Genomic DNA, 40721 nt, shown 5'->3' on the forward strand with positions numbered 1-40721 from the left:
TAGTGCCATCCATAACCCAGGTAGCGTTCTCTCCAGTGGCATAGTTGCGCCAGAGGATGTCTGTCTTCGTGTTGCTATTCGCTACAACGTTAAGGTTGTAGTTTGTGCTGGGTGTGGTGGTGAGCGGGTTTAGCGGATCGGTCGCGGGTCCTGGGGAGACACGAATGTAGTAAGTACCTGGGTCGAGAATATTATTGATCGACTCTGCCAACGTCCCAGTATTGCTCGAACTCAGCGAGGAGCCGTCTGTGCCTGTAGCGATCGCTCCGGCACTGGTGAGTATCTGAACGTCCGCGTTTGCACTCAAACCTGTGAGCGATAACGTGAAACTGCTGGCACGGGTGAGCTTAAAGCTGTAGTAGTCGTTAGCGTCGAGAGTGCCAGCGTTGACACCGATGAATTCGGTCAACGTCTGTATACTCGCGATCGGGAAGATTGGCTTAGCGGTCGCTAAAGTGTTACCGATAGAATCTACGGGCATCGCTGTCACACCTACAATGGCTTTGCTATAGTGCCCGTCCCTCATCATTAGCTAACAAAGCAACGATGATTCTTGTATATCTTTACAAAAAGTCTGTTTTATGCGTCGCAAAAAGATGGGGGATTTACGTAGAACCTGAAGCATCTGGAACGCGTCATTACATTCTTTAAGTCCCCACTAGATCAATCCCCCTTCGGCGCAGAAAAGCAAACAAGTTCGCTCGCTTCAGACAACGATCGTCAGCGCTGCAACTCAACTCGGCCACAATCACCGGATGCCATGCTTGCTTAACCCGTGTTGTATTAATCCATCAATGATGGCGGCTGTAGTATGACGATCGTGGATTGAGTGACACACATTGTCAGCTATTCTGCAAAGGCATTTTCGATCACGGCGTGGGAGATGTTTTATGTGCGATCGGATCTTTACAACGGCTTCTGCTTTCACGGTGTAAACTTTCTCACGTCATGCCGAGAGTGACATTGTCCATAGATTCAATCTAATGTGCCCTATAAGAAGCATTGATTAGAAATGATGCACTAATGCCATATTATTTGAATTAGAGCAGACAAAGTTTGCTTCTAGAGCGTTCAGTTGATTTAACCAACTGTAGCGAACGCTCCTGTTCAGTTGTGTTCCAGACATGTCGTTCATTGTCCATAGAGATATTACCTGTAAGATTTCTATGGATGGAAGCTACAGCTTTGAAACACTAGCCTTATTCCGTAGCTGAGCCTTTTTAAAAAACTTGGGGTCGTTTTATGGACCAATTCCTCCTCCAGAGCATCTGGTTAGTGCCCTGTTATGCCTTAGCTGGTGCTGTGCTTTCTGTCCTTTGGTTCCCGTCGGTCACTCGTCTGACAGGACCGCGCCCTTCGGGTTACGTCAATATCTTGACAACGTTTTTAGCGTTTTTGCACGGACTGCTTGCTTTACCAGCCGTGTGGAATCAGCCAGCACAACAGTTTTTCTTTCCCTGGTTAAACGTTGCCAATCTCGATCTGACACTCCCCTTTGAGGCGTCTGCACTCACGGTGGGTGCAACGATCTTAATCACAGGCTTAAATCTATTGGCTCAGGTCTATGCCGTTGGCTACTTGGAGATGGATTGGGGCTGGGCGCGTTTTTTCGCTCTCCTGGCGCTGTTTGAAGCGGGTATGTGTGCACTGGTTCTTTGCAACTCGCTGTTCTTTAGCTACATGATCCTAGAGGTTTTAACGCTGGGAACCTACTTGTTGGTGGGACTGTGGTTCAACCAATCATTGGTGGTAACCGGTGCCCGTGATGCCTTTCTCACTAAGCGCGTAGGCGATTTGTTTCTATTGATGGGAGTGGTTGCACTGCTACCGTTGGCAGGCACCTGGAACTTTACGGAACTAGCAGAGTGGGCGCAGACGGCAGATGTGAATCCAACCGTGATTACGCTGGTTGGTCTGGCGCTCATTGCAGGACCGATGGGTAAATGTGCTCAGTTTCCGCTGCATCTGTGGCTGGATGAAGCCATGGAAGGACCGTTGCCCAGCACAATTTTGCGGAACTCAGTGGTGGTTGCAACAGGAGCCTGGGTGCTGATTAAGCTAGAACCTGTTTTGGCGCTGTCACCCGTTGTCATGGCGGCGCTGGTATGGATTGGTGGGATTACAGCAGTGGGTGGTTCATTGATTGCGATCGCTCAGATTGATCTCAAGCGCACTCTGTCCTATTTGGTGAGTGCCTACATGGGCTTAGTCTTTATTGCAGTTGGCGCTGGACAAAGCGAGGCGGCGTTGCTGCTGGTGTTGACGCATGCGGTGGCGATCGCCCTGCTCGTGATGAGCGTTGGCTCAATCATCTGGAACAGCATTACCCAGGACATTACTCAGCTAGGAGGGCTTTGGTCACGTCGTCCTGTTTCGGGATTAGCGTTTTTGGTGGGTACGGCTGGCTTGATTGCCTTACCGCCTTTCGGTAGCTTTTGGGCGTTGCTAAAGTTGGCAGATGGGCTGTGGACTACGCAACCGTGGCTAGTTGGCTTGGTCCTGCTGGTCAACGGGCTCACGGCGTTCAGCCTTGTACGAGTGTTTAGCCGTATCTTTGGCGGACAGCCTCACCCAATGGCACAGCGATCGCCTGAAATTCACTGGTTGATGGCGCTCCCAATGGCGATTTTACTAGGCGTTGTGCTGCATGTGCCGATCGTGCTGCAAGCCTTCTCACTACTACCAGCATGGGCAGATTTGAACAAGGACGTGGCGCTGTTGCTGCTTTGGTCGAGCATTTTTGGTTGCAGTCTGAGTGCGGTTGTCTATTTGGGGAGTGCCATTCCAAAGCCCGTGCAGTTTCCCTGGAAGCCGTTGCAAGATTTGCTTTCCTATGACTTCTACACCGCTCAGATTTACCGGATGAGCATTGTGGTGGGTGTCGATCTCATCTCTCGGATCACTTCTTGGATCGATCGGTATCTGGTTGATGGCTTCGTCAACCTGGTGGGAGTGGCCACACTCTTTGGCGGTCAAGGTTTGAAGTACAGCACATCGGGTCAGACTCAGTCCTACGCCTTGACGATCCTGGTTGGTGCCGTTCTGGTCGGCTGTCTCGTCATGTGGTCGTCGTAAGTAGGCAAACCCTTCATCGCCAGCTTCAGGGTCCCGATCGCTGATGGAGTCGATGCATCCTTAATCTCTGTCGCGCCATTTTTGCTCATTGCCTTGTCCTTGACGGTTCATTCACCTGTTCGTCCTTTCATCCTGCACCCTCCTATGCTGAGTACTCTCATCTGGCTACCCGTTGTTGGTGCCCTTCTCATAGGTTTTTGTCCCGAAAAGCGATCACGGCTGGCAGCTTTGGCGATCGCGAGCCTTAACCTTCTTTGGACGTTGTTCCTGCTGTCTCGGTTTGATGTCAGCAATGCTGGCTGGCAAATGCAGGAAGCACTTTCCTGGTTGGATTCACTTGGCTTGACGTACCGGCTAGGCGTTGATGGGCTGTCGTTACCCTTACTGGCGCTCAATAGCCTGCTGATCTGGATTGTGATTTACGGTAGCAGTCAGCAAATGGTGCGATCGCGGTTATTCTACGCGTTGACCTTACTGGTTTGCGGTGGCATCGCAGGAGCGTTTCTAGCGCAGAATTTACTCCTCTTCGTGCTGTTCTACGAAGTCGAACTGATTCCGCTCTATCTGATGATTGCCATTTGGGGTGGGCCCAAACGCGACTACGCAGCGATGAAGTTTCTCATCTATACAGCGGTTTCAGGCGTCTTAATTTTGGTAGGCTTCCTTGGTTTGGCTTGGCTAAGCGGTGCATCGAGCTTTGACTATGGCGCCATCAATACCCAGGATTTGCCGCTCAAAGCGCAGCTCATTCTGCTGACCATTCTGCTGATTGGCTTTGCCATCAAAACGCCGTTGATTCCGCTCCACACCTGGTTGCCCGATGCCTATGTCGAAGCATCGCCGCCTGTCGCGATTCTGCTGGGTGGGATTCTGGCAAAGTTGGGCACCTATGGTATCGTCCGGTTTTGCTTACAGTTGTTTCCGGATACCTGGTCGATCGTGTCACCGGGGTTGGCGATTGTCGGGGTTGCTAGCGTACTGTATGGCTCTCTAACGGCGATTTCTCAAAAAGATATTAAGCGGATGGTGGCGTATAGCTCGATCGGACATATGGGCTATGTGCTGGTCGCCTGTGCTGCGGGCACTGAACTGAGCTTGCTGGGAGCCGTCGGTCAGATGGTGAGCCACGGATTGATTCTGGCGATTCTGTTCTACCTGGTTGGCGTCATTGAAGCGAAAGTGGGTACCCGTGAGTTGGATAAACTCAACGGTCTGCTGAATCCCATTCGCGGTCTGCCGTTGACGAGTGCCCTGCTGGTGCTAGGCGGTATGGCAAGTGCTGGCATTCCTGGTCTCGTTGGGTTCGTAGCAGAATTTCTGGTCTTCCAGGGCAGCTTTTCAGTCTTCCCCATACCGACCCTCCTCTGCATTATTGCTAGTGGCTTAACGGCTGTTTACTTTGTGATTCTGCTCAACCGCACCTGTTTCGGCAAATTGGATAACGCTACGGCTTACTACCCCAACGTCACCTGGACAGAACAAACACCCGCGCTGGTGCTGGCAGGATTGATCTTTTTCCTGGGAGTGCAACCAACCTGGCTGCTGCGTTGGAGTGAGCCAACGACAAAGGAACTGGTTGCAGGGTTGACGATCGGTGCTAGTCAGCAAGTGGCGATTCGTGATGGCAGTCAGCTATCAGCGGTCAGCCATCAGCGGTCAGCCATCAGCGGTCAGCTATCAGTAGTCAGAACTCAGTAGTCAAAACTCAAAATATCTCCTACGGAGACGCTCCGCGAACAAAACTCAAAACTTTCTCCCCTACTCCCCACTCCCTATGCTCACTGCAACCCTTACCAAACCTCTCCTGCCTCCGTCGCAGCATGAATTTGCCGATGTGATCCACCGTCTGGAAGCGGGTGGCGCGATGCTGCCGGATACGCCAGAAAACCTGATGCAAATTATTGGGCTGTACAAAGCCTATGCGGTGCCGATGGATTTCTACTGGCGCGACTTACTTTATATTGCGGAGCGTGAGTTTCTGAATCCTCTACCGTTTTTCAAGTATTTCTTACCAAAGGAGTATTTAGAATTACACAACCACTACGCTGGCGATGATGCCGATCTGCGCATTTGGCGGGGACAGGCAACGGCGCATCCCGAACTGCTGGCGTTTATGGAGAAGGGAGAAACCTTCAAAATGCCGAGGCTGTTCCATCACCTTTGGCACGATCGCATCAACATGGAGTTTGCTGAAGAATGTATGCGAGCGATGCTGTGGCACCGGGGCATGGGTGGTCAGTTCGACCCGTATTTAGATAGTGAGGAGTACAAGGCGAATGCCGATCGCGCGATTAAGGCGTACTTCAAAGACAATCCAGCCATGTTAGGCATGTACAAGCTGTTTCCTGATTTATTTTTGGAACAGTGTCGGCAAATGTCGTACTACTCCAACCTGGGGCTTTTCTGGGAGATCATGGCGCCCGTGTTCTTTGAAATGTCTGATTTGTACGATGAAGGTAAGATTGCCAGCGTTCCCGACGCGATGAACTTTCTGGTGAACGGCATTTTTGCGATCGCGGGACGTCCGATCTACCACCACGTTTATATTCGGGGTGAGTGCTACGAAATCATCCCGAAATCCAAAGGTTTCATGTGGCTCTACGAAGCGGCGTTGCCCTATGTGGAAGCCGTGTTTTATCGTACGTCACCGTTTCGGGGAACCAAGTCTTACAACGCGCAAGCAAAGCAGGTGCCCGAAGACCAGAAGGACTTTCACTTTGGTATTCTCTACGCAGATGTCTTTCCAGTCGGGACGGCAGGCATCCCACCCACGCTGTTGATGCAGGATATGCTGCATTTCCTACCACCTTACCTGGTGGACTATTACAGCCAGCACTGCCGTGGTGAAGGCGATATGTTGATCCAATTGGGCATTAGCTTTCAGCGATCGATGTATTGCGTCACCTCCGCAGTCATCCAGGCACTGCGAACAGCGCTTCTGTATCCCCTTGACGATCCCAACCCAAAGCACCTCAAAGCCAACCGAGCGTTCTTTGAAGCCCAGCTCGATCGCTTCAAGCGACCAGAAGCGAGGCTGCGCAACGTTCAGCATCAGGAATACAGGTAGAAGTTTTGAGTTTTAAGCTGATTTAGCGGTCAGCTTTCTTCTAAAAACTGACCAATTTAGCCTTTAGCCTTTCCCAATCCTTACTCCCCATTCCCCCAAAGAGGGTTTAAAAAATGGCAGACATTGTTGACATTGCAGTTGGAGCAGGTTCGTTTAAGACGCTCGTCACGGCAGTGCAGGCGGCTGGTTTAGTCGATGTGTTACGCAGCCCTGGTCCCTTCACGGTGTTTGCGCCGAATGACGATGCCTTTGCCAAGTTGCCCCCTGGGACAGTGCAAACCCTTGTGCAGAACATTCCTCAGCTCTCCCGCATTCTGACGTATCATGTGGTGCCTGGGAAACTAACGCAGGCTGATCTCAAAGCGGTGAATTCGCTCACATCAGTTGAAGGTTCACCGATTCGTATTGATACAACTGATGGCTTTGAGGTCAAAAATGCCACGGTGGTTGCCGCTGATATTGAAGCTGATAACGGCATTATTCATGTCATTGATACGGTGATCTTGATGGGGTGAAGCGGAGCATAAGTAGGTCTGTTCCAAACAATTGTTGAGACGCTCCGACTGCGTTACTATCTGCTGAGCAAAGTGTACTCCGTTGAACTGAGCAGCATCACCTCATCGTTGCAACTGCTCAGTGAATCTTTTTTAGTCAGCCTCAGTGTTCTGCCCTGGGGTTGTCTTTTTGCAATTTAAAATCTCGGCGTTCGATCGGAAGAGTTCTTCCGTTTTGCTGATGGTGAACCTTGCTATTCACTTTTATCTTTGCAGTTACAGCAGGTTCGTCTATGATTATTGAACTTTTGCAGCAGAGTACGGGAATTATTGTTAACATGCTGCTGCTAGGGGTGCGTAGAAATCGGTAGACACCTGGCAGAAATAGCAAACAGTCAGACTATTCACGTTTCATGTCTCTAAAGTGCCCTTCGCAAAAAGTGCTCTTCGCAAAACTGGCTAGTTCACTGTTGATCTAATTTGCTGTTGAAACAGTGCCACCGTTTCAGCAGGCTTTATCGTTGTGTGGGGTAGAAGAAAGAAGTGAGCGGTTCAAATCAGCGTCCTCTGCATCCAACGAGGAAACCAAGGGCAGTGTTGAGAAAGGTGCCGAAGCAACGAGGGGGGCAACGCTGGCTTTGGTTAATGAGTGGGCTAGCAGGAGTTGCGTTGCTGTCAGCGACAGCGGGCGCACTGCTTGCTATGTCGTTTGCGAGCACGCCCTTAATGCAGCGTGAGTTAAGTCCAGAACAGGCATCGGTTTTTTCTAAAGGCGATCGCATCTCCAAGAACAACAGCTTGCAGTTACCTGAGTTGACTCGTCCAGTCAATATTTTAGTACTGGGTCTCAAAGTGCTGACGACCGATGTCCAAAATCCGCCAGCTAACCTCAAGAAATTGCGCTATCAGGCACTGGTCAACTCGTTTGATGGTCTGACCGATACCATGCTGCTCCTGCGATTTAACCCCGAAGCCAAAAAGCTGGTGGCGCTTTCCATTCCTAGAGATACCCGTACACAGGTTCCAGGTTATGGGATCACCAAGATTAATGAAGCGAATGTGGATGGTGGCCCAGCGCTAAGTGCTAAAGCAACGAGTGGACTGCTAGGCGGTGTTGGGGTCGATCGCTATGTCTCCATCAACGTCCAGGGTGTACAGGCACTGGTTGATGCACTTGGCGGTGTGACGGTCTTTGTGCCAAAAGACATGAAGTATGTGGATGAAAGCCAGCATCTCTATGTCAACCTTAAAGCCGGACAACAGCATCTGAATGGCGATCAAGTACTCCAGCTACTTCGTTTTCGCCACGACGAGTACGGCGATATTGGTCGCATTCAGCGGCAGCAGATGTTGATGCGTGCGCTGATGGAACAGGCACTGAACCCAGCCACGTTGGCACGGTTGCCCCAAATCCTCTCGGTGGTTCAATCCCACATCGATACCAATTTGAGCGTCGAAGAACTGGTTGCCCTGGTTGGCTTCGCTGCCAAGACAAACCGCTCTCAGGTTCAAATGCTGATGGTGCCAGGAAGCTTTAGCCAACCCCATGAATACAACGGTATTAGCTATTGGCTGCCTAGCGCTCGGCGTATTCAAACGATGATGGCGCAGCACTTTAACTTTGGAACGGTGTCAGAAGGAGAGGCTCTTGCCAATTCAGTTCGAGTCGTCATTCAAGACAGTACGCGCCAGATTAATGCGGCTCAGGCTGTAGCGAATAGGCTCAAGCAGAGTGGTTACGGCAACGTGAGCGTTTCAGCACCGAATCGGGAACCGCTCAATGTGACCCGGATCGTAGCGCAGCAAGGAGACTTGAAAAGTGCTGAAGCCGTACGTCAATCACTCGGCTTTGGCGAAGTACGTATTGAAAGCACTGGCGATCTTGATTCCGACATTACGATTCAAGTCGGTCAAGATTGGGGGCAAAGCAAAAAGCAGTCAACCAACTAACGCGAGGCTGACTCTGCTTTTGCGTAGAGAGTGGTTCAGAGGATGATGAACCACTCTCTACGCAAAAGAGCGCAATTAATATGCATCCTGCAATTCATAGAAATCGGGTGACACGTAATCTTTGCGAAGCGGCCAACCCACCCAATCTTCAGGCATTAAAATGCGCTTCAGGTTGGGGTGTCCTTCGTAAATAATGCCGTACATGTCGTAAGATTCGCGCTCTTGCCAGTCTGCTGTTTTCCAAATCCAGTAGACTGACTGCACGTGAGGGTTTTCACGCGGCAAGAACACCTTGATGCGAACTTCAGCCGGACGATCGGCATTATCACCCAGCTTAATCAGGTGGTAAAAGCTGACAAGCTGGTCGCCAGGACCCGCATCATAAGCACCCTGACATTGCAAATAGTTGAACCCATACGCATAAAGGGCTGTTGCAAACGGCACCAGAAACTCTGGTGCAACCTTCAATATTTCTACCCCAGAGGCATCCGGCCCTAAGGACTCGTGCTCAAAGCCGTTCTGCGTTAGCCATTTGGAAATTGTACCCACTTCCTCAATAGGTGCAGCCTCAACAGGCGTGATTTCAGCTGGTTCTTTAGTCGATTTTGACTCTTCTTCAGGCACGATCGAGACCCTCCTTTTCGGCTGCCTTGAGTGCTGGTGGAACCGGTAACCCCATGGCTTCCTGTAGTTCCTTGGGTGGAGCCTCCCGCGTCGCGGACTGAAGATATTGACCGGTCAGGATAGGTTCCACAGCTTTCATTGTATGAGTGGTGCTGTAGTAGCGATGAATCTGCCGTAAGTCGCCGCGCTCTTGAATCGACTCGTTGGAAATTTTCTTCCGTAGTTTGATGATGGCATCAATGATGGCCTCTGGTCGTGGTGGGCAACCCGGCAAGTACACATCGACTGGAATGAGCTTATCGACCCCACGCACGGCGGTCGGTGAATCGACGCTAAACATGCCGCCCGTGATGGTACAGGCTCCCATCGCAATCACGTACTTAGGGTCGGGCATTTGCTCATAAAGCCTTACGAGTGCCGGAGCCATCTTCATCGTGACGGTTCCAGCGGTAATGATCAAATCGGCTTGTCGAGGGCTCGATCGCGGCACCAGCCCAAACCGATCAAAGTCAAAGCGCGAACCAATCAGCGCTGCAAACTCAATAAAGCAGCAGGCAGTTCCATAAAGCATGGGCCACAGACTCGATAGCCGCGCCCAGTTGTAAAGATCATCAACCGTGGTCAGAACGACATTCTCAGACAGATCGTGAGTCACTTGTGGTCGCTGAATCGGGTTAAGGATCAGCTCAGACTGACTAGCAGCACCTTTCACCGTCTCTGAATTCATGACCATTCCAGTGCTCCTTTGCGCCAAGCGTAAACAAGACCAATGATGAGAATGCCAACAAAAATTAACGCTTCGATAAACGCTAGTAAACCTAGCTGGTTAAACGCGACTGCCCAGGGATAGAGGAACACGGTTTCCACATCAAAAATGACATAAACCAGCGCAAACATGTAGTAGCGAATATTGAACTGAATCCATGCACCCCCGATCGGCTCCATGCCAGATTCATACGTTGTACGGCGCTCTGGACCCCGGCGACTGGGGCGAACAAGCTTGGATGCAGTTAAGGCCAGAAGTGGAACCAAACTGCACACGAGCAAAAAGCCAAGCAGGTACTCATAACCACTGAGGACAAACACAATCACTACCCCTCAGGCTGTGTGGATGACAAAACTAACGTTTGCGTTACTTGCCTTCATATTATAGGGTCGGCGCTGCACAAGATGTATCGAAAAGCCCCGCTGGAGTCTATAGAAAAGGAAGGATAAGGCGATAAGAAAAAAGGATAAAAGGTTTGAGTGGGAAGTGAGGAGTGAGGAATGCGCTTTGTACTAAGCCTTCCTCTCCTCTGTCTCTGCCTCCCCTACTCCTCCTGCCCTCTGTTTTCTGCCTTTAGCCTTTTATACCCTGCCTTCTTCTAAAGTGATTCCCAGTCATGTCATAATCGTTTACAGAGATCTCAGAATTCTGTCGTCTCTACTCCTTAGATCGCAGCCTTAACTTTTGGCGCTAAAGCAATGAGCACAGATGCTGCTGAACCAACAGTTCTAGACCGTTACGAATGTCAGACCTGTGGTTACATTTATGAGCCACTAAAGGGTGACGATCGTCGTCAGATCCCAGAGGCAACCCCCTTTGAGGCAGTTCCCGCCGACTGGCGCTGTCCCGTTTGTGGAGCGGCAAAAGCACGCTTCTCAAATATTGGCGAGGTTGGCTCACCGTCTGGCTTCAAAGAGAACCTGGGCTACGGCTTTGGCGTTAACACATTGACACCCGGTCAAAAGAATATTCTCATTTTTGGAGCCCTGGCACTGGGGTTCCTATTTTTTATCAGCCTTTATGGATTGCAGTGAGGCCAGCATGCTCCGGGTCTAACCTGTAGAGCTGGACCTTAGTGCTGCCGATTCTGGATGGCAGCTTAGACATCATTAACAGACAACTTCCGAGTAGATTGAGTAGAGATTTGAGCGCAATGCATTTAGTCACAACATTTTTGAAGCGATCGATTTTCAAGCAGGCGATCGTGCTGTTTGCGATCGCGCTTTTGTGCTCAAGCTGTGGCGGCTATCTTCCGTCTATTAGTGGCACTCCCTGGCAACCCGTTTCTGTACCCACAGAGGGAAACTTATTAGACCTAAGCTTTATTGATACCCAGCATGGTTGGCTGACCGGTACGAGCTCGACGCTGCTGGAAACCACAGATGGCGGTAATACGTGGGAACCGCGAAACCTGGAACTGGATCAGACCTATCGTTTCAACTCAGTGAGCTTTTCAGGTGAGGAAGGTTGGATTGCTGGTCAACCATCTCTCCTGCTGCACACAACTGACGGTGGCAAGGCGTGGTCTAGAGTGCCCCTAAGCGCAAAGCTTCCTGGCTCTCCTAATACCGTGCTTGCCCTCGGCCCCAAGTCGGCTGAAATGACTACCGACATTGGAGCCATTTACCGCACGACCGATGGTGGCAAAAATTGGAAGGCTATGGTGGAAGCCGCGGTTGGCGTGATTCGCAACATCGCTCGTGCCCCCGATGGTCGGTATGTTGCTGTTTCGTCGCGTGGAAATTTCTACTCCATTTGGGAACCCGGTCAAGCCGTTTGGGACGCCCACAACCGTAACAGTTCTCGACGACTGCAAAGCATGGGGTTTGCGCCCGATGGACGACTGTGGATGATTGCGCGTGGTGGGCAAATCCAATTCCAGGATCTCACGGCTCCAGACGCGTGGGAAAAATCGGTGAGCCCAGAGTTTACTACCAGCTGGGGCTTGCTCGATTTGGCTTACCGCACTCCAGAGGAAGTTTGGGTTTCTGGAGGCAGCGGCAACCTTTTACGCAGTGTTGATGGTGGCGCCACCTGGGAAAAAGATCGATCGGTCGAGAATGTTCCTTCCAACCTCTACAAGATCTTGTTCCTTAGCCCAGAGCAAGGCTTTATTATTGGTCAAAAAGGGACATTACTCAAATACAGTGCTGAAGCGTCGGCTGCAGCTTAATGGCTGCTAAAGGTCGTGCGGTAGAGGTTTGATTAACGCGTTTAGCCTCTGATCGTTCGTCCCAGAAGTGCCACTTTCACAGGACTTTAAAAAGTTGCTTGTGGCTGGTTCATTGGTTTCGTATGATGAACATAAGTAAGCGTTTAGTTTAATTGTTGTCAGTGGAGGAATTCGAATGGCTGGTACTACTGGAGAGCGCCCTTTTGGGGACATTATTACAAGTATTCGTTATTGGGTCATTCACAGCATTACAATCCCTGCATTGTTTATTGCGGGATGGTTGTTTGTGCAAACGGGCTTAGCTTACGATGCGTTTGGTACGCCTCGCCCTAACGAGTACTATCCAACCCAAGTGCAATCGGCACCCATCATTAAAGATCGCTTTGATGCCAAACAAGAAATTGAAGAGTTTCTCGCCAAGTAGTTTAAGGATTACCCAACGTTATGACTAGTAGAACACCCAACGAGCCGGTTACATATCCCATTTTTACGGTGAGATGGCTAGCGGTTCACACCCTGGCTGTACCATCTGTTTTCTTTTTAGGCGCGATCGCCGCAATGCAGTTTATCCAACGATAGGTGACACCCATGGCAGTCAGAAGTTCAAACCCAAACAAGCAACCAGTTGAGCTGAACCGTACCTCTCTTTATTTGGGTTTGTTGTTGGTTTTTGTCCTTGGCATCCTTTTCTCCAGCTATTTCTTTAACTAGCAGTTTTGATACTGAGTTGATTATGGCAGTTCTATCAGCTGAGCTTTGCGTTTCGTTTTTTAAGAGGTAATTATCGTGTCTAGTTCTGGAAGAATTCCGTTGTGGATTGTGGCAACCGTCGCAGGCACAGGCATACTAGTTGTTCTGGGTCTTTTCTTTTACGGCGCTTATGCGGGTCTTGGCTCATCAATCTAAATTTCGAGCCAATTTTATTGGGCTTCTGAAACTGGTCTGACAGACCTTTCAAGAGTAGCCTCATTGCATGACAGTAAAAAGCACCGATCTAAGTTAGATCGGTGCTTTTTACTGTCATGAGCAATGGTGAGCTTTAGCGATGATGCTCTTAAATGCCGCTTGGATCTTCACGTTCAATATAAAGAAACAGAAGACCAAAGACTACTGCAGGGAGTAGCCAGGTAACAACTGGGATGAGGATCCAGGGTAAGAACGAAGCTGCGTATGAACCTGTCATAACAAGTTTCCTATCTAGATTTAAGTGGTTCCAAAACTGACTCTACTGCGAAGCGGGGACAAGTTTGGTACTTCTAATCTTTCTTAATATTTAGTGTGGTTAGGAGTGAGGAGTCAGCAGTCTAAAGGCGTTTTTAGTGCTTAGAAGAACGCAGATCGCTGACCACGAAAACTCTCTCAAAAACTCAAGACTGCTCCTCTCATCTTTCTTGAAGCCTCTAATCACTAAAGTCGTCTAACGAAACGTTTGGCAGATCGGGTGGAACGACGAGGCGATCGATGGTGACTTTATGGCTTTCACGATGAGTGTGCATTTCAACTGCGATCGCTTCAAAGCGCAGTTTGACGCTACCAAACGGCACTGTCAAAGGCATCATGGCTTCTAAATCACCGAGCCCATTAGGCAGAAAATCGACGAGCCAACGAGGGCCATCAAGCAACGAACGGGTTTGGCGATCGGTGATCCAAAGTTTGACATAAATTCGAGGCAGCAGATTGGGTAGCTTGACACGAATATTGATGGGTTTACCAGCAGTCAACTCCCCAGTTGTGACATCCAGCGTCGGCATGGGCACAGGGTCATCAGCTGATAAAACCAGTGCACTGGGCGGTTCGCTTAAGGGCACTGGCTCACTTGTGTGGGTGGGTTGGTTTCGCCGCCGTTCGTTTTGAGGGGGCACGTCATCAACCACAATTTCATCACTTAGCGATCGCGCCTCAGCATCAAAGGGAGCCGCTGTCGCTGAGGGTGAAGGACTGCCGGGTGCTAAATTGGCTTTGAGCATGGCTGATAGCTCAGTATCAGTCGCGAGAGAGGCAAGCCGTGTGAGAAACCGATCTTGCAGCTTGAGTGATTGAAACGCCATATGCGTTGGCGATGGCAAGTCTAACGGAGTGCTTTCAGTGCTGTCAGTATTGACGTCCTTTAAAGTTTCAGCATCCACAGGTTTGGGCGGTTTTGTTCCAGCCGTATCTCCTAGCTGATCAGGCGGGCTATCTAATCCTTTAGCGTCTTTGTCAGCTGCTACCGTGTCGCCTATAGCGATCGATGCAGACGGCAGATCTGTAGATGGCGTTTGCTCTGGTGTCTCTAGATTCAGTGCTGCATCCTCTGATGCTAGTGGGGTGACCTCCGTCGTCAGCTTGAAGACAGGCAAATCGAGTGCTTTAGAGCGAGCCTGATCGGGATCGGGCTGATAAAGCCTGGGTGGTAGTGGCTGACCGGCCAGCGATGGGAAGCGTGGTGGTTGCTCTGGTGGCGGTTCCACTACAGCCAAGTTGAGGAACGATAAGTCGATGGATGGGGTTGCTTGCTCTTTCAAACGAGACGTTAGCTCTAAGGGGAGATCAATGCGATCCTCATCATCCACTTCAATCGTGAGGGCTTCATGCAGCTTGGTGAGTTCTCCCACCAGTGCATTCGGGTCAACGGTAATGGAGAATGCCTGGGTGAGCAGCGCGATCGCTGATTCTGTTTGAGCGTCGACTGGCTCTGCGAGGGTGCCATGCAAGAGCACTTCCCCTAAAACAAGGTGGGTGACAAACGTCTCAGGCAGCGAGAACGAAAACGTGAACGAGTAAGGCAAGGAAGACTGAGACAAGCGTTGCCGATCGCTAACTAAAACCTGCAGGCTTTGAGGATCACGGAGGCAAAGTTGGACTTCCTGCGCAGTTGCGCCCACCAGATTGAGTGAGATGTCCGTTTCCCACGGAGCATGGCTTAAGTCCTCGGGCAGTGTGGGTATGGTGACGTCATGAGGTGATGGCGATGGCATCGGCGCAACCGATACCTGTCCAGACAATGTGATCACTTCGCCTCGCGCAGCCACAAAGGCGGATTGGTTGAGCGTGAGTACAAATGTTTCATTGGCTGCCAGCGTGTACCCTACTGATGATGGTCGATCGCTGATGGCGTCTGGCTCATCTGAGCGATTTACAGAGGCAGTTGGCGTCATTGTCGTTGGTTCATCGCTAGCGGGATCAAGCGTCTCTACTGCATCTATAGACGTCGGAGCATCCGCTATCGTGGCCAGATCAAAGTCCTGAAGGATATCATCAACCAATCGCTCAGACATCTGTTCAGCAACTTGAAAGAGGCGATCCATTGAAGCCGCCAGAATTTCGGCAACTTCTGGCGGTAAAGTATTCGCTGGCGATAACGTCTCTGGCTGATCAGGCTTCGTTGCGTTTGACAGAGACGCATCAGCCACTGATGCCGCGAACGCTTGAGTATCTACAGACGCTGACTCCACCTCGTTGGTCGGCGCAGCAGCGCGTTCCGACGTTGGCATTGCGTCCTGAGCCTGTTGGGACGCGTCTATCACTGACAGCGTATGTGGTGATGTCCAGTCATGCTCCCAGTCTTCTTCTGATTCTTGTGCGACCACTTGCAGCTTGATAGCATAGGGCTGTGCGCCTGTGATCAGGTCTGTCATCAAGTCTGCGGGTGAACAACTCAGTTCCCATTGTCCCGGTTCAAGGTGGGTGAATGGAATTACAACCATCAAACCATCATGATTCGTGCGGCAAGACCGCTTTTGCACTCGGCGCTTAGGCGGCACTTCTGCAGTTGCCAAGTGAGCAATACGGGTGTCAATCGTTGCGTTGACGTTATTTGAGCGAGCAACAATGCGATAACGTCCCTCCAGAATCTCGACGTCTGGTGAATCCAGGGGAAGCCAGGAGCGATCGCCCTCTTTTTGTAATAAAAATTCCCAGTGTTCCATCTCACACCCACGCCGAAGCTCTGTTAGACTCACTGTCGAAAAACCACTATCGCAAAAATCACTGCCGCAAAACGCTATATCTGGTGCTTGGGAATGATTTTACTCCCATCTTAAGCTTCTGATAATACCTAAATATAGTGGACTGCTCCAGAAATTTTACATTCTGCTGAAATTTGGTTTTCAACCGATTCCGCCAATCGTGATGACCTTGGCGGGTTATGTTACTGATTTGGAGCTCATTGTCCATAGAACCATTCATGTAGCAGCTCTGCAGAAGAACTCAACAGCGTTGAAAGGTTAACCCTATGAGTGCCTTAAGCGGTGCGATCGACAACGTGCTTACAAGCGGGCAAAAAATCTAGTCAAGCGCACCATTGTTGATAGTACTGACTGCACGGTGCCGGCCTTGTTGACCTCTTGTCGCAGATGCTGCATCTGTGCCACGTCCTCAGGGGTACAAATGACTTCGCTTTCTAGAAGGCGACAGCGAATTTCAGAAAAGGTCATCATCGCTTTGTCTAGATCGTCCTTAAGCTGCATTTTGCCGTCTAAGTCAGCTTCCATATATCGAATATCAAGCTCGTTCATTACAGCAGACGCTGTTTGTAGAAAGAGAGTATTGCTGTCAGTCATAGCCAAGCCACTTGAGTGAGGTTTATTTCTTTACCGTGATCGCTGACGTGGTTTTCCGGCGATTCGCCACGGCAGTGTTGACTTGATCGAGTGCTAACGTCGCTGCACCTTGCCATAGCGGGTCTTGCTTGATTTCACCAATCACGCTCGCTGTTTTGGCGCTCAGAAACCCAAAATCACGTCCACTAATTGCTGCTGCTGTATTGAGAATGCGGGGTACTAGTAGGTTGATGTCGTTGAGTTCTAGCTTGTCGTAGCGATTCACTAATTGCCCTAATTCTTTGCCGAGTATTGCTGCTTTTAAGCATTGGGCAAGCGTTGTTTCCAACAATTTTTGTTCTTGTAGCTTTACCTGCTGCCACTCGGCCATCACCTCACCCACCTGATTTTCGATGTCGCGTAGCTTGTCGCGTGATGCTTGCGGACTGGCCTCTACCGAACCGTAGCTCGTTTTAACTTGCGCTTGGAGCGTCTGATACGCTTGGCGCTGCTTACGCAGTTTGACCACGATCGCATTCCGGTAGCGGTAGAGCACTGGCGGGTTTTTGCTGACCGCATCGGCAAACAGCGCCATTTGTACCGTAAGGGTTTTGGCATGCTCTGCTGATTGGCGAACATCATCCACTGCCAGCAAATTGCCTGCATCCAGCTTGTCAAAAATGGCGGCAAAGTTTTCGTATTGGTTGCGCAGATCAGCTGTGAATGTCTTCCATTGAGGATCATCAGGTGGTTTAAAGGGATCGATCGCCAGATCAATCAAAGCAGCATTAATGTCACTACGCGAGTTCAAAATACCAGTGACAAAATCACTACGGACTTCAACGGTCGATCGGGGTGGTGGCTCGAGTTCTTGTTTCCGCATGTCGTCGATCGCCTGAATCGCCAAGAGCGACTCTGCTTTGAACTGAGTCGCTGCTCCCTGAATTGCCCGCGCTTTCTCCACGTTGCAGCCTGTCAGCAGACCACTACCAACGACGAGACAATAGGCAAGCAAGGAGTTTTGGAAACGCTTCATTTCATGTTTTGGGAAAGAGATTGCGACGCAACAGTAGTAATTGATTGTAGGAGAAAAATCAACTTCAGCTTAAAAGTAGCAAAGCCTGCTGCTACCAGCAAACTAGATTAGCTACCCATAAGATGAACGACTAACTCACGCATATGACCGTTTTGCCGATGCTCCCACACATAAATGCCTTGCCAGATGCCCAGAGCCAAACGTCCATTAGTGATTGGAATTTGCTCAGAAGTGCTGGTCAGTGCTGTACGAATGTGGGCAGGCATATCGTCGGGTCCTTCCGTACTGTGGATGTAGTGCGCCCCTTCAGGCACCAACTTAGACAGGAAGTGCTCTAAATCTTTCAACACGTCCGGATCAGCATTTTCCTGAATCAAGAGGCTGGCAGAGGTGTGACGCAGAAACAAGGTGCATAGACCCGTTTCAATCTGCGATTCGGCTACGATCACTTGTACCTTTTGTGTGATCCGGCAGAGCGATTTGCCTGTTGTTGAGAGCTTAAGTACCTGCTGGTGTTGATGCATAAGGTGAGGTGAGAGGAGTGAGAGGTTCTTCTTAAGCAAAAGTCCCCCACTATGATAGCGAGGGACTTTTGTTAGAGTGCCTTACAGACCAATGTTACTGGACGTGCGCTAGCCGAATTTTGCGGCTGTTGCAGAGATCAGGAAAGCGGCGTAGGTAAGGATGTAGCCAACTGTGAAGTGAGCTAGACCAACCACACGAGCCTGGACGATCGAGAGCGCAACGGGCTTATCTTTCCAGCGAACCAGGTTCGCCAGAGGGGTGCGCTCATGTGCCCAAACCAATGTTTCGATCAGCTCTTGCCAGTAGCCTCTCCAGGAGATCAAGAACATGAAGCCCGTTGCCCACACCAGGTGTCCAAAGAGGAACATCCAGGACCAGACGGACAGGTTATTCATGCCATACGGGTTGTACCCGTTGATGGTCGCACCGGAGTACAGCCAGAGGTAATCACGTAGCCAACCCATCAGATAGGTCGAGCTTTCGTTGAACTGAGACACGTTGCCAGACCAGACTGCAAGATGCTTCCAGTGCCAGTAGAACGTGACCCAGCCGATCGTGTTCAGCATCCAGAACATCGCCAGGTAGAACGAATCCCACGCCGAGATGTCACAAGTGCCGCCCCGTCCAGGACCATCGCAAGGAAACGCATAGCCGAAGTCTTTTTTGTCCGGCATCAGCTTAGAACCCCGTGCATCCAGCGCACCCTTGACCAAGATCAGGGTGGTGGTGTGCAGACCCAGAGCGATCGCATGGTGAACCAAGAAATCGCCAGGACCAATGGTAAGGAACAAGGAGTTCGTGCCGCTGTTAATGGCATCCAACCAACCGGGCAACCAGACGTTACCGTAGTTGGGCCAAGCAGTGGTCGCGATACTGTCTGGGTTCGACAACAGCGTACCCATGCCATACAGCACTTTACCGTGAGACGCCTGAATGAACTGTGCAAACACAGGCTCAATCAGAATTTGCTTCTCAGGTGTGCCAAAAGCAACTACCACATCGTTGTGAACGTACAGACCCAGAGTGTGGAAGCCGAGGAACAGCGAAACCCAGCTCAGGTGAGAGATGATGGCTTCTTTATGCTGCAAGACGCGATCCAACACGTTGCCTTTGTTCTGATCTGGGTCGTAATCTCGTACCCAGAAGATGGCTCCGTGAGCAAACGCACCAACCATCAGGAACCCAGCAATGTACTGGTGATGGGTATACAGTGCAGCCTGCGTCGTGAAGTCCTTCGCCAGGAAGGCGTAGGGTGGCAGCGCATACATGTGCTGCGCGACCAGAGACGTAATCACGCCCAATGCAGCCAGGTGGATACCCAACTGGAAGTGCAGGGAGTTGTTGTAGGTTTCGTACAGACCCTGGTGAGGCAGATTGAACTGACCTTCAGTCATAGAGCCAAAGAGACCAGACTTTGCGTCCAGCATTTCTTTGATGCTATGACCGATACCAAAGTTGGTACGGTACATGTGACCAGCAACAATGAACAGGACAGCGATCGCCAGATGGTGGTGCGCCATATCTGTCAACCAAAGCGATTCGGTCTGTGGATGGAAACCACCCAGGAAGGTGAGAATCGCCGTACCAGCACCTTGAGATGTGCCAAACACATGCCCAGGAGTGTCGGGGTTTTCAGCATACACGCCCCAGTTGCCACTGAAGAAGGGAGCCAAACCGGCTGGATGTGGCGGAGTAGACAGGAAGTTATCCCAGCCTACGTGCTGTCCGCGAGCTTCGGGGATGGCCACATGAATCAAGTGACCTGCCCAAGCCAGCGAACTAACGCCGAACAGACCAGCCAGGTGGTGATTGAGTCGTGATTCAGCATTCTTAAACCAAGCCAGCGAGGGGCGAAACTTGGGTTGCAAATGCAGCCAACCTGCAAAGAGGAAGACAGCCGACAGGATCAGGAGAAAGATCGAACCCGCGTAGAGTTCGCCATTGGTTCGCATCCCCTGCGTAAACCACCACTGGTAAACACCGGAGTAGGAAACATCAACCGGATAGTTTACCCCACCCTGCGTGAAGGCATCGACCGCTGGTTGACCGAATTGAGGGTCCCAAATCGCGTGGGCGATGGGACGGATGTTCAGCGGATCTTTGATCCACTGTTCAAAGTTGCCTTGCCACGCTACGTGGAATAGGAGACCAGATGTCCACAGGAAAATGATTGCCAGGTGACCGAAATGAGAGGCGAAAATCTTTTGGTAAAGATTCTCTTCCGTCATCCCGTCGTGGCTTTCAAAGTCGTGGGCAGTGGCGATCCCGTACCAAATCCGACGTGTTGTCGGATCTTGAGCGAGGTCTTGGCTAAATTTGGGAAATTTAGTCGCCATAGTTCTACTTCGTTCTCCTCGCGCTTATCCAAGTGCCAGTGTACGAGCCAGGAAGAATGCCCACGTGGTGACAATTCCGCCCAGGAGATAGTGTGCTACCCCCACAGCCCGACCCTGAATGATGCTCAGTGCGCGGGGCTGAATTGCCGGGGCAACCTTCAGCTTATTGTGCGCCCAAACAATCGATTCGATCAACTCTTGCCAGTAGCCGCGACCGCTAAACAGGAACATCAAGCTGAATGCCCACACAAAGTGCGCACCCAGGAAGAGTAAGCCGTAAGCCGAAAGCGCCGAACCGTAGGAGGTGATTACCTGCGTTGCTTGTGCCCAGAGGAAGTCGCGCAACCAACCGTTAATGGTAATCGCACTCTGAGCAAAGTTACCGCCCGTAATGTGAGCCACCGTTCCATCTGGATTGACCGTCCCCCACACATCCGACTGCATCTTCCAACTGAAGTGGAAAATCACGATCGATAGTGAGTTGTACATCCAGAACAGACCGAGGAAAACGTGATCCCAACCAGAAACCTGGCAGGTGCCGCCGCGTCCAGGACCGTCGCAAGGGAAGCGGAAGCCCAGGTTCGCCTTGTCTGGAATCAGACGAGAGCTACGAGCGTACAGTACGCCTTTCAGCAGAATCAGCACTGTGACATGGATGGTGAACGCATGGATATGGTGCACCAGGAAGTCTGCCGTGCCGAGAGCAATAGGCGCGATCGCCACCTTGCCAGCAATGGCAACCGTTTCACCACCAAACACATAGCTAGCCGGAGCCAGTGCATTTGGAGCCGTGGTGCCAGGCGCTAAGGTATGCAGATTCTGAATCCACTGTGCAAACACCGGACGTAGCTGAATCGCCGTATCCGAGAACATATCTTGAGGACGACCCAGTGCCCGCATCGTGTCGTTATGCACGTACAGACCAAAGCTATGGAAGCCCAGGAAGATTGAAACCCAGTTCAGGTGCGAAATAATCGCATCCCGGTGACGAAGCATACGATCGAGCAGATTGTTCTGATTCACGACCGGATCGTAGTCGCGCACCATAAAGATGGCACCGTGAGCCGCTCCACCAACGATGAAGAAGCCACCAAGCCACATGTGGTGAGTGAACAGAGACAACTGAGTCGCATAGTCCGTTGCCATATAAGGATAAGGAGGCATCGCGTACATATGCTGAGCAACGATGATGCTCAAAGAGCCAACCATTGCTAGATTGATCGCGAGTTGCGCATGCCAGGAAGTCGTCAGCACTTCATACAGACCTTTATGACCTTCGCCAGTAAAAGGACCTTTATGTGCTTCCAGAATTTCCTTGATGCTGTGCCCAATACCCCAGTTGGTGCGGTACTGATGCCCTGCAATGATGAACAGAACCGCGATCGCCAAATGGTGATGTGCTGTATCTGACAGCCACAGACCACCTGTCACCGGATTCAAGCCACCTTTAAAGGTCAGAAAATCAGAATATTCTGCCCAATTCAGGGTGAAAAAGGGAGTTAAGCCCTTAGCAAAACTGGGATATAAATCCGCCATCAGCTTTGAGTTCAAGATGAACTCGTGGGGCAAGGGAATGTCTTTTGGAGCAACCCCTGCATCCAGCAGCTTGTTGATGGGCAACGAAACGTGTATCTGGTGACCGGCCCAACCCAACGAACCGAGACCAAACAAACCAGATAGGTGGTGGTTCAGCATCGACTCCACATTCTGGAACCATTCCAGCTTGGGTGCCCGCTTGTGGTAGTGGAACCAGCCCGCAAACAGCATCAGACCTGCCATGACCAGACCGCCGATCGCGGTGCAGTAAAGCTGGAAGCTGTTGGTGAAGCCAGACGCCCGCCACAGGTAGAAAAAGCCAGATGTAATTTGGATGCCGTGGAAACCGCCACCCACATCTGCATTCAAAATTTCTTGTCCGAAAATCGGCCAAACCACTTGAGCACTGGGCTTGATGCCAGTCGGGTTGGTCAACCAAGCCTCGTAGTTTGAAAACTTAGCGCCATGAAAATACATGCCGCTAAGCCAGATGAACACAACGGCAAGATGGCCGAAGTGAGCACTGAAAATTTTACGAGATACGTCTTCTAAGTCACTAGTATGGCTATCAAAATCGTGGGCGTTTGCGTGAAGATTCCAAATCCATGTGGTGGTTTTGGGACCTCTAGCCAGGGTGCGGTCAAAATGACCAGGCTGCGACCACTTCTCAAAAGAAGTCGGAACCGGATCTTTATCAACCACAATCCTTGCTTTCGCTTCGCGCTCCCGTGGAGTAATTGTCATTGAGACTCTCCTCTCTCTAGACAAGGAACGAGGAATCCCCCCTGCCAGACACTGCCCTGACGCTTGAAAACAGTCTGTTGCTCAGGTGAGCAGCCATCAGGGGCGATTGGGAAACAAGATATGAATCCCAAACTCACTAGACGGCACGAAACTGCAATCAGCGATCGCAGTTCAAAGAACGGAATAAAGATCGCCATTAGAACCATGAAGGCTCCTTCTGACAATACAACTGGCCTGGTAGGGGTTCTCATCGTGTCATTATATGACTCGTGTTACGCCGAACCTGGACGCAATTAACAATAATTCAAACTCCTCTGAGTGCAGCTATAGGCGAGGTTGCAAATCTGAGCGAAACGAAAAAGTCAAGCCTCGCAGTCATTGCGTTCACAAAACTAAATCATACGAAATCTATATACATAATCCTTGTAAGCGCGACTCTGAACGCAAATAAAGGATTGAACTAACCCTATGAACAGAAGTCATTCAAATCTATAGATTGAGTGATCCCGACCTGCTATTTTCGGAGTCGTATCATTTCTTTCTCCTGGCAATAGTTCATTGAGAACTGTCAGAGAGAATCGTACAATAAGGTCTTTTTAAACAGTTCAGTGTTATTGACGTTGTAGTGCTGAGGAGATCTCTGGTAGACAAAGGCTCCATAGGAGCAGTTTTGATCGCAAGGTTGACGGCTAGAGGGCAAAGCTCTGGCAAAGCCTGTCTTATCCAGCGGTAATTTTTTGCTTGGAAATCTCAAGATTGTGGATTAAATCAAATTGACAGGCCGTGCGCCCCTACGGGAAATCCGGAGTGATTAAATTCGTGTTCCTTAGAAAGTACCTGATACTTGCTTTATGAGATGTCTTCGAAAAGTACCTGTGTCGGCTAACGACCATGCAAAGACTGTGTTAGCGCCAGGCGGCGTTTGTATGGCGACGATCGCTGGCGGCGGTAAGATGGCAGGTGCTCACTCCCCTGCTGAGTAGCACCGAGACAACTCAAGCAAGCGCTAGCCAACCCTTTTTAGCGACGAAACTTTGCACGGGAGGCTTGGTCTTTTCCGCTATAGTTCCCTATGGGCAGCTTTTAGGAGTGGGTTTTGTGTTGGGAATGAATCGTTTGCAGGCCGTAGCCAAGACCATCGTTGTCTTCGTATTAATGCTGGTTGTCATGGCGAGTTGGGGGAGCGCAGATGACGCTGCACAGGCTGCTTTTAATTGGCAGCGAAAGGTAGACTCTGCTCAAACCAGCATCAAGACTAAAGGAAAGATTGCAGAAGCCTCACCACCGATCGCCCTTCAAGAGCTACGACAGGCGTTAGACAACTACCAGCCGCAGGTGACGATTCTCAGCCCTCGCAAAAATGAAGTCCTTGCAGACAACACAGTATCGGTTCGCTTTTTGGTCAAAGACCTACCCATCTTTAAGAATGAAACGTTTGGCTTGGGGCCTCATCTGCATGTCCTGCTAGACAACCATAGTTATCAAGCCGTCTATGACACCAGTCAACCTTTAATCTTTAACGATCTAGAGCCTGGAACCCACACCATCCGTGCGTTTGCGTCTCGTCCCTGGCACGAAAGCTTCAAAAATGAAGGTGCCTTCGTGCAGACGACCTTTCATGTTTTAACCAAAACTCAAGACAATAGCCCCAACCCTGAATTGCCGCTGTTGACCTATAGCCGGCCACAAGGAACCTATGGCGCAGAGCCAATTTTGCTGGATTTTTACCTGACGAATGCTCCCCTTCATCTGGTTGCTCAGGCAGACGCAACGGATGATATTGCCGACTGGCGCATCCGCTGCACGGTGAATGGCGATAGTTTTGTCATCGATCGCTGGCAACCGCTCTATCTCAAAGGCTTCAAGCCCGGTAAAAACTGGGTACAGCTGGAATATCTGGATGATAAAGGCAACCCTGTGCAGAACGTCTTCAACAATACGGTACGCATTGTCGATTACCAACCGAACGGAGACGATACCCTAGCTAAGTTGGTGCGAGGCGATTTGTCTGCCGCAGATGTACGTGGCATCGTTGACCCTAATTATGTCCCCCCAACCCCCACTCCTACGGTTGAACCCTCACCAGAAATCTTGCCAGAACCCTCGCCGAGTTCCTTAGAGACCCCTCAACCGGAACTAGGGCCGAGTTTCAGCGTTCCCGATCGCACCAGTCCGATCGCGCCGCCGTTCCCGGAACCGTCTACCAGACCTACTCCTGAGCCGACTCTAGAACTGGTTGTACCGATTCCTGAGTTGCCTACTCCTGAGCCGTCACCCATCCCATCGGCAACCGCTACGCCCCCAGAGGATACAGAGCCTCCCAGTACAATCGCACCACCAGCAGCCCCGGCAGAAACGGAACGGCAACCTGTGATCCCGGATGACGAGTCGACCTTACGGGAACCTAAAAAGGCAGAATCAAATGCTACGAGCGGGCAAGAGCGCTTGCGTCAACTTCGGCAGCGCTTCAGCCAGTATCTGCCGCAAAAGAATGCGATCGCGCCAGACTCTGGTGCTGTGCCAACAGAAGATGGCGATCGTGCTCAACCGTTGCCAGTAACGGAACCGACTCAGCTTTCTCCAGCTACTCCCCCAACCTTTTTACCATCAGTGCCACCGGAAAACGACTGACACCTCGTCGGCAACGCCTCCGCATGAGCCGTCGTCAACCTCTTTCGAGCCATCGATCGATCGCTAGCACTCTGTCAATTTACTCTATCAATTTTAAATTGACTCCTATATTAAGGACTATAAGGTCGCTTGAGGAGGTGCAAACACTCAACGCTCTTGGACTCTTGGAAGCGTCACCGTCGATCGCCGCCTCGGGATTTCACGCGCTTGTGAATATGGTGCACCCTCTGCATGGAGCCTAATCATGTTGATCCATTCGTCGTAACGGTTATTTGCTTGGAAGACGATATAGTATAGTACTTATGTACTTACTATGTACTTGTAGTGTGCGGAGGAACGGTTCAACTCTACTCGCATCCGACGTTTAGCGCATGCATAGATGGAAGTGGTTGGGGTAGGCTGAGGAGCAGAGTTGCCGCTGTTGGTGATCTGGAGCCGCTTTCCTGCACGATCGCGGCACAACAGTTAACTACACTCATGTTTTCACCAGCGTCTCAAGATTGTTATGTTCTCTGTGTCGCTACTCCTCCTCTATTGGCAACAAGGCGATCACCTGGTCTACAAAGGCCCGATAGTCTACTACGGGTTTAGAAATGTAGCCATCGGCACCACTTTGCTGAAGGGAGTTTTCCTTGTCGCCAATCATGGCATGGGCCGTCACCAGAATGATGGGCAAAGAAGCCGTACTGGGATCGCTTTTCAGCAGTTGGGTCAGCTTAATCCCATCCACGGCTTTGCCCTGATACAGACTGCGAGACAGCGACACATCCATCAAAATCAAGTCTGCCTCACCCGCCTTAGCAATTTGCATGACCTCTTCTGCATTTTCGGTATGCTTCACCGTCAAACCGCCCAGACGGGTCAGATAGCGCGAAAAGACCCGCACGTTGCCCAAATCATCCTCAACCAGCAGCACAGTTTTCGTCATCAGTTTCTAACCTGTTGGCAGCAGCGCCATCACTTGATCAACAAATGCCTGATGATCGACTACAGGCTTAGAAATATAGGCATCAGCACCACTCTGCTTCAAAAAACTCTCGCGATCGCCTTCCATCGCATGTGCAGTCACCAAAATGATGGGCAAACTGGCAGTGCTGGGGTCTGCTTTCAACATCTGAGTGATCTTAATGCCATCGACGGCTTTGCCCAAATAAACACTGCGCGACAAGGAAACATCCATCAGGATGATATCGGCTTCCTGAGCATGGGCAATCTGCATGACTTCTTCCACGTTCTCCGTATGCTTTACTGCCAAACCACCCCGCTTCGTCAAGATCTTCGAGAAGACCCGTGCGTTAATCAGATCGTCCTCAACAATCAAAACGGTTTTCATGATGTTTTCCTTGGAACGTGACCCAGACGAAAGAGCAGGCTCATAATCCGTGTCGCTTTTACTGTGAAATGGAGACAGGGGCTTTAGGGCTTGCCCCCATCGTAAACGTCTTGCTGCACATGCTACAAACCTTCTATGAAATCAACGCTTAAGGAACCAAGCTCATGGCTGTAATTACCACTGCCCTGCATACAGAGATGCAGCAGTCCTACCTGGAATATGCCATGAGCGTCATCGTGGGACGCGCCCTACCAGATGTGCGTGATGGCCTTAAGCCTGTGCATCGGCGGATTTTGTACGCAATGCATGAACTCGGTCTCACTCCCGATCGCCCGTATCGCAAATGCGCTCGCGTTGTCGGGGATGTACTGGGTAAATACCATCCCCACGGTGATCAGGCGGTTTACGATGCGCTGGTGCGACTGGTGCAGGATTTTTCGAGCCGCTACCCGTTGCTGGGTGGTCATGGCAATTTTGGTTCGGTCGATAACGATCCACCTGCTGCCATGCGATACACGGAAACTCGTCTGGCACCGATCGGCAACGAAGCACTCCTGACCGAAATTGGTGAGGCAACCGTTGATTTTGTCGGTAATTTTGACAATTCCCAGCAGGAACCCACAGTTCTACCGGCGCAGCTTCCTGTCCTGCTGCTGAACGGCAGTTCGGGCATTGCGGTTGGCATGGCAACCAATATTCCACCCCACAATTTAGGGGAAGTGGTGGATGGTTTAATCGCCCTGATTGATCACCCGAACCTGCCCGATGCCAAACTGTTTGAACTTATCCCTGGGCCAGACTTTCCCACAGGCGGCGAAATTATTGGCACGGATGGTATTCAGGAAGCCTACACCACAGGGAGAGGCAGCATTTCTGTACGGGGTATTGCTCAGGTAGAAGAACTCCAGATTGGGCGCGGACGGCATCGACGAACCGCGCTGGTGGTCACCGAGTTGCCTTACCAGGTGAATAAAGCCGCCTGGATCGAAAAGATGGCAGAACTGGTCAATCTGGGACGGTTAGAGGGCATTGCGGATCTGCGGGATGAAAGCGATCGCGATGGGATTCGAGTCGTTATCGAGCTCCGTCGGGATGTCAATCCCCAGAAAATTCTGACCAATCTCTACCGTCAAACGGCGTTGCAGTCCAACTTCGGCACGATCATGCTGGCATTGGCCGATGGGCAACCTCGACAGATGCCGTTGCGAGAGTTACTTCAGCAGTTTTTGAACTTTCGAGAAGAGACGCTAACCCGCCGCTATCGTCACGAACTGGGGCAGGCAGAAACGCGCCTTCATATTGTCGAAGGGCTGCTCATAGCACTCACTAATTTGGATCTGGTGATTGACATTCTGCGTCATGCACCGGATGGTAGCACTGCAAAGATGCAGTTTCAGGAACGACTAGACCTGAGCGATCGTCAGGCGGATGCCATTCTTGCCATGCCCCTACGACGCCTGATCGGGACAGAACGGCAAAGCTTGCAAACCGAATTTGATACCTTAACGGCGCAAATGCAGGATCTTCAACGCTTGTTGAGCGATCGGCGGGAACTGCTCAAAGTCCTCAAACGTGATCTACGAGGGCTCAAGAAAAAGTATGCCGATCCCCGACGGACGAAGATTATTGCTGGGAGAAGTCAAGAGTCCGGCGCCAGGCGCCAGGAGTCAGGAGTCAGGAATCAGCAGCTAGAAATCGGCGAACAACTGATGCTTGATCAACAGCCGCTCACCGTTAACAGCCAATCACTGACTGATAGCCCCGTTCATGAAGCCGAAGAAGAAACCGTCGTCGAACTCACTCAACGTGGCTACATCCGCCGACTGGCACCCAAAGCGTTTCAACGTAGCCAAAGTAAAGCTGTAGAGAAACCAACTCAGGTGCTAGAAGACAGCGATGACTTTGTCGCTCAAACGGAATTTGCAACGACCAGCCAAACATTGGTTGTCTTCACTCGCAGTGGTAAGGCCTATCCCCTCAGCGTTAAGGATGTGCCGCATGTGTCAGGAAAGTCACGCGGAACGCCCTTGGTGACGCTACTACCGCCCTCGGCGCAGAGTGATCCAGCCTCAGTTGTCGGTTGTTTTGTGTTGCCTGATAGTTTAGATGGTATTGATCTGCTGTTGGTGACACAGCAAGGACGCATTAAACGGTTGCCTGCTTCCGAATTGGGAGAGTTAACAGGGCGAGGGCTGACGGTGCTGAAGTTAAAGCAAGATGACCAATTAGCGTTCGTCAGCCTGACCGAAGTGGGCGATCAGCTTGTCTTGGCGACTGCGGGTGGACGCCTGTTGCGTCTAGCAGTGAATGATGAACAGCTACCTCCACTGAGCCGAGCCGCACAGGGCAATCTCGCGATTCGGTTACGGAAGCAAGAAAGATTGGTTGGGTATACGCTGATCTATCAAGGCGACGATCTTCTTCTGATGTCAGAGCAAGGGTATGCCAAGCGCTTAGCGATCGATACCCTGCGTCTTTCTACGGCTGGCGACCTCGGTACGCAATCATTCAAATTCACTAGCAAAACCGATGCCCTTGCTGGGATGGTTGCAGTGGCTCCAGAGACAGCGATCACGCTGTTGACGAGCGCTAATCGGATGGCGAGACTGGCCGGCAATGCAGTACCACTCAAAGGTCGGGATGAGCTGGGCGATCGGCCTCTTAAGCTCGATTCTGACGAGCGCATTGCCAGCCTTACCATCCCCAAATTTCCCGTTGCTGACTCTGAAGATGAGGACGGATAGAAGTCCGAAGCCAGCAGTCCGATGCCAGGAGTCAGGAGGGTCAGACGATTCTGACTACTTGTACAGCTTATTGGCTTCAACTTCGCTCGTGGAGCCCATTACGTTAACGCCTCGTGTGCCGCTTGACGCAGTTCTGTATACAGTGATTTGTGGCTACCTACATGGCTTCAAACTGTGCAGTAAAACCGTCCAGCGTCATGCATTCATCTTGAAATGCTTCCGCATCACCCACATCTTCCACCTGAAAGGTCATAATACGCCGCTCATCATCTTTCATCTTCTTCGTAGACAGTGGTTTCACCGCATAGTTCGCCATGATTGCATTGAAGGCAGTCGCCTCTTTGCGCCAGCTCTCAGCCGAACAGTAAATCGTTACAAGCCACATAATGGTTCATTTTTTAGTTGTAGTAGAAGTGATGATAGGCGATCGCCCGATGCACTTCTCAACCCATTTCCCTCAACACCCCTCAATCCTCAACACACCTCAATGTATTGACACAAGCTCGACGGTTCAGGAATCACTTCGTGATTTAACTGCATCCCTTCAAGATGAAAGGCGATCGCCTCCCGAATTATCTGTTCAGTTTCTTCCAGCGTGTCTCCTACTGCAATATAGCCCGGTAAATCAGGCACTTAAGCCGAATAATTTGCCGCTGCTTTTTCGATCACAACTGCATAGCGCATTAGAGTTCATCCTCCAGGTGAGCCTGCTTCCAGATACTTCTTAGAGTACCTGTCGCTAAGGTTTAATCACATCTTTGACCTCCATACCGCAACTCCCTGAAGTAGAGCCATAGGCGACTGGCTTTAGAAAAGCGGTTTTTACAGCCGCTTTCACTCGCATAAACCACACCCGGCACCCGATACCCATATTGATAGGCTGTGCTTATCGATTTAACAAAGGTTGTAACACCATTTCTCGGTTCCCAAGTCAGTTCCAGTAAAGAATTTTGTCTCTGGTTGCTGGGTTCTCTTAGTCACGAGCGGCTGTGCTAGATTGAGCGTAATCTTTTGCAGTCTCTCCTTAGCTCAGTCTTATGGCAGTCACGAAACGTGGGCTTGTTCTCGCTTCAACAGCGATCGCAGTTAGTGCAGTCACCATTACCGGAGCTGGCATTCACCTCTCTCAAGGGCAAGCTTTCTTTCAAGAAAGCCCAAAGGGATTAGTCGATGAAGTGTGGCAAATTATCGATCGCACCTATGTTGATGGCACGTTCAACAAAGTTGATTGGAAAGCGACCCGCACCGAATATTTGAACAAGCCCTATGCCAGTAAAGAAGAGGCATATAAAGCAGTGAGAGAAATGCTCAAGAAATTGGGCGATCCTTACACTCGCTTTATGGACCCGCAAGAGTTCAAGAATATGCAAATTGATACCTCCGGCGAGCTGACTGGAGTTGGTATTCAGCTTACAGCCGATGAAAAAACCAAAAAGCTAACTGTTATTGCGCCGATCGAAGACTCGCCTGCGTTTGCGGCAGGCATTTTGTCAAAAGACATCATTATTCAAATTGATGGCCAAAGTGCCGAAGGTATGGAGCTTAACAAAGCGGTGTCACTGATTCGAGGCACGCCTGGCACTAGCGTCAAGCTGACAATTCAGCGGGGCGACAAACAGATGGAGTATCAGCTGAAACGGGCAAAAATCGAGATCCATCCGGTTCGTTCGAGCTACCGCAAAGACGAAATGCAAGGCGGCGTAGGCTACATCCGTCTGGTGCAGTTCAGCGCCAACGCACCGGCTGAGATGAAGAATGCCATCCAGAAGTTAGAAAAGCAAAACGTCAGCGGCTACATTCTCGACCTGCGTTCTAATCCCGGTGGGCTACTCTTTACCAGCATTGAAATTGCTCGGATGTGGCTGAAGGATGGTGCGATCGTTTCCACCGTCGATCGACAAGGCGAACAAGATCGGGAACGGGCAAATAACCGCTCACTGACCGATAAGCCTCTGGTTGTACTGGTCGATGGTGGTTCTGCCAGTGCCAGCGAAATTCTTTCGGGTGCCTTGCAGGATAATAAACGAGCTACGTTGGTTGGTACCAAAACCTTTGGTAAAGGCTTAGTACAGTCTGTGCGTGGGCTAGGTGATGGTTCTGGCTTAGCCGTGACGATCGCCAAATATCTGACGCCCAACGGCCGCGACATCAACAAGCACGGCATTGATCCAGATGTGGAAATAAAGCTGTCTGACGACCAACGACAAGCCCTGAGTAAAGATCGGGACAAAATTGGTACTCCTGCTGATTTGCAGTATGCTAAAGCCCTTGAAATCTTGACCCAACGCATTAAAGCCCAACAGCCCACTGCACCCAAGTCCTAAAGCGGGCCGACGCAACGGATAGCGCTCCAAATGTGTAGGTTGACCATCCGTAGGGACGTTACATGTAACGTCCCTACGGATCGGAACAACAGATCCGAAACACTACCCAACGTATGGAACTGGTTCATGGTTACAACCCATGCTACGCCTCACTGAAATCAAGCTCCCACTAGAGCACACCGAAGCAGACCTCCAGTCCGCTATCCTCAAAAAACTGCGTCTGGCTCCAGAGTCTTTACGGCGCTACACCATCTTTAAGCGCAGCTATGACGCGCGTAAGCGAGGTGCCGTTTCGTTCGTCTATGTTCTGGATATCGAAACGCCGAAACAAGCACAATTGCTTCAGCAGTTCAAAAAAGATCCGCATGTGGTGCCCACCCCGGACACGACTTACCGCTATGTGGCTAAAGTGCCGTCTGGACTGGAGGCACGCCCCATCATCGTCGGTAACGGACCTTGCGGTATGTTTGCAGGGCTGCTGCTGGCACAAATGGGATTTTGCCCGTTGATTTTAGAGCGGGGCAAAGCCGTACACGATCGCTCGGTCGATACCTTCGGGTTTTGGAGCAAACGCAAATTCAACCCAGAGTCCAACGCTCAATTTGGGGAAGGTGGAGCGGGTACCTTTTCAGACGGCAAGCTGTATAGCCGGATCAAAGATGCCAATCGGCAGGGACGCAAAGTCCTTACAGAGCTGGTCAATGCGGGTGCTGCTCCCGAAATTCTTTACATCAACAAACCCCACATCGGTACTTATCGGCTGGTCAAGATTGTCGAGAACATGCGTCACACGATCGAGTCTTTGGGCGGCGAAATTCGCTTTCAAAGTCGAGTAGACACGATCGACATTGAAAATGGGCAAGTGCGGGGTGTCATGCTTGCAAATGGAGACTATATCCGCAGTGATCATGTCGTTGTGGCGATCGGACACAGCGCCCGCGATACCTTTGAGATGCTGCATCGGCAAGGCGTTTATATTGAACCCAAGCCGTTTTCGATCGGCTTCCGGGTCGAGCATCCACAAACGTTAATTAATGAGTTTCGTCTGGGATCACAGGCGGGGCATCCGATGTTGGGCGCGGCTGATTATCAACTGGTTCACCATTGCTCGAATGGGCGATCAGTCTATAGCTTTTGCATGTGCCCAGGCGGACAGGTTGTTGCCGCCACGTCAGAACTTGGGCGAGTGGTCACGAACGGCATGAGTCAGTATGAGCGCAGTGGCAAAAATGCCAACAGTGGCATTGTCGTAGGCATCACGCCAGAGGACTATCCTGGTAGCCCCTTAGCGGGAATCGACTTGCAGCGAAGTTTAGAAGCACGAGCCTTTGAGCTGGGTGGTGGCACCTATGAAGCACCGGGTCAACTAATCGGGGATTTTCTAGCACAACAACCATCGACCCAGTTGGGCACCGTCAAGCCATCCTACAAACCAGGGGTGCATTTGTGTGATTTGAGTTCCAGCCTGCCAGACTATGCGATCGCGGCCATTCGTGAAGCGATTCCTGCTTTCGACCAACAGATCAAAGGGTTTGCCATGCATGACGCCGTTCTTACAGGTGTAGAAACGCGCACATCGTCACCCATTTGCATTAAGCGCGGCGATGACTACCAAAGTATCAATACAAAAGGACTGTACCCGGCAGGCGAAGGGGCTGGTTATGCGGGAGGGATACTTTCTGCGGGCGTAGATGGGATTAAAGTCGCTGAGGCCGTTGCCTTAAGTTTGATGGAAGCTGCTGCTTGCAAGCTTTAGCATCATTAACTGAAGCAGGGGCATGGCACTGCCATGCCCCTATGGGATTAATCGGATCAAGCTGCATCAACAGGTGAAAGCGTTACGCCCATTCCCCTTGTTCGGAGTCAAAGGCTGGCTCTAAGTCTTGAAGGTGGGTTTCGACTAGTTGATCGATCGCCAGATTCTCTGGCAGAACGCCCGCTGAGATTAAATCATCAGTGAGACGCTTTGCTACTTGATCGTGTCGATCGAACAACATGAGCAATCCCTGTGCTTCCAGGTCGTCAATGGTCTGTTTGACTACAGTTAATGGCTCTGCTGGAGGCAACTCTGATAGGGAGGTTTGATCAGCTTGATTTTGATCAGCTTGATTTTGATCAGCTTGATTTTGATCAGCTTGATTTTGATCAGCTTGATTTTGATCAGCTTGATTTTGATCAGCTTGATTTTGATCAGCTTGATTTTGATCAGCTTGATTTTGAGCACGATGTTCTAAGCTCACCTTACTGGCGATCGCGTGCAGCGACTGTTTGTGTGCCGCTACCGTGACCTTTCCGCTGCGCGTAGGCACTGTTGGTTCAACAACCCGTACAGCACTAGCATCAGAAAACGAGAACTGCATGGCATACCCTCATGAGACTGGCTAGAAGAACATTGTCCGCCTGCTTAAGGTGACTGCTGACCGAATGGACGCACGATCGCATTGATATAGACGGCGTTGATACAGAAGGTGAAGAAGTAACGCACGCCATACACTTGCAGGCGGCCATGAAGTGGAATCGCAGTGAGTACGACGATAGGAAGACCTGTCATTGAGAAGACGACCATTGGGGGCTAGGGTTTAGCACAATGACTGAAGACTGGCACGATCAATCGCTGCAATCGTACCAGTTGGGGTGATCTTCCTATCGGACGGACTCACGTGAGAGCGCTTAACAAAAGGGAGAAACATCCTCGCCACAGACATCTGCTAAGTAGCAGAGGGCGCGGAAGCGGAGTGCAACCAATTCATCATAGAAAGGGTTGAGTTTACAGAGCGGTGGAATTGCAAGCAGTGTGCGACCAAAAAGCTGCACCGTACGCTCAAAGGGGCATTGAGCCGGGATGATAACACAGAGCGATCGTGCTGTTTTGCGATCGCCCAGTTCAATGTTTGCCAACCACTGACGAATCGGTTGCAGTGGTGCGAAACGCATCGGTGCTTCTGGGTAACTGCCCGTAGAGGAACGTAACGCTGGCTCGGAAGCAACTTCCATGCCGCGATCGTCTTGAGAGTAGTGAGTCGTTAAGCGAGCGATTGAAAACAGAGTCATGCCTCATTTACGTTGAATAGAACATCAAGGCAACACAGGAAACAAGCACATCAAGCGAACTTAGGCGCATCCTGTTAAGGTTGAGGACGCTTCCAGTTGCGGACTTGTTGCATGGCTGAGTCTTGGAGAAAGCGCCTGGAACAGGCGCTTTTACTCAGTCCTAATCTCTCCTGCCGCCATTGCTTCATTTAGCGCTCACCCGCCAGGTATGCCCAGGTACCGAGTGTGGACGCTAAGAGCCAGCCAGTCAGTAGAATCGTTGTTAAAAGCAACATATGCACCTCCATTGGTGGAACGGATCGTGGGTTTCAACCCATGCACAAGTTAACAATCAGATCAAAAGGCTGCAACATTTATTAATCGAATCAGGAAATTGTTACATCTTGCTACATCTTTCTCAGTGACACCCGTAAAGCGCCTTGGCTACGTAAGAATGCCTCTAACAAAGAGGAGGGATAGGATCTGTTCGCAAGCCATGAGACGAATGGCAGCTAGAGAACTATGAGAACAGTCGGGTCGCAGCACTGTAATCTGAGGCATCAAAAGACCCCGCTCGGCTTGCAGGCTGCAACATTAGTAGAACTAGCCTTATTAGTGCCATCACCCTTGTTATCCCTACGGAGTAACTGTTTCAGCCCTTATTCTGTCCTTGCCTGAAATATCCCTTACTCACAAGGAATCTCTCACTGCAGGCTTACCCGAATTAAGATAAATAGACGTGCGACTCTGCCGTCAGCGCGCTCAGAATGGATCGCACAAGGACATTGTGCTGAGAGTGTATGGCAAGTGCAGCACCGTTTGCTAGTGAAAGAGGACTGCTCAACCAGAGGATGGCGATGCCGACAAAAACGCGACGCACGGTTTTGCTGATTGACGATTCCGCTGAAGATCGAGCCATGTACTGTCGCTACTTGCAGCGTGGTTCTGTTCACGACTATCAGATTTTAGAAGCGGGCTCGGCGGCAGTGGGATTAGACCTCTACCAGCATGTGCTTCCAGATCTGATCTTGCTGGACTATTCGCTGCCCGGCATGGATGGACTGGAGTTTCTCGCTTGCATGCAGCAGGAAGGGCGGCGCGTTCCAGTTTTGATGTTGACCGGTCAGGGGAATGAGACGATCGCCGCTCAAGCGATTAAACGTGGCGCTCAAGACTATCTGATCAAAGGGCACCTGACCGCTGATGGACTTTGTAAAGCGCTTGATTATGCGATCGAGCAGTGGCAACTCCAACAACGGCTTCAGCAGCAGCAACAGCAGCAAATACTCAACGCGATCGCTCTACGCATTCGCCAATCGCTGACGCTGCACACGATTCTTGACACCAGTGTTGCAGCGGTTCAGCAATTTCTGAAAGCCGATCGAGTTGTGATTTATCAATTTGCATCCGATATGAGTGGTCAAATTGTGGCAGAAGCCGTGTTGCCACAATGGCTGGTTAGCCTCAATGTCCAGATTGAAGATACCTGTTTCCGCGAGCTTTTGGGCGACTATCGGCTGGGCAGGACGCAGGCGATCGACAACATTTACGATGCTGGTTTGACCGACTGTCACATTCAATTATTGGAGCGGTTTCAGGTCAAAGCCAATCTGGTGGTACCGCTGCTGATCACTGATCAAAACTCAGCGTCTGCCTTGCCTCAACTGTGGGGCTTGCTGGTCGTCCATCAATGCTCTGCTACTCGTCAGTGGCAACCGTTTGAGACTGACCTATTGAATCAAGTGGCAGTGCAGATCGCGATCGCGATTCAGCATGCAGAGCTGTATCGCCAGTTGCAGCATGAGTTGGCTGAACGCCGTCGTACCGAAGCCACATTGCAACAGCTTAATCAGGAGTTAGAGACGAGGGTACAGGAGCGCACAGCTAAATTACAAGCTAGTGAAGCTAGTTTACGAGAGGCACAGCGAATCGCGCATTTAGGCAACTGGGAACTTGATTTGGCGACCCAGGACATTATCTGGTCAGAGGAACTGTTTCGGCTTTTTGGACTCGATGTTAACCAGGGTGAACCAGACTACGCCGAGCATTTACAAAGCTTCGCTCCTGAGTCTCGCCACAAATTGGAACGCGCAGTTCAGCAGGTAGTGATACTGGGCAGCCCCTATGACCTAGAGTTGCAATTCTCGCGTGCAGATGGCTCAGTCGGGTGGGTCTTTGTTCGAGGGGAGGCTGTGCGCAATCATCATGGCGAAGTTGTGAAGTTGCTGGGCACAGCCTTGGATATCACCGATCGGAAGCAAACCGAAGCTCAACTGCGGCATCTGTCCGATCGCCTGACGCTGGCAGTCAAGTCTGGCGCGATAGCGATCTGGGATTGGAACGTTACAGAAAACATCCTTACCTGGGATGACCGGATGTATGAACTGTATGGCATTACGCCCAACCAGTTCACCAGCGTCTATGACGCCTGGGCGAGCAGCTTACATCTAGACGATCGCCCTTATGCTGAAGCGGCAATTCAACAAGCTTTGGCAGGAGAAAAAGACTACGATCCTGAGTTTCGGGTCGTTCATCCCAATGGCACCATCCGGTTCATCAAAGCCTACGCACTGGTGGAGCGTGACGAACAGGGTGAGCTAAAGCAGATGATTGGCATTAACTATGACATTACCGATCGCAAACAATCAGAACAAGCCTTACAGCAACTGGCGCTTGATCTCCAGCGATCGAACCAGGAACTAGAACAATTTGCCTACGTTGCCTCCCACGATTTGCAAGAACCGCTGCGTGCGATTACCAGCTATACACAACTGTTTGCCAAGCGCTATCAAGGGCAAATTGATGCCAAAGCTGACAAATACATCGATTACGTGGTGGATGGGGCCGCCCGGATGCAGCAGCTCATTCAAGATCTGCTCGCTTACTCACGGGTCGGCAGATATGAGTTAAAGCAGCAACCCACTGACTGCACCGTCGTCCTTGAGCAAGTGAGGAAAGATTTACAGGTAGCGATCGCTGAAAGCCAGGCCGAGATTATCGTTGATCCATTACCCACTATCTTTGCCGATACTGCTCAAGTAGCGCAGGTGTTTGAAAACCTGATTGGCAATGCGCTCAAATACCGTGGGCAAGCACCACTTGTTGTCAGCGTTTCTGCAAGACAGCAGGTGGCAGAATGGGTGTTCTCCATCCAAGACAACGGCATTGGCATCGAACCCCAGTACGCGGAGCGCATCTTTGAGATTTTCCAACGTCTCCACACGCGCCGCGAATATGACGGTACAGGCTTAGGCTTAGCCATTTGTAAAAAGATTATTGAGCGTCACCACGGACGCATTTGGGTGGAATCGCAGTTAAGGAATGGAGCCACGTTCTGGTTTACTTTGCCAGTACTGCCCAATGACAGATACTAGTTTTGTTTAGAAAGAATATTATTTGATAACGCTACATGGCTTCAACCAATGTGCTTACTATATATAGGGGAAGAAGTTCAGTGTCTAATCTGCAAAACCTATCTGCCATAGAGATTTTACTGGTTGAAGATTCTCCCAGCGATGCTGAGCTGACGATCGAAACATTCAATAACAGCAAAGTGCTTAACCGCATTTATGTGGTCGAAGATGGAGTCGAAGCGTTAGACTTTCTTTCTAGAAGAGGGAGTTATGGGGATGCGCCGCGCCCCGACCTGATCTTGTTGGATCTCAATCTGCCTAAGAAAAATGGACGGGAAGTTTTCGCGGAGATTAAGTCTAGCCCTGAACTGCGAACGATTCCTGTCGTTGTCCTCACAACCTCTGCCGCTGAGGAAGATATTTTGCGGAGCTACCAACTGCACGCCAACGCTTACATCACTAAACCCGTTGACTTTGAGCAATTTACTAAAGTTGTTAAACTGATTGCTGATTTCTGGTTTGCTGCCGTTCGCCTGCCTCCCACATCAGTTTAAACGCTCACCATTTGCCCTCAATGATGCGCCTCACTATTCTACTTGTTGAAGATAATTCGGCAGATGCTGACCTGTTGATCGAGAGCCTGTCAACAGACAGCTTCAGTAAAGCATGGCAATTCATACATGTAGAAAGGTTAGGTAAGGCGCTCCAATGCTTGGAACAGCAGTCAGTCGATGTCGTATTGCTCGATCTGTCCCTTCCTGATTCCCATGGGTTGGATGGCATTACTCAAATGCAAACCGTTGCGCCCTATGTACCGATCGTGGTGCTCACAGGCAGGGACGATACGGAAATGGCGATCCAAGCGGTCGCCAAAGGGGCTCAAGACTACCTGGTCAAAGGGCAAATTTCTACTCAATTACTAACGCGTGCAATTCGCTATGCGATCGAGCGAACACAGATCTTCAAACAATTGAAAGCAAGTGAATGCCGGTTTCGCGCGGTCTTCGACCAGACCTTTCAGTTCATGGTATTGCTTTCACCGGATGGCATTGTCCTGGAGCTGAATCAGGCACTTGCCAACGTTGAGGCGTCTCGGTTGGACGCGCTGCTGCATTCTCCGATCTGGGAGACGGAACGCTGGGGCTATGCTGAACCCATCCAGCAATGGATGAAAAACGCGATTGCGGCAGCCGCGCAGGGGCAAATAGTGCGTGATGAAATCCAGGTACTTAGTACTCAAGGGGAACTGCGGTGGCTTGACTTCTCGCTTAAACCGTTAAAAGACGAAACCAATAAGGTCGTGTTGCTGATTGCCGAAAGTCGTGATATCAGCGATCGCAAACTGATCGAAGCAAAAATGCTCCAAACGCTAGAACAACAACAAGCGCTCAACCAACTCAAGTCTGATTTTGTCGCCATGTCATCCCATGAGTTTCGGACACCCTTAACGACCATTCGGATGGCTACCGAACTGCTGGAAAAATATAGTCATAAGCTGACTGAAGCAAAGCGCGCACAGCATTTTGAGCGCATCTATGCTGCTATTGCCTCAATGCTACATCTTTTAGATGAAGTGTTATTGCTGGGTAAAGTTGATGCTGGTGGCTTGCATTATGAGCCTGCACCCCTTGAATTAACGACGTATTGCCACGACTTAATAGAGACCTTACAACTGACCACTAAGAGCAACCATAAAATTATCTTTCACTGCTCAGACGAACCGATTCAAGGCGAAATGGATCAGTCGTTGATTCACCACATGCTCACTAATTTGCTTTCAAATGCGATTAAGTATTCTCCTGATCAGGGTGCTGTCTGGCTGGACGTGAACTGCCAGAGCGATTGTGTCAAGTTTCAAATTAAAGATGAAGGCATGGGCATTCCCCTGCAAGATCAGCAGCACTTGTTTGAAACGTTTTACCGTGCGAACAATGTCGGGAAAATTCAAGGTACAGGACTAGGCTTAGCCATTGTCAAAAAATGCGTCGAGTTACACCAGGGGCAGATTCAGCTCAGCAGTGACGTAGGCATCGGCACAACGGTTACCATCATGCTGCCAAGATTCTGCGCGGCGACCTCTTCCTGAATGACAAGCCAGTTAAAACCAATCGAGACATCGCGACGATCGCGCGTTGCTGAAAGAGTAGCTTGCTTGCGTGGCAGCCACTGTTTTAGCTGTGCCTATTCAGACACGAGAGCAATAGCAATTTGGGTTAGGACGGGGTGCAGGGGTAGAGCTCCCTGGCTGGGGGCAACGCCCCCACACCCCTTTTGCTCCCAATGTTCTACAGACAGTCTGTGGCGACAGCTGTAAGTGACCCATCGCTGCTCTGTGGCAACAGCTATAAATTACCGATCGATAATCGATGGACTACTGTGTATTTAAGTAGATCAGGCTTGAAAAGCTCCGGTATGTAAAGTTAGATGGAGGTATCGATTTCAACGATTTGGAGGTGCAGC

The 40721-nt window shown here is 50.7% G+C and carries 36 protein-coding genes (1 of these 36 only partly in view); 18 read left to right on the top strand and 18 right to left on the bottom strand.

What is annotated here, in order from left to right:
• Positions 1 to 481: the beginning of a cadherin-like domain-containing protein gene (locus C7B82_RS23090; RefSeq protein ID WP_181357624.1), read on the bottom strand. Its footprint begins 8414 nt before the window's first position; the window shows 481 of its 8895 coding nt (coding positions 1-481); its start codon is at positions 479 to 481; its stop codon lies beyond the left edge, outside the window.
• Between the two features lie 761 nt (positions 482 to 1242).
• Here C7B82_RS23090 and C7B82_RS23095 point away from each other — a divergent pair.
• The 5 genes from C7B82_RS23095 to C7B82_RS23115 all read left to right on the top strand — a co-directional run bounded on the left by C7B82_RS23095 (position 1243) and on the right by C7B82_RS23115 (position 8586).
• Positions 1243 to 3075: an NAD(P)H-quinone oxidoreductase subunit F gene (locus tag C7B82_RS23095; protein ID WP_106258951.1), complete on the top strand. Its 1833-nt coding sequence runs from the start codon at positions 1243 to 1245 to the stop codon at positions 3073 to 3075.
• Between the two features lie 144 nt (positions 3076 to 3219).
• On the top strand, positions 3220 to 4773 hold the full coding sequence (locus C7B82_RS23100; RefSeq protein ID WP_106258953.1) for an NADH-quinone oxidoreductase subunit M: 1554 nt from the start codon (positions 3220 to 3222) through the stop codon (positions 4771 to 4773).
• 76 nt (positions 4774 to 4849) lie between these two features.
• Positions 4850 to 6142 carry a CO2 hydration protein gene (locus C7B82_RS23105; protein ID WP_106258954.1) on the top strand — a complete coding sequence of 431 codons (1293 nt, stop codon included), beginning with the start codon at positions 4850 to 4852 and terminating at the stop codon, positions 6140 to 6142.
• Positions 6143 to 6255: 113 nt separating this feature from the next.
• Entirely contained in the window at positions 6256 to 6657 is a 402-nt protein-coding gene (locus C7B82_RS23110) for a fasciclin domain-containing protein (RefSeq protein WP_106258956.1), read from the top strand.
• A 585-nt stretch (positions 6658 to 7242) separates the two neighbouring features.
• Positions 7243 to 8586, top strand: coding sequence for an LCP family protein (locus C7B82_RS23115; protein WP_245940056.1), 1344 nt, complete (start codon positions 7243 to 7245; stop codon positions 8584 to 8586).
• A 75-nt stretch (positions 8587 to 8661) separates the two neighbouring features.
• On the opposite strand, the gene C7B82_RS23120 is transcribed toward C7B82_RS23115, so the two are convergent.
• Genes C7B82_RS23120 through ndhC form a run of 3 tightly spaced genes read right to left on the bottom strand, consistent with a single transcriptional unit; the run spans position 8662 to position 10296 of the window.
• On the bottom strand, positions 8662 to 9210 hold the full coding sequence (locus C7B82_RS23120; RefSeq protein ID WP_422632162.1) for an NAD(P)H-quinone oxidoreductase subunit J: 549 nt from the start codon (positions 9208 to 9210) through the stop codon (positions 8662 to 8664).
• The gene (gene ndhK, locus C7B82_RS23125) at positions 9203 to 9943 is read right to left on the bottom strand and encodes a photosynthetic/respiratory NAD(P)H-quinone oxidoreductase subunit K (protein ID WP_106258960.1); all 741 of its coding nucleotides are present in this window, start codon (positions 9941 to 9943) and stop codon (positions 9203 to 9205) included. Before ndhK ends, C7B82_RS23120 begins: the two co-directional genes overlap by 8 nt.
• Positions 9934 to 10296 carry a photosynthetic/respiratory NAD(P)H-quinone oxidoreductase subunit C gene (ndhC, locus tag C7B82_RS23130; RefSeq protein WP_106259002.1) on the bottom strand — a complete coding sequence of 121 codons (363 nt, stop codon included), beginning with the start codon at positions 10294 to 10296 and terminating at the stop codon, positions 9934 to 9936. The genes ndhK and ndhC overlap by 10 nt, the downstream gene beginning before the upstream one ends.
• Before the next feature lie 378 nt (positions 10297 to 10674).
• Between ndhC and C7B82_RS23135 the strand changes: the two genes are divergently transcribed.
• The 6 genes from C7B82_RS23135 (at position 10675) to C7B82_RS23160 (ending at position 13055) form a co-directional block, all read left to right on the top strand.
• The gene (locus tag C7B82_RS23135) at positions 10675 to 11010 is read left to right on the top strand and encodes a rubredoxin (protein WP_106258961.1); all 336 of its coding nucleotides are present in this window, start codon (positions 10675 to 10677) and stop codon (positions 11008 to 11010) included.
• Positions 11011 to 11129: 119 nt separating this feature from the next.
• A complete protein-coding gene (locus tag C7B82_RS23140) occupies positions 11130 to 12149 on the top strand; it encodes a photosynthesis system II assembly factor Ycf48 (RefSeq protein WP_106258963.1) in 1020 nt (339 codons plus the stop codon).
• A gap of 175 nt (positions 12150 to 12324) precedes the next feature.
• The gene (gene psbE / locus C7B82_RS23145) at positions 12325 to 12573 is read left to right on the top strand and encodes a cytochrome b559 subunit alpha (RefSeq protein ID WP_106258964.1); all 249 of its coding nucleotides are present in this window, start codon (positions 12325 to 12327) and stop codon (positions 12571 to 12573) included.
• A gap of 20 nt (positions 12574 to 12593) precedes the next feature.
• Entirely contained in the window at positions 12594 to 12728 is a 135-nt protein-coding gene (psbF, locus tag C7B82_RS23150) for a cytochrome b559 subunit beta (protein ID WP_106258966.1), read from the top strand.
• A 9-nt stretch (positions 12729 to 12737) separates the two neighbouring features.
• Complete coding sequence (gene psbL / locus C7B82_RS23155) at positions 12738 to 12860, top strand: photosystem II reaction center protein PsbL (protein WP_106259004.1); 123 nt, start codon at positions 12738 to 12740, stop codon at positions 12858 to 12860.
• Between the two features lie 75 nt (positions 12861 to 12935).
• Entirely contained in the window at positions 12936 to 13055 is a 120-nt protein-coding gene (locus C7B82_RS23160) for a photosystem II reaction center protein J (protein ID WP_106258968.1), read from the top strand.
• A 148-nt stretch (positions 13056 to 13203) separates the two neighbouring features.
• Here the strand turns inward: C7B82_RS23160 and C7B82_RS23165 are convergent, their stop codons facing one another.
• From C7B82_RS23165 to psaA, 7 genes are all read right to left on the bottom strand, one after another.
• Entirely contained in the window at positions 13204 to 13332 is a 129-nt protein-coding gene (locus tag C7B82_RS23165) for a photosystem I reaction center subunit VIII (RefSeq protein WP_106258970.1), read from the bottom strand.
• Positions 13333 to 13549: 217 nt separating this feature from the next.
• Positions 13550 to 16090 carry a hypothetical protein gene (locus tag C7B82_RS23170; protein WP_146141242.1) on the bottom strand — a complete coding sequence of 847 codons (2541 nt, stop codon included), beginning with the start codon at positions 16088 to 16090 and terminating at the stop codon, positions 13550 to 13552.
• A gap of 306 nt (positions 16091 to 16396) precedes the next feature.
• The gene (locus C7B82_RS23180; RefSeq protein ID WP_106258974.1) at positions 16397 to 16690 is read right to left on the bottom strand and encodes a hypothetical protein; all 294 of its coding nucleotides are present in this window, start codon (positions 16688 to 16690) and stop codon (positions 16397 to 16399) included.
• Positions 16691 to 16712: 22 nt separating this feature from the next.
• On the bottom strand, positions 16713 to 17705 hold the full coding sequence (locus tag C7B82_RS23185; RefSeq protein WP_106258976.1) for a hypothetical protein: 993 nt from the start codon (positions 17703 to 17705) through the stop codon (positions 16713 to 16715).
• 107 nt (positions 17706 to 17812) lie between these two features.
• Complete coding sequence (locus C7B82_RS23190) at positions 17813 to 18229, bottom strand: secondary thiamine-phosphate synthase enzyme YjbQ (RefSeq protein WP_106258978.1); 417 nt, start codon at positions 18227 to 18229, stop codon at positions 17813 to 17815.
• 108 nt (positions 18230 to 18337) lie between these two features.
• Positions 18338 to 20566, bottom strand: a complete 2229-nt coding sequence (gene psaB / locus C7B82_RS23195; RefSeq protein WP_106258979.1) for a photosystem I core protein PsaB — start codon at positions 20564 to 20566, stop codon at positions 18338 to 18340.
• A 24-nt stretch (positions 20567 to 20590) separates the two neighbouring features.
• Complete coding sequence (psaA, locus tag C7B82_RS23200; RefSeq protein ID WP_106258981.1) at positions 20591 to 22846, bottom strand: photosystem I core protein PsaA; 2256 nt, start codon at positions 22844 to 22846, stop codon at positions 20591 to 20593.
• A gap of 960 nt (positions 22847 to 23806) precedes the next feature.
• Between psaA and C7B82_RS23205 the strand changes: the two genes are divergently transcribed.
• Positions 23807 to 25477, top strand: coding sequence for a hypothetical protein (locus tag C7B82_RS23205; protein WP_106258982.1), 1671 nt, complete (start codon positions 23807 to 23809; stop codon positions 25475 to 25477).
• 520 nt (positions 25478 to 25997) lie between these two features.
• Here C7B82_RS23205 and C7B82_RS23210 read toward each other — a convergent pair.
• Both C7B82_RS23210 and C7B82_RS23215 read right to left on the bottom strand, forming a co-directional pair.
• Entirely contained in the window at positions 25998 to 26405 is a 408-nt protein-coding gene (locus tag C7B82_RS23210; protein WP_106258983.1) for a response regulator, read from the bottom strand.
• Between the two features lie 6 nt (positions 26406 to 26411).
• On the bottom strand, positions 26412 to 26810 hold the full coding sequence (locus C7B82_RS23215) for a response regulator (protein ID WP_106258984.1): 399 nt from the start codon (positions 26808 to 26810) through the stop codon (positions 26412 to 26414).
• A 164-nt stretch (positions 26811 to 26974) separates the two neighbouring features.
• Here C7B82_RS23215 and C7B82_RS23220 point away from each other — a divergent pair, with 164 nt between their 5' ends.
• Entirely contained in the window at positions 26975 to 29554 is a 2580-nt protein-coding gene (locus tag C7B82_RS23220) for a DNA gyrase/topoisomerase IV subunit A (protein ID WP_106258986.1), read from the top strand.
• 157 nt (positions 29555 to 29711) lie between these two features.
• Here the strand turns inward: C7B82_RS23220 and C7B82_RS23225 are convergent, their stop codons facing one another.
• Positions 29712 to 29939: a hypothetical protein gene (locus tag C7B82_RS23225; RefSeq protein ID WP_106258987.1), complete on the bottom strand. Its 228-nt coding sequence runs from the start codon at positions 29937 to 29939 to the stop codon at positions 29712 to 29714.
• A gap of 89 nt (positions 29940 to 30028) precedes the next feature.
• Positions 30029 to 30187: a type II toxin-antitoxin system HicB family antitoxin gene (locus C7B82_RS23230; RefSeq protein ID WP_245940057.1), complete on the bottom strand. Its 159-nt coding sequence runs from the start codon at positions 30185 to 30187 to the stop codon at positions 30029 to 30031.
• 404 nt (positions 30188 to 30591) lie between these two features.
• Between C7B82_RS23230 and ctpC the strand changes: the two genes are divergently transcribed.
• The gene (gene ctpC / locus C7B82_RS23235) at positions 30592 to 31878 is read left to right on the top strand and encodes a carboxyl-terminal processing protease CtpC (protein WP_106258989.1); all 1287 of its coding nucleotides are present in this window, start codon (positions 30592 to 30594) and stop codon (positions 31876 to 31878) included.
• Positions 31879 to 32017: 139 nt separating this feature from the next.
• Positions 32018 to 33634 (top strand): NAD(P)/FAD-dependent oxidoreductase, encoded by a 1617-nt coding sequence (locus C7B82_RS23240; protein ID WP_106258990.1) that lies wholly within the window; start codon positions 32018 to 32020, stop codon positions 33632 to 33634.
• A gap of 82 nt (positions 33635 to 33716) precedes the next feature.
• Here C7B82_RS23240 and C7B82_RS23245 read toward each other — a convergent pair whose 3' ends face one another.
• From C7B82_RS23245 to C7B82_RS23250, 3 genes are all read right to left on the bottom strand, one after another.
• A complete protein-coding gene (locus C7B82_RS23245) occupies positions 33717 to 34238 on the bottom strand; it encodes a hypothetical protein (protein ID WP_106258992.1) in 522 nt (173 codons plus the stop codon).
• A 44-nt stretch (positions 34239 to 34282) separates the two neighbouring features.
• Positions 34283 to 34429, bottom strand: coding sequence for a hypothetical protein (locus C7B82_RS32625; protein ID WP_181357625.1), 147 nt, complete (start codon positions 34427 to 34429; stop codon positions 34283 to 34285).
• A gap of 119 nt (positions 34430 to 34548) precedes the next feature.
• A complete protein-coding gene (locus C7B82_RS23250; protein ID WP_219904654.1) occupies positions 34549 to 34929 on the bottom strand; it encodes a Mo-dependent nitrogenase C-terminal domain-containing protein in 381 nt (126 codons plus the stop codon).
• Positions 34930 to 35765: 836 nt separating this feature from the next.
• Here C7B82_RS23250 and C7B82_RS23255 point away from each other — a divergent pair.
• The 3 genes from C7B82_RS23255 (at position 35766) to C7B82_RS23265 (ending at position 40347) form a co-directional block, all read left to right on the top strand.
• On the top strand, positions 35766 to 38282 hold the full coding sequence (locus tag C7B82_RS23255; RefSeq protein WP_181357626.1) for a PAS domain-containing protein: 2517 nt from the start codon (positions 35766 to 35768) through the stop codon (positions 38280 to 38282).
• Positions 38283 to 38362: 80 nt separating this feature from the next.
• Positions 38363 to 38815, top strand: a complete 453-nt coding sequence (locus C7B82_RS23260; protein WP_245940058.1) for a response regulator — start codon at positions 38363 to 38365, stop codon at positions 38813 to 38815.
• Positions 38816 to 38835: 20 nt separating this feature from the next.
• On the top strand, positions 38836 to 40347 hold the full coding sequence (locus C7B82_RS23265) for a sensor histidine kinase (RefSeq protein WP_219904655.1): 1512 nt from the start codon (positions 38836 to 38838) through the stop codon (positions 40345 to 40347).
• Positions 40348 to 40721: the final 374 nt, after the last annotated feature.

The organism is Stenomitos frigidus ULC18, assembly GCF_003003795.1.
Taxonomy (GTDB): domain Bacteria; phylum Cyanobacteriota; class Cyanobacteriia; order Leptolyngbyales; family Leptolyngbyaceae; genus Stenomitos; species Stenomitos frigidus_A.

Coding starts and splice junctions, on each gene's coding strand:
- C7B82_RS23095 (WP_106258951.1), top strand. CDS start 1,243: ATGGACCAATTCCTCCTCCAGAGCATCTGGTTAGTGCCCTGTTATGCC.
- C7B82_RS23100 (WP_106258953.1), top strand. CDS start 3,220: ATGCTGAGTACTCTCATCTGGCTACCCGTTGTTGGTGCCCTTCTCATA.
- C7B82_RS23105 (WP_106258954.1), top strand. CDS start 4,850: ATGCTCACTGCAACCCTTACCAAACCTCTCCTGCCTCCGTCGCAGCAT.
- C7B82_RS23110 (WP_106258956.1), top strand. CDS start 6,256: ATGGCAGACATTGTTGACATTGCAGTTGGAGCAGGTTCGTTTAAGACG.
- ndhK (WP_106258960.1), bottom strand. CDS start 9,943: ATGGTCATGAATTCAGAGACGGTGAAAGGTGCTGCTAGTCAGTCTGAG.
- C7B82_RS23135 (WP_106258961.1), top strand. CDS start 10,675: ATGAGCACAGATGCTGCTGAACCAACAGTTCTAGACCGTTACGAATGT.
- C7B82_RS23140 (WP_106258963.1), top strand. CDS start 11,130: ATGCATTTAGTCACAACATTTTTGAAGCGATCGATTTTCAAGCAGGCG.
- psbE (WP_106258964.1), top strand. CDS start 12,325: ATGGCTGGTACTACTGGAGAGCGCCCTTTTGGGGACATTATTACAAGT.
- psbF (WP_106258966.1), top strand. CDS start 12,594: ATGACTAGTAGAACACCCAACGAGCCGGTTACATATCCCATTTTTACG.
- psbL (WP_106259004.1), top strand. CDS start 12,738: ATGGCAGTCAGAAGTTCAAACCCAAACAAGCAACCAGTTGAGCTGAAC.
- C7B82_RS23165 (WP_106258970.1), bottom strand. CDS start 13,332: ATGACAGGTTCATACGCAGCTTCGTTCTTACCCTGGATCCTCATCCCA.
- C7B82_RS23180 (WP_106258974.1), bottom strand. CDS start 16,690: ATGACTGACAGCAATACTCTCTTTCTACAAACAGCGTCTGCTGTAATG.
- C7B82_RS23185 (WP_106258976.1), bottom strand. CDS start 17,705: ATGAAGCGTTTCCAAAACTCCTTGCTTGCCTATTGTCTCGTCGTTGGT.
- C7B82_RS23190 (WP_106258978.1), bottom strand. CDS start 18,229: ATGCATCAACACCAGCAGGTACTTAAGCTCTCAACAACAGGCAAATCG.
- psaB (WP_106258979.1), bottom strand. CDS start 20,566: ATGGCGACTAAATTTCCCAAATTTAGCCAAGACCTCGCTCAAGATCCG.
- psaA (WP_106258981.1), bottom strand. CDS start 22,846: ATGACAATTACTCCACGGGAGCGCGAAGCGAAAGCAAGGATTGTGGTT.
- C7B82_RS23210 (WP_106258983.1), bottom strand. CDS start 26,405: ATGACGAAAACTGTGCTGCTGGTTGAGGATGATTTGGGCAACGTGCGG.
- C7B82_RS23215 (WP_106258984.1), bottom strand. CDS start 26,810: ATGAAAACCGTTTTGATTGTTGAGGACGATCTGATTAACGCACGGGTC.
- C7B82_RS23220 (WP_106258986.1), top strand. CDS start 26,975: ATGGCTGTAATTACCACTGCCCTGCATACAGAGATGCAGCAGTCCTAC.
- C7B82_RS23225 (WP_106258987.1), bottom strand. CDS start 29,939: ATGTGGCTTGTAACGATTTACTGTTCGGCTGAGAGCTGGCGCAAAGAG.
- ctpC (WP_106258989.1), top strand. CDS start 30,592: ATGGCAGTCACGAAACGTGGGCTTGTTCTCGCTTCAACAGCGATCGCA.
- C7B82_RS23240 (WP_106258990.1), top strand. CDS start 32,018: ATGCTACGCCTCACTGAAATCAAGCTCCCACTAGAGCACACCGAAGCA.
- C7B82_RS23245 (WP_106258992.1), bottom strand. CDS start 34,238: ATGCAGTTCTCGTTTTCTGATGCTAGTGCTGTACGGGTTGTTGAACCA.
- C7B82_RS32625 (WP_181357625.1), bottom strand. CDS start 34,429: ATGACAGGTCTTCCTATCGTCGTACTCACTGCGATTCCACTTCATGGC.
- C7B82_RS23250 (WP_219904654.1), bottom strand. CDS start 34,929: ATGACTCTGTTTTCAATCGCTCGCTTAACGACTCACTACTCTCAAGAC.
- C7B82_RS23255 (WP_181357626.1), top strand. CDS start 35,766: ATGCCGACAAAAACGCGACGCACGGTTTTGCTGATTGACGATTCCGCT.
- C7B82_RS23265 (WP_219904655.1), top strand. CDS start 38,836: ATGATGCGCCTCACTATTCTACTTGTTGAAGATAATTCGGCAGATGCT.